Origin of the sequence: Delftia sp. WSY_12 (assembly GCF_043104645.1) — a bacterium.
GTDB classification, from domain to species: Bacteria; Pseudomonadota; Gammaproteobacteria; order Burkholderiales; family Burkholderiaceae_C; genus Comamonas; species Comamonas tsuruhatensis.
This window is the reverse complement of sequence record NZ_JBICKW010000008.1, coordinates 1-57,671: the sequence shown is the minus strand read 5'-3', so window position 1 is coordinate 57,671 and position 57,671 is coordinate 1. Positions and strand designations below refer to the sequence as shown.

Sequence of the window (57,671 nt, the reverse complement as noted above, 5' to 3'; positions counted from 1 at the left end):
TATAGGTGGCGCCCGCTATCTGCCCGCGCACATGGGCCAGAGCCGGCTCCAGGCGCACGGCCTCGTCGGCATCGATCAGGCGGCGGTCGCAGCCCAGGGCCTGCATCTGCTCGGTGGGCTTGAGCGCGCCCTCGAACTCGCGGGCGTTCGTGTAGAAGTGCAGGATGCCCTGCATGCGCTGCTCGTACTGGATGCCGGTGTCCGACCGCAACTGCTGCAGGGCCTCGCGGCTGTAGGTGCCCAGGCGAACGATCTGCTGGATGTTGTGGCGCGTGCGCGCGGGCGTGCAGTTGCGCAGGAAGGACAGGCCCCAGAGCCACTGGCGCATGTCGGCGCGCAGGCGGAAGAGCAGGGGGGCGTCCTGCCGGCCCAGCCAGCCCAGCAGCTTCAGCGGTGCGCCGGGGTTGGCCCAGGGCTCGGCATGGCTGACCGAGATCTGCCCGCCGTTGGCGAAGCTGGTTTCGGCGCCGGGCGCGGCCTGGCGGTCGATGACGGTCACTTCATGACCGAGGGATTGCAGATAGTAGGCCGACGTGGTGCCGATCAGACCGGCTCCGAGAACGATGACGCGCATGACGATGCCCTTTCAAAGGCATGTGCCGGGTCACGCGAAAGCTGGCCGCTATGGTCTGGATAGCAGGCAGCCGGCGTCCGTCGTGACGCAGCTGCCGCTCCCCCTGTCCTTGGTACCTGAGAGATTCACCGCCGTCCATGGGAACGGGGCTTGCTCCTTCGGTGCGCCGCACATTGCGTGCGGCGGCTCTCCAGACGGCATGTTGTGTTTGCAGTACGGAACCTGAGCGTGTATGGGAGTTTGCGCCTTCGGTGAGGCTCGGCACCGTGGCGCCCGCCTGCTCTCCTGCAGGGGCGATTCTATGGGGCTTGCGCAGCCAGTTCCAGTCGTATTGGGGATACCACCAGTTACTTGTATGTGGTGTGGCTGATTCAGGGTATTCCCTAGATCGCTCAAGCGCCTCCCTCGTAGCGCTGGTACGAGTCTCCGGTTTCATGTAAAAAAACTATTGAAATAGAAAAAAACATGATTTAGCCTATCGATATGTGCAGTGGTTTGTCAGTGCATGTTCTGGTCGATTGGACCTGCATGGGTTAACCATGGGTTGTATATATGTCTGATAGGCGACTTACCGTTGCACAGGTGCGGGTCCATGGAAACTGGTCCGTCACTGAAAAAATACAAGCACGGTGAATATGGTTTGTCGAGGGAGGAATGTTTTGCGTCGCAAACCCGACTGAAGGTGTGTCCGCTCAATGGGCAGTGGAGCAGCGCGCAAGCGTTGATGGAAATCCGCCTTTTTTTGATTGACGCGCAGGATCTGCGCGAAAAATTTTGCTTCCAAACTCACCGGCTGCAAGGTGAGTTGTGGGCTCGTGATTCAAATAGAACTATTCGAGGTACGGCGATGCAAATGCGCTGGGTACAACTGATGGCCATTGCCATTGGGAAAATCATTTTCCTGTCATATCTCCTTGAGAAAACGGGGAATATCATGCATGCTCTCAATCGCCTGCCTGGTTCGGCATTTTTTCGCAAGTGGCGTGCAGCGAAGTGCCTTTTCTCTTTGCTGCTGCTTTCATGCGCGGGTATCTCATCCACGGCACTGGCGGCGACCATCGTCTTCACGGTCACCGACAACAGCGACGCTCCCAATGCCAATGCAACGACACCAACCACCTGTGTCAGCACGCTGGGGGGCACCTTTGCTGGCGCATGTACGCTGCGAGCGGCCATTCAGGCAGCCAACTACACGCTGCAAACGCTGGATCCGAGTGCCGATGTTTCCATCGTCTTTGCGCCGACACTGACCACGTCGGTACGAACCATACAGAGCGGGACATCCAAGGATGCGGCGGGAAACCTCCATCCGTATGTCGACAATCAGACGGTTTACGTGCGCTGTGCCAATACATTCTCCAGCGGAGTCCAGTCCGGCGCCGTGACGGGGGCCACCAATGCCTGTGGTCAAAGCCAGATGATCAGCGGCGGCGATACGGGCACCACCACTGGTGCCGGTGGTGCCTGGTACTGGCTCAAAGGCACCGTGCCAGCCGGCACGGGCTCGTTGACCATCGATTTCGGGGGAGTCATACAAGTCCAGAACTGGGCGGACTCCCCCTGGGAAACTTTTTATCTTGGTGGGAAGAACATCACGCTCACCAATTCGCCCAACATGACCTGTGGCGAAGCGGTATTCGTCGTTGGCTCCCCGGCGAACAATGTCACCATTGATCGCGTCGGCCTGGTGAATGTGGCTCCAACCCCTGCGGGAGAGGGGACGCCGTTCAACTGCGAGCTGTACGCGGAGATTCATCAAGGCGCACAAAACGTATTCTTTACCAATAGCACGATCAATTCCGCGATATGGAATGGAAATTACGGCAATAACAAGGGCTCGGCCATTTCCGTTGCCGCAAGCAACGGTGCAGGCACAGTTTCCAATATTGTTGTCGATAATTTCACGGTAACGAATCTGCCCAACCCTATCGGGGGAATGCAGCTCGAGCAGTTCTTCCAGGTCATGTCGAACATGACCGTCAACGGATTGACGATCAAAGATTCGAATATCGCACTGAGCCCGACTGGTGGAAATGCGCCCAGGGCCGTGGTGTCGGTTGATGGAACGATCAACCTGGGCAATGGAATTGGTCTTGCCGTGACGGGTAATACCTTCTCGCTGCCTATTGCCGCCTATACCGCTTCATCGCCAATGCATGTGTCGGCGCCAACGGTGAATACGGCAGCCTCAGGCACGACGCAGGTAGTGACGGTGACCGATAACAATTTCACTGGCGGCGGGGACGGGTTGAATATTAGTGGGACGGGTACGGCACCAGGGTTGATTGGCAACAACAAGATGACAAGCCAGTCGAGAAGTGCCATTCGTATCACTACGCATGATTTCTTCAAGATTTCTCAGAACACGCTGTTTTCCGTGCCTGTGGCTGCAAACTCAGGTATCAGTTTGCTGACGACGGCCAATGGACAAACCGGATGGACCCCGACCCTTGGCGTTGGCGCCAGTGACACCGCCGCCTGCACCTGGACATTCAATATCACGGCAAATGCCAATGCGAGCGAGCCGGCACCGTATACGGTGGAAGCCTTTTGGTCGCCGACCGGCGCGGGCGTCAACGATGCGCAGGTCTATCTGGGCTCAGGGACCATGGCCGGAGCCTCGGGAACGCTGACCGTTCCTTCGTATCTCAGCGGCCAGGTGCGGGTCACAGTGACGGACAGCAATTCCGGTGGAGCCCAGACCTCGCAGCTTTCAACGGCTGCAAGCGTCACCGGTTTTCCCTGTGCCCTGAAATCCGGCGTTCTGGCGACGACCAACAATCAACCTGTCGGCAGCAGCGACTTGCTGGAGGTCTACATTGTTGACGGCCAAGGCAATGCCTGGACGGGGGGCAGTGACACCGTTACCTTCGCAGCGCCGCCTGCAGGTGTCACGTTCAATGGCAGCTCCGCCGCAGTCAGCTGCACGACCGACTCCAGCGGAAAGTGCGCGTCTCCCATCAATGCCAGCAGCAGTGTCGCCGGAACATTCACCACACCCGTGACCTTGTCGTCGTCAGTCGCTGGTGCCACGTTCTCCAATCTTCCATTGGGTGGAAGCCCGGTATCTGGCGCAGTGACTTATCAGCCTTCGCCGGTTGCTTACAGCTTCACCGGGCTGCCGGCCAGCACGACCGGTTCTGAAATCGCCGCGAGTCCGCCATCGATTGCGGCCAATGGCGTCTCCACCAGCACCTTGGCCGTGCAGTTGAAGGATGCGTTAGGCAACCTTGTCACCACCTGTACCGATACGGTGGCCTTCACCCTCAATGCGGGGACGCAAGGCGTTCCTGCCGTCAGCGTCACGGGCTGCAGTGCCGGCATGTACACGGGGACGGTGACATCGCCGGTGCTGGTCGGCAGCGGCACCTTCGGGTTCACCATCAACGGGGCTGCGGCTGTTGCCACCGCAACGATCTCCTATGCGGCCGCAACGCCGAGCACGAGTGCATCGACGATAGTCGCCACTCCGGCATCGATCGTGGCCAACGGCAGCTCCACCAGCGTGCTGCGCGTGCAACTGGTCGATGCCAGCAGCAATCCGATCAACACGTGCACGAACACGGTGGCGTTCACCCTGAACGGCGGAACGCAGGGAACGCCGAGTGTGGGCGCGGCCTCGTGTACCGCCGGTATCTATACGGGCACCGTCACATCGCCCACGGCAGTCGGCAGCGGGATCTTCGGATTCACCATCAACGGCTCTGCCGCAGTTGCTACGGCTTCAGTGAGCTACACGGCGGGTCCGCCAAGTACCAGCGCCTCGACCATCGTTGCGAGTCCGACCTCGATCATTGCCAGTGGCACTGCAACCAGCGCATTGACGGCGCAGCTCAAGGATGCGTCAGGCAATTCGATTGCGACCTGTGCCAACACGGTGGCCTTCACGCTGAACGGTGGAACACAGGGCTCGCCCGCGGTCGGCGCGGGGGCGTGCAGCGCAGGGGTGTACACGGCCACCGTCACGGCACCTACCGCAGTCGGCAGCGGCACCTTTGGTTTCACCATCAATGGCTCGGCCGCCACGGCTACGGCTGCGGTGAACTACACGGCCGGCTCGCCCAGCAATGGCGCGAATGGAAACCTGATCAGTGCCAGTCCGCTCAGCGTTGTCGCAGACAACACTGCCACGAGCTCGATCAGCGTGACCCTGCGCGATGCCAATGGCAATCCCGCCACGGATACGGTGGCGCACACGATTGTCTTCACCAAAACGGGCGTGGGCACGACCACGCCGGCCGCACCCACGTGCACGATCGCGGCCAACGCCAATCCGGCCACCTGCTCCGTGACGGTGAAATCGGCCACGGTCGGCACCGCAAGCTTCACGGCAACGGACAACGGAGAGGCCGTGAGCAATGGCAGTCCGGTATCGGTCAACTTCATTGCCGGGCCGCCCAGCAATACAGCCAGTGGCAATCTGCTCAGTGCCACACCGCTCTCGGTGATGGCCGACGGTACGAGCACCGGCACGGTGACCGTCGCACTGCAGGACGCCAATGGCAATGCAACCGTCGATACGGTTGCCCACACCATCGGCTTTGTCCATACCGGCGCCGGCACGCCTTCGGCAACTTCCTGCACGATTGCGGCCAATGCGAATCCAGCGCGCTGCTCCATCACGGTGACATCCACCGTCGCTGGTGCGGCGAGCTTCACAGCCACGGACAACAACGGCACCACCACCCAGAGCGTGGCAAACGGCAGTCCGGCCGTGATCAACTTCACGGCCAATGCCGCCGACCCCGCCAGGTCGGGGGTGCGTACCGTCAGCAGTCCGGCCACGGCCAATGGCTCGGCGACAGATGTGCTTGAAGCGTTTGTGGGAGATGTCAACGGCAATCCGGTGGCCGGAAGCGTTGTCACGTTCTCTCCCACCGCAAACATCACCTTCAGCGGTACCTGCACCACCAATGCGGCCGGTACCTGCCAGGTCACCGCCAGGACAACCGTCGCGGGCTCCTACGCTTCCGGCGCAAGCATCGCGAGCGGCGCATTGAGCGGCAGCGGCATCAGCGCCGGCGGCAATACGTACGGTGCGACGGCTGCCTATGTCTTTACGGCAGGTGCCGTCGATCCCGCCAATTCGACCATGTCGGTCGATGTGAACAACCAGGCAGCCGGCGGCGGCCAGGACGTCGTTTCCGTGGTCACCAAGGATGCGTTCGGCAATCCGGTCACCGGCGTTGCCGTGAACTTCAGCGTGACGCCTGCCGGAGCGGCACCTGCCACCGCCAGTTGCACGACTGCGGGTGCGGCGGCGACCTGCTCGGTGTCGTTCACCAGCGTGACCGCATCGACTTACTCGGCTGCCGCCACGGTGGGTGCAGCCGCCATCGGCAACAGCCCGCAATCGATGGCCTTTGTCGCCGGCAATGCCTCGGCAAGCAATTCGGGCCTGCGTGTCGTGAGCGACAACGCGGCGGCAAATGGCACGGCAACCGATGTGGTGGAAGCATATGTGCGCGATGCCGGTGGCAATCCCAAGGGCGGCGAGGTCGTCACCTTTGCCGGTACCCCCGGCGTGAAGCTGAACGGTGGCGCGGACGGCGCGTCAGCCACTTGCACCACTGGAACAAGCGGCACAACTCTGGGCATCTGCTCGATCACTGCCACCAGCACAGCGAGTGGGACCTACAGCATTGCCACCAGCATTCCTGCCGGAACCCTGGGTGGCACGTTCACCGTGGGAGCAAACGCGTATTCGCCAAGCGCCGCACAAATTCATTTTGTAAGCGTGGTGAACCTCAGTGTCACCAAGGCCAACCCTGGCAGCTTGGCTGTGGGTACGCCCTTCAACTATGCGTTCTCCGTGTCCAATGCCGCCAGTGCCTTCGGTCCTGCCAACAGCGTGACCATCAAGGACCTGGTGCCTGCGGGCATCAGCATCACGGGTGTGCCGACCGGCGCGAACGTGGCCAGCGCGACCTGCACGCCCAACACCTTCCCGTTTGCGGGTAACGGCAGCTCCGTGCTGACTTGTACGGTGAACTTCACGACCTCGGTCGCAGCCGGTGGCACCACCAGCTTCAATCTGCCGGCTGTGCCGACGGCGGTGGGTTCGAGCACGAACACGGCTTCCTACGATCCGTCCGGCGGCATCAGCCCCGTCAATCCGACGGCGGGTTGCACGACAGACTGCGCTTCCACACCGGTGACTCCGGTCACGCCTGGCACGCCAGCGCTGACGGTCACCAAGGCCAACCCTGGCAGTCTGGCCGTGGGCACGGCGTTCAACTACGCCTTCACGGTAGCGAATGCGGCCGGTGCCTTCGGCCCTGCCACCAGCGTGACCATCAAGGACCTGGTGCCGGCAGGCATCAGCATCACGGGCGTGCCGACCGGCGCAAACGTGGCCAGTGCGACCTGCACGCCCAACGCCTTCCCGTTTGCGGGCAATGGCATCGCCGTCCTGACGTGTACGGTGAACTTCACGACCTCGGTCGCAGCCGGTGGCAGCACCAGCTTCAACCTGCCGGCTGTTCCGACGGCGGAGGGTTCGAGCACGAACACGGCCTCCTACGATCCGTCGGGCGGCATCAACCCCGTCAATCCGACGGCGGGTTGCACGACGGATTGCGCATCGACGCCTTCCACGCCGGTGACCCCTGGTACTCCTGCGCTGACAGTCACCAAGGCCAATCCCGGCAGCCTGGCCGTGGGCACGCCCTTCAACTACGCGTTCTCCGTGTCCAACGCTGCCAGTGCCTTCGGCCCCGCCACCAGCGTGACCATCAAGGACCTGGTGCCGGCAGGCATCAGCATCACGGGCGTGCCAACTGGTGCAAACGTGGCCAGCGCGACCTGCACGCCCAACACCTTCCCGTTTGCGGGCAATGGCAGCACCGTGCTGACGTGTACGGTGAACTTCACGGCGGCAGTGGCGGCTGGCGGCAACACTAGCTTCAACCTGCCGGCTGTTCCGACGGCTGTGGGCTCGAGCACGAACACGGCCTCCTACGATCCGTCGGGCGGCATCAGCCCCGTCAATCCGACGGCGGGTTGCACGACGGATTGCGCGTCGACACCCACCACACCGGTCACGCCTGGCACGCCAGCGTTGACGGTCACCAAGGCCAACCCCGGTACCCTGGCTGTAGGCACGCCTTTCAACTACGCCTTCACGGTAGCGAATGCGGCTGGAGCCTTCGGCCCTGCCACCAGCGTGACCATCAAGGATTTGGTGCCTGCGGGTATCAGCATCACGGGCGTGCCGACTGGTGCAAACGTGGCCAGCGCGACCTGCACGCCCAACACCTTCCCGTTTGCGGGTAACGGCAGTTCCGTGCTTACGTGCACGGTGAACTTCACGGCTTCGGTCGCAGCGGGTGGCAACAGCAGCTTCAATCTGCCAGCTGTGCCGACGGCGGTGGGCTCGAGCACGAACACTGCCTCCTACGATCCGTCGGGTGGCATCAGCCCGGTCAATCCGACGGCCGGTTGCACGACAGACTGCGCTTCCACACCAGTGACTCCAGTCACTCCTGGCACGCCTGCGCTGACGGTCACCAAGGCCAACCCGGGCAGCCTGGCTGTGGGCACGCCGTTCAACTACGCCTTCACGGTGAATAACGCCGCCGGTGCCTTCGGCCCCGCAACCAGCGTGACCATCAAGGACCTGGTGCCCGCGGGGATCAGCATCACGGGCGTGCCGACCGGTGCAAATGTGGCCAGCGCGACCTGCACGCCCAATACCTTCCCCTTCGTGGGCAATGGCACGGCGATCCTGTCTTGCACGGTGAGCTTCACCACACCGGTGGCAGCTGGCAGCAACAGCAGCTTCAACCTGCCGGCTGTGCCGACGGCGGTGGGTTCGAGCACGAACACGGCCTCCTACGATCCATCGGGCGGCATCAACCCCGTCAATCCGACGGCGGGTTGCACGACGGATTGCGCATCGACGCCTTCCACGCCTGTGACCCCTGGCACGCCTGCGTTGACGGTCACCAAGGCCAACCCGGGTAGCCTGGCTGTAGGTTCGCCCTTCAACTACACCTTCACGGTAGCGAATGCAGCGAGTGCCTTCGGTCCTGCCAGCAGCGTGACCATCAAGGATCTGGTGCCTGCGGGGATCCGCATCACGGGTGCGCCGACAGGCGCGAACGTGTCCAGTGTGGACTGCTCGCCCAAGCCCAACACCTTCCCGTTCACGGGCAATGGCAGCACTGTCCTGACGTGTACGGTGAACTTCACTGCGGCAGTGGCGGCTGGTGGCAACACCAGCTTCAATCTGCCGGCTGTTCCGACGGCTGTGGGTTCGAGCACGAACACGGCCTCCTACGATCCGTCGGGCGGCATCAACCCCGTCAATCCGACGGCGGGTTGCACGACGGATTGCGCATCGACGCCTTCCACGCCTGTGACCCCTGGTACGCCTGCGCTGACGGTCACCAAGGCCAACCCCGGTAGCCTGGCTGTGGGCACGCCGTTCAACTACGCGTTCTCCGTGTCCAACGCTGCCAGTGCCTTCGGTCCCGCCACCAGCGTGACCATCAAGGACCTGGTGCCTGCGGGCATCAGCATCACGGGCGTGCCGACTGGTGCAAATGTGGCCAGTGCGACCTGCACGCCCAACACCTTCCCGTTTGCGGGCAATGGCAGCACCGTGCTGACGTGTACGGTGAACTTCACGGCGGCAGTGGCGGCTGGCGGCAACACTAGCTTCAACCTGCCGGCTGTTCCGACGGCTGTGGGCTCGAGCACGAACACGGCCTCCTACGATCCGTCGGGCGGCATCAGCCCCGTCAATCCGACGGCGGGTTGCACGACGGATTGCGCGTCGACACCCACCACACCGGTCACGCCGGGTACGCCAGCGCTGACGGTCACCAAGGCCAACCCGGGCAGCCTGGCTGTGGGAACTGCGTTCAACTACGCGTTCTCCGTGTCCAACGCCGCCAGTGCCTTCGGTCCCGCCACCAGCGTGACCATCAAAGACCTGGTGCCTGCGGGTATCAGCATCACGGGCGTGCCGACCGGCGCAAACGTGGCCAGTGCGACCTGCACGCCCAACACCTTCCCGTTTGCGGGTAACGGCAGTTCCGTGCTGACGTGTACGGTGAGCTTCACCACACCGGTGGCAGCGGGCAGCAACACCAGCTTCAACCTGCCGGCTGTGCCGACGGCGGTGGGTTCGAGCACGAACACGGCCTCCTACGATCCGTCGGGCGGCATCAGCCCGGTCAATCCGACGGCAGGGTGCACGACGGATTGCGCATCGACGCCTTCCACGCCGGTGACCCCTGGTACTCCTGCGCTGACGGTCACCAAGGCCAACCCAGGCAGCCTGGCGGTGGGCACGCCTTTCAACTACGCCTTCACGGTAGCGAATGCAGCGAGTGCCTTCGGTCCCGCCACCAGCGTGACCATCAAGGACCTGGTGCCGGCAGGCATCAGCATCACGGGCGTGCCAACTGGCGCGAACGTGGCCAGCTCGACCTGCACGCCCAACACCTTCCCGTTTGCGGGCAATGGCAGCACCGTGCTGACGTGTACGGTGAACTTCACTGCGGCAGTGGCGGCAGGTGGCACCACCAGCTTCAACCTGCCGGCTGTGCCGACGGCTGTGGGTTCGAGCACGAACACGGCCTCCTACGATCCGTCGGGCGGAATCAACCCGGTCAATCCGACGGCAGGGTGCACGACGGATTGCGCGTCGACACCCACCACGCCCGTCACGCCAGGCACGCCTGTGTTGACAGTCAGCAAGGCCAATCCCGGCAGCCTGGCGGTGGGCACGCCGTTCAACTACGCCTTCACGGTAGCGAATGCGGCTGGAGCCTTCGGCCCCGCCACCAGCGTGACCATCAAGGACCTGGTGCCTGCGGGCATCAGCATCACGGGCGTACCGACTGGCGCAAACGTGGCCAGCGCGACCTGCACGCCCAATACCTTCCCCTTCGTGGGCAATGGCACGGCGATCCTGTCTTGCACGGTGAACTTCACTGCGGCAGTGGCGGCCGGTGGCAACACCAGCTTCAACCTGCCGGCTGTGCCGACGGCTGTGGGCTCGAGCACGAACACGGCTTCCTACGATCCGTCGGGCGGCATCAGCCCGGTCAATCCGACGGCAGGGTGCACGACGGATTGCGCGTCGACACCCACCACGCCCGTCACGCCTGGCACGCCTGCGCTGACGGTCACCAAGGCCAACCCAGGCAGCCTGGCGGTGGGCACGCCTTTCAACTACGCCTTCACGGTAGCGAATGCGGCCAGTGCCTTTGGTCCCGCCACCAGCGTGACCATTAAGGACCTGGTGCCGGCAGGCATCAGCATCACGGGCGTGCCGACTGGTGCAAACGTGGCCAGTGCGACCTGCACGCCCAACACCTTCCCCTTCGTGGGCAATGGCACGGCGATCCTGTCTTGCACGGTGAGCTTCACCACACCGGTGGCAGCTGGCAGCAACAGCAGCTTCAACCTGCCGGCTGTGCCGACGGCGGTGGGTTCGAGCACGAACACGGCCTCCTACGATCCGTCGGGTGGCATCAGCCCTGTCAATCCGACGGCCGGTTGCACGACGAACTGCGCTTCCACACCGGTGACTCCGGTGACGCCTGGCACGCCAGCGTTGACGGTCACCAAGGCCAACCCGGGCAGCCTGGCTGTGGGGACTGCGTTCAACTACGCGTTCTCCGTGTCCAACGCTGCCAGTGCCTTCGGTCCCGCCACCAGCGTGACCATCAAGGACTTGGTGCCTGCAGGCATCAGCATCACGGGTGCGCCGACAGGTGCGAACGTGGCCAGTGCGACCTGCACGCCCAACACCTTCCCGTTTGCGGGTAACGGCAGTTCCGTGCTGACGTGTACGGTGAGCTTCACCACACCGGTGGCAGCGGGCAGCAACACCAGCTTCAACCTGCCGGCTGTGCCGACGGCTGTGGGTTCGAGCACGAACACGGCCTCCTACGATCCGTCGGGCGGCATCAGCCCCGTCAATCCGACGGCAGGGTGCACGACGGATTGCGCGTCGACACCCACCACGCCCGTCACGCCTGGCACGCCTGCGCTGACGGTCACCAAGGCCAACCCCGGCAGCCTGGCGGTGGGTACGCCGTTCAACTACGCGTTCTCCGTGTCCAACGCTGCCAGTGCCTTCGGCCCCGCCACCAGCGTGACCATCAAGGACCTGGTGCCGGCAGGCATCAGCATCACGGGTGTGCCGACCGGCGCAAACGTGGCCAGCGCGACCTGCACGCCCAACACCTTCCCGTTTGCGGGTAACGGCAGCTCCGTGCTGACGTGTACGGTGAGCTTCATCACGCCGGTGGCGGCCGGTGGCAACACCAGCTTCAATCTGCCGGCTGTGCCGACGGCTGTGGGGTCGAGCACGAACACGGCTTCCTACGATCCGTCGGGTGGCATCAGCCCGGTCAATCCGACGGCAGGTTGCACTGTGAACTGTGCATCGACACCAGCAACGCCGGTCACTCCCAGCACGCAGGTGCCGGTGGCTCCGACGCTGACGGTTTCGCCGACCACGGTGGGAGGCTATCCGCAGATTTCCGGCACCGGCACGCCGGGCTACACGATCACGGTGAAGGATGGCTCGACGACACTGTGTACGGCAATCGTCGCGGCCGATCAGACGTGGAGCTGCACGCCAAGCGGCGGCTTGCCGACGCCGGGTCTGCACACGATCAGCGCGACCCAGACCAATCCTGGCAATGGCAATACCGGACCTGCCACAACGACTTCGCTCAACGTGCTCGGAACGACCTTCACGGGTCCGACAGCCACCGGGGCAGGCAACGCCACGGCGACCTTGAGCGGTGGTGGCGCGGGCTGCGGGTTCGATGTGTCGCAGTCGTCCTTCGTCGCGGCTGCGGCGGGTGCGCCGGGCCAGTTGAGCTTCCCGTACGGCAATGTGCACTTCGTGGCCCGCGGCTGTACGCCCAGCAGCTCGATCACGGTCAGCGTCACCTGGCCGGGGCCGGTGACCGGCATGGCGTACTGGAAGTTCGGTCCAGCGTCCGCAGGGGCGGCGGACTCCTGGTATCAGCCTGCGGGTGCGGTGGTGTCGGGCAATACGACCTCGGTGGTGGTCACCGATGGTGGCCAGGGTGATGACGATCGCGCAGCCAATGGCGTGATCGTGGATCCCAGCGGTCCGGCGCGTGTGGGTGCGGCACCGGATGCCAGGCCGATCCCTGCGCTCGAACCTCGCATGCTCGCCATGGCCATGCTGCTGATGCTGGCTGCAGGCCTGTGGAATCTGCGCCGCAGACGCGGTTGACACACGGCTGAAGAGGAGCTGAACCATCGCCTGCCGAACCTGTTTCGGCAGGCGATTTCCATTGGGCGCAGGCACTGCATCCCGGCGGCTCAAGCCTGCCCGTAACCCCAGGCCGTCTTGCGGGCCTATCGCGCGTGCAACACGCCGTAAATGAGAACAATTTAGAATTTCTCGCTGATTGGCGCCTTCCGTCGACAAGTCCCGGCCAACGCCGCCCGGGGCCGATGCACAGGTGCTGCGCACTTTCATCTCTGCCCGCCTGCCTTCCATGCACCGTTCTGTCCTGATGTTCCGTTGCGCACCGCAATGGATTTCCGACCGACGCCGCCTGCTCGCCTGCTCCCCATGACTTTCAAGAAAATCTGGTTCCAGTTGCACTGGTTCGTCGGCATTACGGCCGGTACGGTGCTCATCGTCATCGGGCTGTCGGGCGCGGTGTTCTCGTTCCATGAGGAAATCCTGGGATGGATGAATCCCGGCACTGCCTCCGTGCCCGCGCGCGATGCCGCGCCGCTGGCGCCGCCGCAGATTGCGCAGGCGCTGCACGAGGCTGGCGAGCAGCGCGTGGTCCAGCGCATCACCGTCTTTGCCGAGCCCGGCCGCTCGGCCCAGGTGGCCTTCAAGCCGCCGGCCGGCCAGCGCCGGGGCCAGACGGTCTTTGTCGATCCCTACACGGGCGCGCAGCTGCCTGAGCAGCACGGCACGGAGTTTTTTGAATGGGTGGAGCGCCTGCACCGCTGGCTGCTGCTGCCGCGCGATGACGGCAAGCCGATCACGGGCACCCTGGCCGGCCTGTTGCTGATGCTGTCGCTGTCGGGCCTGTACCTGCGCTGGCCGCGCCGGCCGCTGTCCTGGCGCATCTGGCTGACCTTCGACCCGGCGCTCAAGGGCCGCTCCTTTCTCTGGGGCCTGCACTCGGTGGCGGGCACCTGGGCCCTGGTGGCCTATGTGGTGTTCACCTGCACCGGCATGTACTGGGCCTTTGGCGTGGTGCGCAGCACGGTGGATGGCTGGGCCGGCGTGCCGCCGCGTGTGGCCGCTCCCGCGGCGCCGTCCTCGAAACCCGGTGGCGGCCGGCCTGAGCCGACTGGCGCGCAGCAGCTCATCGACATCGCGCCCGGCTGGGCCGCCTTCGAGCGCATCGCCCATGGCTGGCAGTTCGCCCAGCTGCGCCTGCCCGAGCGCGCGGGCCAACCCCTGCAGATCAGCTGGCTGGATGCCGATGCCGCCCATGAGCGCGCGCGCAACCAGATGGCGTTGCTGCCCGATGGCACGGTGCAGCGCGACGAGCGCTATGCCGACCTGCCCACGGGCCGCCGCGCCGTGGGCGCCATCTACCCGCTGCACATGGGCACTTATTTCGGCATGCCGGGGCGCATCTTCATGACGCTGGCCTCGCTGATCATGCCCCTGTTCGCCATCACGGGCTGGATGCTCTACCTGGACCGCCGGCGCAAGGCGCGTGCCCTGGCCAAGGAGCGCCAGGCGCTGATGGCGGACCCGCCACCGTCCGCCCCTGCGGGCCAGGACACCGTGCTGGTCGCCTTTGCCAGCCAGGCCGGCCGCGCCGAGCGCCTGGCCGTGGCCACCGTGGCCGTGCTGCGGGGGGCGGGCATGGCGGCCAGCCTGCAATCCGTGGCGGCGCTGGATGCCGAGCAACTGCGCCACCATCGGCGCGTGCTCTTCGTGGCCAGCACCTTTGGCGAAGGCGACCCGCCGGATGTCGCGCGCCGCTTTGCCAGCCTGCTGGGCGCGGCCTCGGGCTCGGCCCTGCCGCACCTGCAATACGGCCTGCTGGCGCTGGGCGACCGGCAGTACGCGGCCTTCTGCGGCTTTGGTCACGCGCTGGACCACCAGCTGCGCCGCCTGGGCGCACAGCCCGTGTTTCCGCTGATCGAGATGGATGGCGAGCAACCCCAGGCCTGGAATGCCTGGCAGCAGGCGCTGGCTGGACATTTCGGGGCCATGCCGCCTGCATCGGATGCGCTGCCTGCGTCCGCTGCAGGCCCGCTGGCCGATGCCACGGCCTTTGCTGCCTGGCCGCTGCAGGCGCGCAGCCTGTGCAATGCGGGCAGCCAGGGCGCCGGTCTCTACGTGCTGGAACTGTCGCCGCCTGAAGGCGTCGCCCCGCTGTGGCGGGCTGGTGCGCTGGCTGAGGTGCTGCCACGCCATGGCGCAGCCACCGTGCAGGCCTGGCTGGCCGCCCAGGAATGTGACGGTTCGGCCCCCGTGCAATGGCGCCAGCAGACCTGCACTCTGGGTGAGGCGCTGGCCGCCAGCGTGCTTCCGGCCCCGGGCGACATCGCCCCCGGCACCGCGCCCCAGGCCGTGGCCGATGCACTGCGGCCGCTGCTGCCGCGCAGCTACTCGGTCGCCTCGCTGCCGCAGGACGGCCATGTGCGGCTGCTGGTGCGCCAGGCCCGCCATGACGGCGGCCTGGGCGTGGCGTCGGGCTGGCTGACGGCGCATGCGGCCCAGGGCACATCCGTGGCCATGAGACTGGTGGAAAACCGCGCCTTCGAGCCGCGTGAAGAGGCAGATGCCGAGCCCGATGCGCCGGCCATCTTCATCGGCAACGGCTCCGGCTATGCCGGCCTGCGCGGCCACCTGCTGGCGCGCATGCACGCAGGCCGCCACCGCAACTGGCTGCTGTTCGGCGAACGCCAGCGGGCCCATGACGGGTACTGCGAGGCCGAGGTCTCCGGCTGGCTGGCCGCAGGCAAGCTGCAGCGCGCCGACTTCATCTACTCCCGCGACCAGGCCCGGCGCCGCTACGTGCAGGACGCCCTGCGCGAAGCCGCCGACCCCCTGCGCGACTGGATCGCCGACGGCGCCGTGCTCTACGTCTGCGGCAGCGCCGACGGCATGGCCGCAGGCGTCGATGCCGCACTGGCCGACATCCTGGGCGCTACCGCCGTCGAAGACCTGATCGTCGAAGGCCGTTACCGCAGGGATGTGTACTGAGGTGAAGCGCGGCGTCTCAAGGCACAGCGCATGAAACCGGCGCGGCCCAAGTCAGGGACACCGAGGAAGGGCCTACGCCGGCCGCGCCGCCCCGCACCGAGGGTGTCGTCCCCCTCCCCGCGAAGCGGGTAGAGAGGCGCCGTGCCACGGGGGGAAGGCGCGTAAGCGCCTCAGGGGGTGATGTACTTTTCCTTCCCGAGATTGAGCATCAACCGGTTCGCCCAGCCGAACAGCGCGGCCGAGTGCAGCATGTCCAGGATTTCCTGGTCCGTGAGGCCGGCATCGCGCAGCGGCTGCAGCTGGGCGGCGCCAAAGCTGCCGGGCGCGCGCGTCAGGGCCAGCGAGGACTGGATGATGGCGCGTTCGCGCGCATTGGTGCCGGCCGTGTCGGGGTCGTCGAACATCTGTGCCATGACATCGTTGCGCTTGGCCAGTTGCTCGAAGCGCTGGGCGTGGACCGATGCGCAGTACACGCAGCCGTTGGAGCGCGACACGGCCGTGGCCGCCACCTCGCGCTCGGCGCGCGACAGGCCGCCGGGCGCGTACATGATGGCGTTGAAGGCCTGCGAGCGCTCCGACAGCACGCGCGGCTGGCGGGCCAGCAGCAGGTAGAAGTCCGACGTGCGCGCCTTGGGGTGGCTCAGGTCCAGCACGGCCTGCTGCTCGGCCGTGGCCGTGGCGGGGTCGAGCACGGGCAGCCAGGACGTCCAGTCCAGCGTCTCGCTGGTGTAGCCGTTGCGGCGCAGCGGCTCGCCCGGTGGCGGCAGGTTGGCGGGGTGCACGAAGGGGGCGGCGGCGGCTTCGGCAGCCGGCGTGCTGGCCTGGCCGCCCAGCGCGACCATGGCCTGCACGCCCGCGAACAGGCGCAACTGGTAGGCGATGAAACCCACCAGCTGGGCCACCAGCACGGTGTCGTCGATGGACAGGCCGGACTCGGGCATGGCCAGCAGGGCCGCGCGGTCGCTCTCGGCCGGGTGCAGGGCCAGGGTGCGCACAAAGTGCAGGGCCGCATCCAGGCGGGCGTTGCCGGTCTGGGCGCCGGGCTGGGCCAGCACGGTGCGCAGCGCGGGCGTCAGGGCGTCGCCCAGGGACTCGGCACGCTGGCGGTATTCATCGGCCAGGGCCTGCACGCCGCTGACGCGGCATTGCTCGCTGGCCAGCACCAGGCGTTCGGCGCGCGACAGGCTGTCGGCCAGGCCGTCGCCCAGCAGCAGGTCCTCGCAGGCCTGGGTGGCAATGGCCACCTTGTCGCGCTGGCGGCGCGTGGCGAAAACGGGGGACTGGTCGGTCAGGCCGGCCAGGCGGTCGATGGTGTCGTTGGCGGTGGTCATGGGTATCTCAGGTCTTGTCTGCCAGGGCCCGCACGCGGGCTTCGGGGTCGGCGGGCGTCCATTCGCCGCCGTCGAGCTCGGGCTCGGAATAGGACTGCAGCTGGGCGTAGTGGTGTTCCAGGTCCTCGCGGTAGAACAGCGAGGCCAGGCCCTGGGCCAGCTTGCGCGCGCCGTCGCTGATGGCGGGGATATCGCCCGACACCGTGCCGTGCGACAGCGCGGCCGGATAGCAAAAGCAGTGCACATGGTCCAGGCCGGGCAGGGCGCCGGGCGTCTTTTCCTGGAACTCGAACAGCGGGCCCAGGTCGGGCGAGTCCGACAGTTCCTGGTCCTCGGCACCCGCCTCGGGCACGAAGCGGTCGCTCCAGATGCGCACATGGGGCGCCAGGTCGGCGAACTCGGGGCGCTGGCGCCAGTCGATGGCAAAGCCGGTGGAGACGATCAGGAAGTCCAGCGTAAACACGCCGCGCGGCGTGCTCACGCGCAGCTTGTCGCCTGCCTGCTCCACCTTCTGCACGGCGCAGCCCAGGTTGAAGTGGGCGTTGGCGTGGCGCGAGACGCGCAGCGTGCTGCCGTGCGGCGGTGGCACCTGCTGCACGTTGATGTAGTGGCGTATGCGCCATTTCCAGGCGTCGGGCAGCAGGAACTGGCCGTGCGTGAGGCCGGGCGTGCCCGAGCCCTTGGATTTGTTGATGCGCGGCAGGTCGCTGCGGCGCACCAGCAGGTCCACGCTGGCGGCGCCGTTCTCCAGCGCGGTGGCCGCGCTGTCCATGGCCGACGAGCCCGCGCCCACCACGCCCACGTGCAGGCCGGCCAGGCGGCCGTAGTCGAGCACGTCGGAGGAGTGTGCCCAGCGGCTGCGGTCCACGCCCTGCATGAAGGCGGGGATCTGCGGGCCGCCCAGGCCGTCGCGGCCCGTGGCCAGCACCACGCGGCGCGCCAGCCAGGTGCGCGAGGCGCCATCGGCCGTCACATCGACCTCGACCGTGCCGTCGGCCTGCGGGCGGATGGCCGTGACCTGGTGGCCGTTGCGCACGTCGCAGCGCATCACGCGGCGGTACCAGCGCAGGTAGTCCATCCACTGCAGGCGCGGGATCTTGTCCAGCGCGGCCCAGGCTTCGCGGCCCCATTGGGCGATGAACCAGGCGCGGAAGGTCAGCGAGGGCAGGCCCAGCGCGGGGCCGGTCAGCTCCTTGGGCGAGCGCAGGGTTTCCATGCGCGCCGTCGTGGCCCAGGGGCCTTCGAAGTCCAGCGGGGCCTTGTCCAGCAAAACGGCCGCGATGCCCAGCTGGGACAGCGCGGCCGACAGGGCCAGGCCGGCCTGGCCGGCGCCGATGACCAGGACATCGTGCACGGGCTGGCCGTCGCGGGTGGAGGGAGGAATCCAGGCCTTGGCAGGCCAGCCCAGAGCGACGAGGTCGTCGCGCAGGCGTTCTTCAAGGGCAGCCAGGCCCGCAGGGGCCGCGGCTGCCGGTTCGGTCAGGGACATAGACTCACCAGGAACTCACGAGGAAAGGCGCGCCAGCGGGGCAGGGCCTGCGGGCGCGCGCGGCATCAATCGATGCTGATTTTCGCGTCTTTGACCACCTGTGCCCATTTCAGGCGGTCGTTGTGCACGGTTTTCTTGAACTGCTCGGGCGTCTCTATGCGGATGGCATTGCCCTGGGACTCGAAGCGCGCACGCACCTCGGGCAGCTCCAGCACCTCGCGCACGGCCTGGCCGAGCTTGGCCACGATGGCCGGGTCCGTGCCCTTGGGCGCGAAGATGCCGAACCAGATCGAGCTGTCGAAGCCCTTGGTGCCCGTCAGGCCGCTGGAGGCGATGGTGGGCACTTCCTTGATCACTTCCACGGGCTTGGCCGTGGTCACGCCCAGCAGGCGCACCTTGCCGCTCTTGTAGTGCGGCAGCACGGTCTGGACCTGGTTCATGATGCAGCAGGTCTCGCCGCGCAGCACCGAGGTGATGGCCTCGGGGCCGCCCTTGTAGGGCACGTGGACCATGTTCAGCCCCAGGCGCGCATTGAACTCTGCAAAGGCCATGTGCGTGCCCGCGCCGTTGCCCGTGGAGGCGTAGTTGTACTTGCCGGGGTTGGCCTTGATCTCGTCCACGAACTCCTTGAGGTTCCTGACGTTGATCACGTTGGGGTTGATGGTCAGCACGTTGGACACATCGATCAGCGGCGCCACGGGCACGAAGTCGGTTTCCACGTCAAACGGCAGCTTCTTGTAAAGCGCCGCATTGCTGCCGTGCGTAGCCGCCGTGCCGAAGGCCAGCGTGTAGCCGTCCGGCTTGGCGCGCGCCACGATCTCGCTGGCGATGTTGCCGGCCGCACCCGACTTGTAGTCAATGATCAGGGGCTGGCCCAGGCGCTGGGACAGCGGCTCCTGCACGCCGCGCGCGATCACGTCCACGCCCGAGCCTGCCGGGAAGCCCAGGATCATGGTCACGGGCTGGTGCGGCCACGAAGCCGCCGAATCGGCTGCCACCGCTGCGGTGGAGCCGAGGACGGCCAGGGCCGCGGCGGCGGCGGGAATCCAGGAGCGGAAAAGCGAGGGGCGCATGGTGTGCAGGGAAATCCGGTGAATCAATTCCCATATTTTCCTGAGAACTTAATGAGCCACTTTTATATGCATATGTTGGTATGAAGCCAGTGTGGGCATGGCCGCAGCGCTCAGCAAAAAGCCCGCCGATGGGGCGGGCTTCATGCCGGGCGCAAGCGCCCATCAATGGCGGTAGGGGTTGTTGGGGCGGCGGTCATGGCGGTCCGGCACGCCGTCGCGGTCACGGTCCCAGCGGCCGGGTGCGTAGCCCCAGCGGCCACCGTGCTGCGACCACACGGGCTGGCGGTATACATAGCCGGGGCGCGCCTTGACCCAGTGGCCGGCCACCCAGGCATGGCGGTGGCCTTGCGGGCGCCAGTAGCCCGGCGCCCACACATAGCCGCGGCGCGGTGCCGGAACGGCCTCGTAGCGCATGGGGGGCGGCGCGCCGAACTGCACAGAGATGGCGGCACCCGGCGCCGCGTAGGTCACGTTGGCCTGGGCCTGCGCGGTCCCGGCCCATCCGGCCAGGGCCACGGTCGCGGCGATCAGCGGTGTGCGAAGGGAAATCATGGCGGCTCCTTGTCCTTGGTTCATCGGGCTGGAGTCCCTGTGACGGGAATCCATGACTGCATGGTGCGAGTGCTGCGTCAAGCCCGGGTTGCCGCGACGCGAAGTCTTGCAATCTTGTGTATCGCCTTGGTGAAGCCTTGTTGCCAGGCGCTGCAGCGCAGGCTGCCGTCCTGCAGCCGCCGTCAGACAGTGCCTCTTCTCAGGGCCGTGAACGCCGTGAATTCCCAGCTGCGCATGGCCAGCACCAGGGTGTAGCCCTCGCGCTGGCCGGGCGGCAGGCGCTGGTCCTGCAGGTGCTGCTGGGAAAAATCATGGGCCAGCCGCTGTATGCGTTCCACGAAGCTGGGCGCCAGATGCCGGCCGATGGAGCCGTGCACCATCAGCATGCCCTCGCCCGGCTGGTCGAAGCCGCCGCCGAAATAGTCGAGCACGGCGTTCTCGCGGAAGTACTCCATCACCGGCCCGCGCGCGCGCCAGCGGAAGGTCTTGGCCAGGCGCAGCCGGTAGCGGTTGCCGGGGCGCAGCTCGATGATGCCGATGCGGTCCAGCTGGGCCAGGTAGCGGATGCCTTCGGCCTCGGTCATGCGGTAGGTGGCCACGATCTGCTCCAGCGTCCACTGGCTGAGCACGCAGATGGCCATCAGCAGCAGCTTGCGGTCGGCGACCACGGCGTTCTCCTGCTCCGGCGTCATCTCCTGCAGCAGCGGCTGGCTGTCGGCCACGCGGCGCGCCAGGTCGGCGAAGTCCAGGCTCAGCGCGCGGCAGATGGCATCGATGCGCGACAGCGGCATGTCGCCCTTGGCCAGCATGCGCTTGACGCTGGACTCGGCCATGCCCAGGGCGCGCGCCAGGTCGGCATAGGTCATCTGGGCGGCCTTGAGTTCCTTCTTGAGGGCGATGACGAGGTCGGCAGTGGTGCTCATGGGTAGCGATTATCGATACCCGAGGTGCTGGTTTGCGCGGCGGGTGCAGAAAAACGATGCTGGAAGGGCCGATGGCTCGCCACACTCCGCGCCACTTTCCACGAGGAGCAACACATGCCATCCACATTGATTTCACCGGCCGCCGCCCTACGCGCGCTGTACTGGGGCGCCGCCTTGCTGCTGCTGGCCGCCTTGATTGGCCCTGCAGTGCCGCAGCCCCAGGACTTTCACGCGTTTGCCGACCAGCGCGCCTGGGGGCCGCTGCCCCATGCGCTGGATGTGCTCAGCAACCTGGGCTTTGCCTGGGCTGCCGTGACGGGGGCGCGCCTGCTGCTGGACCGGCGTAGCCAGGCGCTGGCGCCGGCCCTGCGCTGGCTGGCCGCGCTGTTCTTCACGGGGCTGGCGTGTTCGGCCATAGGTTCGTCCGTCTACCACTGGGCCCCCCACGATGCCACCCTGGCCGGCGACCGGCTGGGCATGTCCATGGCCTTTGCCGGCATGCTGGGACTGGCGCTGCAATCGCGCATTGCCGACCGCGTGGCCGTGCGCGCCGCGGTGGCCATGCTGGTCGCCGCCGTGGCCTCGGTGCTGGTCTGGCTGCATGGCGGCAACCTGCTGCCCTGGGCGCTGGTGCAGGGCGGCGGCATGCTGGCGGTGCTGGGCCTGGCCTGCGTGGCGCCGCGCCATGGCGCGCTGGCGCTGCGCCTGGGCATGGTGATCGCCTGGTATGGCGCGGCCAAGCTGCTGGAGTGGGGCGATGCGGCCGTCTTCGAGGCCACCGGCGGGCTGGTGTCCGGCCACAGCCTCAAGCATGTGGTGGCGGCGGCCGCCGCCCTGCCCGTGATCACCGCGCTGCGTGCGGCCGGCACGGCGCGCATGGCCAGTACGGGCACAATGTGCGCCGATGCGTGCGGCCACGGCGGCGCCACCAACCGTTGAGGGAAGACAAGATGTTCCAGCAAGAGACCGGCAGCCCGTCTGCCCCCACCGCAACGGCCGGCGCCGTGCCATCGGCCGCGCACGAGCACCCCAACCAGTTCGCCCTGCTGGGCCAGCGGCGCTTTGCGCCGTTCTTCTGGACGCAGTTCTCGGGGGCGGCCAACGACAACCTGTTCAAGTTCGCGCTCACCGTGATGGTGACCTACCAGCTCAGCGTCTCCTGGCTGCCTTCGGCCATGGCGGGGCTGGTGATCGGGGCGCTGTTCATCTTGCCGTTCCTGCTGTTCTCGGCCACCTCGGGCCAACTGACGGACAAGTGGGACAAGACGCGCATGTTCCGCCTGGTCAAGAACCTGGAGATCGCCATCATGGCGCTGGCCGCCTGGGGCTTCATCCAGGCCAATGTGCCCTTGCTGCTGGGCTGCGTCTTCCTGATGGGCCTGCACTCCACGCTGTTCGGCCCCGTGAAATTCGCCTACCTGCCCCAGGTGCTCAGCGAGCGCGAGCTGACGGGCGGCAACGGCATGGTGGAGATGGGCACCTTCGTGGCCATCCTGCTGGGCAACGTGGCCGGCGGCCTGCTGGTGGCCGTGCCCGAGGTCGGCCATCTGCAGGTGGCCGTGGCCTGCCTGGCGCTGGCGGTGATCGGGCGGATCTTTGCGCAGTTCATCCCCAATGCGCCGGCCACCGATCCGCATTTGGTCATCAACTGGAACCCCTTCACCGAGACCTGGCGCAACCTGCAGCTGGCCCGCGAGCAGCCCGCCGTGTTCCGCTCGCTGCTGGGCATCAGCTGGATGTGGTTCTTCGGCGCCGTGTTCCTCGCCCAGTTCCCCAGCTTTGCCAAGGAGGTGCTGCATGGCGACGAGCATGTGGCCTCGCTGCTGCTGGTGGTGTTTTCCGTGGGCATTGGCACGGGCTCGCTGCTGTGCGAGGTGTTCAGCCGCCGCCATGTGGAGATCGGCCTGGTGCCGCTGGGCGCCATCGGCATGAGCGTGTTCGCCGTGGACCTGTTCTTTGCCTCGCGCGCGCTGCCGGCCTCCGAGCTGATGGGCGTGGGTGCCTTCTTTGCCCAGCCCGCGCACTGGCGCGTGATGGCCGACCTGGGCATGCTGGCCCTGTCGGCCGGCATCTACAGCGTGCCCATGTACGCGCTGATCCAGATGCGCAGCCAGCCCACGCACCGCGCGCGGATCATCGCGGCCAACAACATCCTCAACGCGCTGTTCATGATCGCCTCCAGCGTGCTGGCCGGCGCGCTGCTGGCGGCGGGCTTCAGCATTCCCCAGGTTTTCCTGATCACGGGCATTGCCAATGCCGTGGTGGCGGCCTACATCTTCTTGCTGGTGCCCGAGTACCTGCTGCGCTTCGTGGCCTGGGTGGTCTCGCGCTTCGTGTACCGCTTCAAGGTGCAGGGCGACGAGCACATCCCGGCCACCGGCGCGGCCATCCTGGCCTGCAACCATGTGAGCTTTGTCGATGCCGTGCTGCTCATGGCCGCCAGCCCCCGGCCCATCTACTTCCTGATGGACCACCGCATCTTCCGCGTGCCCCTGCTGGGCTGGCTGTTCCGCCTGGCCAAGGCCATCCCCGTCGCGCCCCAGAAGGAAGATCCCGCCACCTACGAGGCTGCGTTCGAGCGCGCCGCCCAGGTGCTGCGCGAGGGCGACCTGCTGGCCATCTTCCCCGAGGGCGGCATCACGCGCGACGGGCAGCTGCAGGAGTTCCGTGGCGGCATCATGAAGATCGTCGAGCGCGCCCAGGCCGATGGCCTGCAGGTGCCCGTGGTCCCCATGGCGCTGACCAATCTCTGGGGCTCGTACTTCAGCCGCATCGAGCAGGGCGGCGCCATGGTGCGGCCCTTCCGCCGTGGCCTGTTCAACCGTGTGGGCCTGAACGTGGGCCAGCCCATGGCCCAGGCCGAGGTGCAGCCCGCGCTGCTGCGCGAGCGCGTGCAGCGGCTGCTGGCGGCCTAAGAGGGGTTCTGTTCCTCCACCGTGAAGCTCAGGCCGGCATTGGCCTTGAGCCTGGCGATGAGCGCGTCGCCCATGGCAGGCGCCGTGGTCCAGATGCCGCCGGGCGTGTCCGGGGCGTCCTGCAGCAGGCAGACGGCGGCCTCGGTGATCATCTTGGACGTGGAGCCGTAGCCCGGATCGCGGTCGCCCTTGACGCCCACGCGCAGGCTGTGGCCGGCCGTGTCGGTGCCGATGAACAGCACGTCGTAGAAGCCCGATTCACGCTCTTCGCGCGATGGCCCCTCGCCAGGCTTGGGGCCGTCGTCCGCGCCCAGCGACTTGTCGGCCGCCACGGCGTTGGCCAGGGCCTCGCCCTTTTCGCCCGCGCCTGTGACCATCATCTCGTCGTAGACAAAGTCGGCGCCATAGGCATGGCCCAGCAGAAAGTTGGAGCGGTGCACGTTGCGCGTGTTGATGGCCGCCATCACGAAGGGCGCCACCCACAGGCCCAGCACCTCGTCCACCATGGGCTTGCTGCCGGACGGTTGGCGCGGACCCTCGAAGCCCGGCGTGAGCGAGAACGGATTGCGCAGCAGTTCCAGCACGCCCGGCTGGGCGGCCGCCGCCATGGTGGCCTTGAGGCTGGCCGCCGTGCCGCCCGAGAACGTGCCCTTCATCTTGCGCACCCGGCCCCGCACGCGCTGGGCGGGCTGGCCGAAGCGGGCCTGCATCTCTCGCTGCAGCATGAACACGCCCAGGTCGAAGGGAATGGAATCGAAGCCGCAGGAGAACACGATGCGCGCGCCGCTGGCCCGGGCTGCGGCCTCGTGGGCATCGATCATCTGGCGCATCCACGCTGGCTCGCCGCACAGGTCCACATAGTCCACGCCGGCGCGGGCGCAGGCGGCCACGAGTTCGTTGCCGTAGAGCTGGTAGGGGCCCACCGTGGTCAGCACCAGGCGGGCCTGCTCCATCAGCGCCTGCAGGCTTGCGGGATTGCCGGTGTCGGTCACCACCAGCGGGGTATCGGCGGGCGCGCCCAGCTCGTCGCGCACGGCCGCGAGCTTGGCGGCATTGCGCCCGCCCATGGCCCAGCGCAGGCCGCTGCCTGCGGGGTAGCGCCTGAGCAGGTACTCCACCACCAGCCGGCCCGTAAAGCCGGTGGCGCCGTGGACGACGAGGTCAAAGGGTTTGGTCATGGGAGATCTCCATCAATCAGCGTGGCGAACGTGCGATTGCCCGCTGCACTGCAGCCGGGGTGGGCGCATTGTCTGTGGCGCGCCGCAGGGTTCCTGTCGCCCAGGTGCCGTGCCCGATGTCCTGTGTGCTGGTGTCACATGCAGGAACTTTTTGGGGTGTAAACAACAGTCAAAAACTTGAAAAGTACCGTTTGAAGATACTCGATGGCCTGTGTCTGGCCACTGTTACGGTTGAATGCAGACACGCAAGTTACGTCTGGGCACCATGCGTCCCGTGTTCAACCAATGCCCTTGAGGGGCACCTCGGCAAATGTCCTCTTCTCCCATCGTCGTTCAGCGTGATACCCGGGCCTGGCAACTGCAGGTGTGGGTGTCGTTCGGCATTGCGGTCTCGCTGTGCGCCATCGGCCTGGCATGGCTGCCCGGCGAGCAGCTGGAGCAGGCCTTCATGGTGATGGGCTATGTGTTCTGCCTCTCGGCCGCCTTCGTGCTGGCCAAGTTCGTGCGGGACAACGAGGGCGGCCGCAGCGGCGCAGGCGACACGCCCATGTGGAAGCTGGTGGTCTGGGGCGGCTTTGCCGTGTCCATGGCGCTGACCGGCTGGGGGCTGGTGAGCATGGACATCAACGTGACCTACAAGGCCTTCCTGGGCGTGAGCTGGCTCTATCTCATCACCACCGCCTTCACGCTGGCCAAGATGCTGCGTGACCGCCACGAGGCCGACCTGGCGCAGGCCCGCATGCATGGCCGCCGCGAGGCCGCGCAACCGGCCGACGCCGAGTGATGTCCACCCCTTCCCCGCATTTCCAGGAGTCCAAGCAATGATGGTCAACCAATCCGTTTTCACGCGCCTGCCGCGTGCCCTGCTGGCCGCTGGTGCGCTGTGCGCAGCCCTGGCCATGGCGCCTGCCCATGCGCAAAGCGAGGCCTCGGTGGCGCTGTCCATGCTGCCCGTGGCCTCCGTGGTGGGCACGGCTTCGGTGGCTTCGGCGGCCGCTGGCGCCGTGGTGGCCGTGCCTGCCGCTTTGTCGGTGGGCGGCGCGGTGCTGACCGTGAAGGCGGTGCAGGCCTCGGCCACGGGCACGGTCTACCTGCTGGAGCGTGCCTCCGACGGCGCCCAGGCCAGCGTGGAAGTGGTGGGGCGAGGCGCCTCCGCCTCGGCTTACGCCGTGGGCACGGTGCTGACCTGCAGCGTGATCGGCACGGGCGTCATCATCTCGGCGGCCGGCAAGGTGCTGGCCTTCATCCCCAACGAGATGGGCAAGGCCCTGCTGCACAACGAACGCCTGTGATGCCCGCCATGAAACCGCTGCTTTCTCCTTCCCCTGCAGCCCGTGCCGCCTGCCTGGGCCTGCTCCTGGCCGCCGCGCTGGGCACGGCCCATGCAGGGCGCAGCTGCGAGGACAAGCCCCTCACCCCCCAATCCCTGCAAAAGGGCCTGGACCTGGCCCAGCGCACATCCCAGGCGCTGGATGCCGAGTACGCGAAGAACGGCACCCGTGTCGTGCTGCTGGCGCGCGTGGGCCAGGACCTGAGCAAGTACGACCTGCACTACTCGCACTACGGCTGGGCCTACAGGACCCCCGAAGGCCCCTGGCGCGTGGCGCACAAGCTCAACGAATGCGGCACGGCCGGCGGCCATGTCTACCGCCAGGGCCTGGGCGAGTTCTTCCTGGACGACCTGTGGCGCTACGAGGCCGGCGTTCAGGTGCCCACGCCCGCCGTGCAGCAGGCGCTGTGGACCTTTCTGACCCAGCCCCAGACCGTGCTGCGCCTGCAGCACGAGCCCTACAGCATGGTCAGCTACGCCTGGGGGCAGCGCTACCAGCAGTCCAACCAGTGGGCCACCGAAACCCTGGCCGCCGCCATGGAGCCGGCCACGGTGCAGCGGCGCCAGCAGGCCCAGGCCTGGCTGCAGTTCAAGGGCTACGAGCCGGGCGTGCTGGTCATCCGCGCGCTGTCGCGGCTGGGCGGGCGCGTGACGGCCGCCAACATCGCCTTCGACGACCATCCCAACGACAAGCGCTATGCCAGCCGCATAGAGACCGTGACCGTGGAATCGGTGACGCAGTGGCTGCAGCGCAGCCAGCTGGCGGGTCCGGTGCGCGTGCTGCCCTGATTCGGACCGGCTCTTCCTCCGCCTGCGGTCTTCCTCGGCCGCAGGCCACTGAAACAGGAGTTTCCCCATGAGCAAGGCCCTGCGTCTGCCCGAGAAATGGTTCCGCCGAGGCCTGTGGCTGGTGGCGGTGGTGTTCGCGTCCTTCCTCATCGGCCTGGGCGGCCTGGTGGTGGGCGACCTGCCCCAGGTCGAGTCGCCGCGCACGGTGGAGGACTTCATCGCGCCCGAGGCGGCCGAGCCCGTGAAGGCCGAGATCAAGGCCGCCGATGCCGACCACGACAAGGCGGAAACGGCGCTGGAGAACGCACGGCTCAAGTACCAGGCCGCGCAGTCGCGCTACCGCTCGGCGCGCGAGACCTTCGACAACTGGGTGGCCACGCGCCGTGCCACCGCCCGGCCCGAGCAGGACAGCGAACTGCTGTCGCGCACCCAGGCGCTCGATGCCATCAAGCAGGAAGAGAACACCGCCCGCGCCTCCGTGGAGCGGCTGCAGGATACGAGCCTGCGGGCGCGGCAGCGCCTGGACGCGGCCAACCGCCAATGGGACGATCTGCGCGACGGTGCCATGGAATCCTGGCGCACGGAGATGCGCGCCGTCGAGCTGCGTGTCTTTCTCTACCGCCTGGCGCTGACCCTGCCGCTGCTGCTGGCGGCCGGCTGGCTGTTCGCCAAACAGCGCAAGAGCACCTGGTGGCCCTTCGTCTGGGGATTCATCTTTTTTGCGCTGTTCGCTTTCTTCGTTGAACTTGTGCCGTACCTGCCCGACTACGGCGGCTACGTGCGCTATGTGGTCGGTATCGTGGTGACGGTGCTGCTGGGGCGCGCGGCCATCCTGAGCCTGAACCGCTATCTTGAAAGGCAAAAGCAGCAGGAATCGCTGCCGGAGACGCAGCGGCGCCAGGAACTGGGCTACGACGTGGCCCTGGCCCGCCTGGCCAAGGGCGTGTGCCCGGGCTGCGAGCGCCCCGTGGATCTGAAGGACGGCGCCATCGACTTCTGTCCCCACTGCGGCATCGGCCTGTTCGACCGCTGCGGCAGCTGCAGCACCCGCAAGAGCGCCTTTGTACGCTTTTGCCACAGCTGCGGCACCCAGGCCGATGGCCACGGCAGGAAGGCGGGCGCGGTGCTGCCCCGGGCGCAGGAGCCCGGGCCGGCGGCAGGCTGAGCCGGCCTGGCCGTCAGGGGCTCCAAGCCCCTTGAAGCTGCACGGGGTTGTGGTACACCATGGCTTGCGCGCTCGGCCGGGGCGCAGATGTCTTCAGCGAGGATGCCATGTCACGCCAGCTGCCGTATCCCCCACAACACACGCGAGCGCAACCCGCCCACCCACCGGCCGGCGGGTCCGCCCATGTCCTTCCCCTTGCGGCCTGGGCCGTGGGGGCTGCCCTTCTGGCAGGTCATGTGCTGGCGGGCCCTTCTTCATGGAAAGCATGGGCGGCCTACGCCGCGCTGTCGGCATTGGCCGGCATGGCCTGGATCTGGCGCTGCCATGCAGCCGGCTTGCCGCTGACCCGGACGCTGCGCGGCCATGGCTGGATACAGGCCACGATGGCCTTGCTGCTGGCGGCATGGCAGCCGACCCTGGCCTGGGCTTGTGCCCTGCTGTGGCTGGCGGCCGTCGCCTGGCTGCCCTGGGATGGCGAGCGCGAGCAGGCGCTGCATCTGCCCACGGGCCAGGTGGTGGTGCTGTGCGCCATGCTGGCCATGCTCTGCGCCGTGGTGGTGGCCAGGCCCATGCCGCAGATGGCGCCGGGCCCGGTCGCCGTGCGCATCCTGTGGCTGGCCAGCGTGCTGCTGCCGCTGGCCGTGCATGCGCTGGCGCTGTGGCAGGCGCTGAGCCGCATGCAGCGCCAGTACACCGAGGAGCTGGCGCAGCTGTCGAGCTATTGCGGCCAACTGGCCGACGATGTGCAGCAGTTGCAAAAACGCGTGGGCTCGCTGCAATTGCCCACGGGGCGCGACACACTCACCGGTGTGGCCAATTACGCGCGATTGATGGATGTGGTCGATGGCCTGCGCGAACGCCATGCCCGCAAGCCCGAGCCGTTTTGCGTGGTGCTGCTGGAGCTGGACCCGTGGGTGGAGCGCGTGGGTGTTCACCAGGCCTACAAGGGCCCCTCGCTGCAGGACCGCGTGCTGCTCATGCTCAGCGGCCTGCTGGTCACGCATCTGCGCACCGTGGACGGCATAGGCCGCTACCGCGACGACACCTTCATGCTGGTGATGCCCGATACCGCCTCGGTCCAGGCCGTCTGGGCCCTGCAGCGCGTGCGCGAGGGTGTGCGCCAGCAGCGCTGGAGCGAAACGCCCATCCCCGATCCCGACAAGGACCCGCTGACCCTGACCCTGGCCGTGGCGGAGTTCCAGGCGGGCGAGACCTCGGAGCGGCTGGTGCAGCGGGCCGAGGCAGCCCTGTTGCATGGCCGCGCCTGCGGGCGCAACCAGATCGTGGTGGCCGAGGATGTGCGGCCGCCGCGCGCGTCCTAGACGCACAGCCTGCGATAGGGCCTGTTCATCCCCTGCGGGGGAGCGCGCTCCTCGGGATTTCCCGGATGCGGTCACAATGGGCGCCCATCGGGGCCGCCGGCCCGCCGCGCTTCATTGCATGCCCGTGCTTTCCTCCATTTCCCGGAATCTTCCCGACCGCCTCCTTTGGGGGCCGAAGCCGGCGTCACCGCTGGTGGACGAGGCGCTGCACCTGGAGCGCTGGAAACGCCGCACCTGGCAGCTGCACATCTCCGTGCTGCTCAGCCATCTCTATGCGCTGCTGCTGTTCCTGGGCCATGCATGGGCCGGCTACGCGCCCTGGCCCGTGGTGCTGGGCTATGGACTGTGGGTGGCGGCCGGCATGGGCTTCATCACCTGGGCCTATGCCAGCGACTGGTGCCACAAGCTGCGCGATCCGGGCATGTTCCTCACGCACCAGCTGGTGTCCATCATCGGCGTGCTGGGCATGGTCATGGCGGCACCCGCGCTGGCGTTCCAGTCGATGGTGATGCTGATCGCCTTCAGCGCCGACGGTTTTCTCGCACGCAGCCGCACCAGCTTCTGGCTGACGTGGATAGGCACCCTCGTTGCCGTGGCCGCCATCATCTGCTGGCGGGGTCCGCTGATGCGCATGACCACGGACACGGCTGCGGGCCAGCTGCTGGCCTTCGGCGTGGTGCTTGGGGCCGTGGTGCGCTGCAGCGTGCAGGCGACCTTCTTTCGCAGCATGCAGTACCGGCTGGGCATCGCCAATGACAAGCTGGCCGCTGCGCTGGCGCAGATCGAGGCCTTGCTGCGCCATGACGACCTGACCGGCGTCAGCAATCGGCGCGGCGTGATGGAGCGGCTGCACGAAGTGCGCACCGCAGCCCAGGAGCGTGGCGAGGTGCTGTGCGTCGCGTTGCTGGACATAGACCACTTCAAGCGCATCAACGACAGCTTTGGCCATGAAGGCGGCGACCGCGTGTTGCGCGCTTTCGGCGCGCTGCTGAAGTCGCAGCTGCGCAGTACAGATGGCGTGGGCCGCTATGGCGGCGAGGAATTCCTGCTGGTGCTGCCGGACACCGGCCTTGCCCAGGCCGGCGAATTGCTGGAGCGCCTGCGCATGCGCATTGCCGAGGCTCCGTGGACGCACACCCTGGGCGATGGCGCCCGCGTCACCTGCACGCTGGGCGCGGCGCAGTACCGCACGGGCGAATCGGTGGAGGCCACCATCGCGCGCGCCGATGCGGCGCTGTACCGAGGCAAGGCCCAGGGCCGCAACTGCACGGTGCTGGAGCCGCAACAGGCCCCGCAGGTCTTGAACGGCGCCCCGGCTCCCCGGACTGATGCCGGAATGCCTGACCGCTTGTGAGTGCAGCTCACGACGAGTGACAGAAAACATCGTTATTCATGCGCACCGATCGTCCATAGCATCGGCATCCATGCTCGGAATGGACAAGGGTGCAAATATGAACCAATGGTTCGCTGAAATCGCCGGCAACGGGCCCGAGGGCGCTGGCATCGTGGTGTCTGCGCAAGGCTGGGATAGGCATCTGCAGTCCGGCCCCCGCCAGTTGCAGGCCGGCCCGCTCCGCGCCGAACTGGCCGACGGCGGCCTGCGCAATGTCCGCTATGGCGGCGTCGACATCCTGCGCTCCATGGCCTTTGTGGCGCGCGACGGACAGGGTGACCGCTGTGTGCATGGCGCGGGCGAACTGAGCCTGCGCGAGCGGGCCGGCCGCTTCGAGGCCTTCTACGAAACGGTGGTGGACTGCGAGGAGCTGAGCCTGGCCTGGCGCGTGCGCATCGTGGGTTCGGCGCGCGGACTGAGCTTCACGTGCTGGGCGCGTGCCCAGGGGGATGTCGACGGCGGCCTGCAGCGGGGCCTGCGCGCCGGGCGGGCGGGCCTGGAACTGGTGTATCCGCTCAAGGTCCTGGCTGGCCGGCCCGTGCATGTCCAGCATGTCGATGGCAGCGCCGAAACCACCGTGCTGCCCGAGCCCGATGCGCTGCAGCGCCTGTCGCAGCTGTCTGGCATCGCCCATGAGCCCGCACCGGGCCTGCAGGTGGATTGCCGCCTGGAAGGCGCCGAGTTCGAGATGCTGGGCCAGCGCTGTGGCGGCAAGGCCTTTTTCCGGCTGCAGCCGCGCGCGTTGTCTCCTTCGCCCTCCTACCCGTTGACCCGGGGCCGGACCCTGGTGCAGATGGCCGGCCTCTCGTTTGTCTCGCCCGGCGCCCTGCAGTAGCACCGCAAGCAGCGCTTGGCCGGGCCTGGCCGGGTCAGCCTGTGCCTTGCAGGCGGGCTGCCTGCACGGTGGCCTCCAGCAGCTTTCTCTCCCTTTGCAGGTGGGCGGTGAACTGGGCTTGCTCCATGACCATGGGCTTGAAGCCGGCCTCGGCCAGCTTGCGCACCAGGTCCGGCTCGGCCAGCACGGCGGCGGTCTCCCGGGCCAGGCGCTCTGCAATGCGGGCATCGGTGCGGGCTGGCAGCAGCAGGCCTTGCCAGGCTTCGACATCGAACGCCTGCCAGACCGCCGTGTCCGACAGGCTGGGTGTCTGCGGCAAGGTGGCGGCCCGCTGGCGCGATGTCACCCCCAGGCCGCGCAGCTTGCCCTCGCGCACGAAGGATTGGACCAGGGCCACGGGCAGCACGGCCAGGTCGATCTGCCCGCCTGCCAGCTCGGTCAGCGCCTGCGGGCCGGATTTGTAGGGCACATGCGTCCATGACAGGCCGGCCTGCTGCTGGAGCATTTCGGCCGTCAGGTGCAGGCTGGTGCCCACGCCGTCGGTGCCCACGGTCAACCGGCCCGGTTGCTGGCGTGACAGCTGCACCAGCTCGGCCGCCGTGGCGGCCGGCAGGTCGGGGCGGCCTGCCAGCACGAAGGCCGAAGAGGCCACGGGCGCCACGGGCAGCAGCTCCCTGAGGCCGTCATAGCGAAAGCGTTCTGGCGAGACCAGCGGCGCGATCAGCACGCAGCTGGCCACGCCAAACAGCACGGTGTGCCCGTCGGGCCGGGCCTTGATGACACGCTGAGTGGCGATGGTGCCCGAGGCGCCCACCGTGTTCTCTATGACCACGGGCTGGTGCAGCCGCTCGGCCAGCCTCGGCATGACCAGGCGTGCGGCCACGTCCACGCTGCCGCCTGGCGAAAAGGGCACCACCACGGTCAGCGGCTGGCTGGGCCAGGCGTCGGCCCCAGCCGTGGAGGCGCGGGCTGCCGGCGAAAGCCAGGGCGCGCCCAGCATCCAGGCCGCCAGTTGCCTGCGGTTGAGGCTCATGCCAGCCTCCCGGCAGCGCCCAGCCAGGGCAGCTGGTCCGCGTGGTAGCGCCAGGTCTGGAACACGCTGTTGAGCCGGCCGGGGCCGGTGCGGCGCGCTGCGGCATCGGGATACTCGGCGAACCAGGGCAGGATGTATTCCCAGACCACTTCCCCCGCAGGCGTGACCTCGAAGAGCCGGCCCGTGGCCGATTCGGTGATGTGGGTGTTGCCGTTCCACAGGCGCTGGGCATTGCCCATGAAGGCGGTGTAGAAGGCGTTGACCATCTCGTCCTGGTAGCTCCAGACCACGCGGTGGTCGGCAGGATCGATCTCCACCACGCGCGAGAAGGCCACGTGGGCGCCTTCGCGGAAGTTGCCGTTGTCGAAGGCCAGGATGTGGCCGTTGGCCAGCGCCACGGGCGCATGCTGGTGCGAGACCACGGAAGGCGGAATGTGCAGCGTCACCGCGCCGCTGGCCTTGTCCACGGCGATGATGCCGGAGGTGGTGCGCAGGCTCATGAGCACGCTGCCGTCGGCCCTCACGCCCAGCCCGTTGACCAGCGGCCAGTGGTAGCGGCCAAAGCCCGGGTGGATGGGGAAATCCTCGGGCTTCAGGTGCTCCCAGGCCTTCCACTCCCAGACCAGGCGGCCGCTGCGGTCCACCTCGCGGATCACGTCGCCGTACATCACCTCGCCGGCTCCGTGCGCGGTGCCGCCGGGCACGCGTTCGGCAAAGCCCTCGGGCACGGGCGCGCAGGCGGCATAGAGCAGGTGGCCGTTGGGCAGCCATTGCGCGTCATGGTGGTGGTCCGGGTCCTCGTGGCGCCAGACGATCTCGCCCTGCGGCGTGACCTCGTAGAAATCGCCGCCGTGCCACATGGACCACGGCGCATAGCGGTCGGGCGAGCGGGGATGGTTGCCGTTGTAGCCCAGGTTGCCGTTGGGCAGGATCACGGCATGGCGGCCCGCGCGCACGGGCAGCTTCCATTCATGGGCCACGCGGCCCTCGATGTCCACCAGGTAGACATGGCCGTCGGCCGTCTGCGGCGCGATCAGGGTGTAGCCGCCGGCCGAAAGGGCGGGGTCGTGGGCGATGAGTCCGACGCCGCGGCGGCGCTGGGTGACTTGGTCTACGGTGCTTGCCATGGGCTGCTTTCAAAGGAGGGCGGGGAATGAGCGCCACTGTAGGCAGTCGCAAGCGTCAGGAATAGCTGTTTGTTTTGGATGAGGTATCAGATAAAAATTTACACTCCGCGCCATGCCCGCAATCTCCCAGGCCTTTCGCTGTTTTGACGAGGTGGCGCGCCGTGGCTCGGTGCGCAAGGCCGCCGTCACGCTGCACCTGACGGCGGCGGCCGTGAACCAGCAGATCCTCAACCTGGAGGCCCAGGTCGGCGTGCCGCTGTTCGACCGCCTGCCGCGCGGCATGCAGCTGACAACCGCCGGGGAGCTGATGCTGGCGGCCGTGCGGCGCAGCCAGCGTGACTTCGACAACGCGCTGGCCCAGGTGGAGGACCTGCGCGCCCTGCGCCGGGGCCATGTGCGCGTGGGCGTGTCCCATGCCACGGCCGAGTACCTGCTGCCGCTGGTGATCTCCAGCCTGCATGCACGCTATCCGGGCATCACCTTCAGCGTGCGCTCGGGCACGGGCGAGGAACTGCTGCGCGGCGTGGCGCAGGGCGAGATCGATGTGGCCTATTGCCTGCGCCGCCCGCCGCCGCCCGGCGTGCAGGAGGTGCGGGCCTGGCCCCAGCCGCTGGGCGCGGTGATGGCTCCCGGCCATCCGCTGGCCACCGAGCCGCGCCTGCTGCGCCTGCGCGATTGCGTGGCCTATCCGCTGATCCTGATGGCGCCGGGCATGGAGCTGCGCAGCATGCTGGAGCAGATGGACAGCGCAGCCCTGCACCAGCAGCGGCCGCTGGTGGAGACCAGCTCCGTGCCCATGGTGCGGCGCCTGGTGGCCGGCAGCACGGCCCTGGGATTCCTGGTGCCCGACAACGTGGCCGAGGATGTGGCGGCCGGCCGCCTGCTCTGGCGGCCCCTGCACGATGCAGGAGCACAGCTGCCAAGCTGTCTGTACCAGCGCATCGGCTACACCAGGGCGGCCGCCATGCGCCTGTTTCTGGACGAGCTGGAGCGCGTGGCCGACGAGATGCGCGCCGGCTTCGAGACCGGCGTGTCCTGGTCGCTCAAGGATATGGCGACCTGAGTGATCTGAGCGACTCGAGTAATCGGCTGAGGGGCGTCAGACGCCCCGGGCGCGCTCGGCCTTGAAGCGTGCGCGCATTTCAGTGAAGTTGCCCGCCTCCAGCGCATTGCGCACTTCCTGCATCAGGTTCAGGTAGTAGTGCAGGTTGTGGATGGTGGTGAGCATGGGGCCCAGCATCTCGCCGCAGCGGTCCAGATGGTGCAGGTAGGCGCGCGAGAAGCCGTCGCGTCCGCCTTGCTCCCAGCTCACGCCGCTGGCGCCGGCGCAGGCGTGGCAGGTGCAGCTGGGGTCCAGCGGCTGGTGGTCGGTCTTGTGGCGTGCATTGCGGATCTTCAGGTCGCCATAGCGCGTGAAGATGGTGCCGTTGCGCGCATTGCGCGTGGGCATGACGCAGTCGAACATGTCCACGCCGTCGGCCACGCCCTGCACCAGGTCCTCGGGCGTGCCCACGCCCATCAGGTAGCGCGGCTTGTGGGCCGGCAGGCGGTGGGGCGTGTGGGCCATGATGGCCAGCATTTCGTCCTTGGGCTCGCCCACCGAGACGCCGCCCACGGCGTAGCCGGGAAAGTCCATCTCGACCAGGGCCTGCAGCGATTCCTCGCGCAGGTTCTCGTACATGCCGCCCTGCACGATGCCGAACAGCGCGTTGGGGTTGCCCAGGCGCTGGAATTCGTCGCTGGAGCGCTTGGCCCAGCGGCGGCTCATCTCCATGCTCTTGCGTGCCTCGGCCTCGGTGGTCTTGTGGCCGTTGGTCTCGTAGGGCGTGCATTCGTCCAGCTGCATGACGATGTCCGAGTTCAGGATCGTCTGGATCTGCATGCTGACTTCGGGCGACATGAACAGCTTGTCGCCATTGACGGGGCTGGCGAAGTGCACGCCTTCCTCGGTGATCTTGCGCATGGCGCCCAGGCTCCAGACCTGAAAGCCCCCCGAGTCGGTGAGGATGGGCTTGTCCCACTTCTCGAAGCCGTGCAGGCCGCCGAAGCTCTGCATGATGTCCAGCCCCGGGCGCATCCACAGGTGGAAGGTGTTGCCCAGGATGATCTGCGCGCCCATCTCCTGCAGGCTGCGCGGCATCACGCCCTTGACGGTGCCATAGGTGCCCACGGGCATGAAGATGGGTGTCTGCACCACGCCGTGGTTGAGCGTGAGCTGGCCGCGGCGCGCGTGGCTGGAGGGATCGGTCTTGAGCAGGTCGAATTGCAGCATAGCCCTCCATTGTCCCAGATGGCCGCATGCGCGTGTCGGACGCGCCGCGACTGTCCCCGGAGCCCGTCCGGCTTAGCCGGCCCGCGTCTACACTGGGGTGGTTGCGATTCGCCAGCTACAAAAAAGGAGGTCTGCATGCTGAAGATCATGATTGCCGTCGACGGGTCCGAGCCCTCGCTGGATGCCGTGCACCACGCCATCTCCCTGGTGCGCCAGGGCCTGCAGGCGCATTTCGTGCTGGCCCATGTGCAGCAGGAGGCCTCGCTGTTCGAGCTGGCCACGCAGGACTCGGACATGATCGCCGCCGCCAGCGTGGACGCCGGCATGCACCTGGTGGCGCCGGCCGTGGCCCTGGTGCGGGCGGCCGGCATTTCCTACGAGGTGGAGATCGGCCTGGGCGAGCCCGCCGCCGCGCTGGCCGACATTGCCGAGAGCACGGGCTGCGAGCAGATCATCATCGGCGCGCTGGGCCAGGGCGGCCTGCGGCGCGTGCTGATCGGCTCGGTCTCGCGCGAGGTGGCGCGCAACAGCCGGCTGCCGGTGACCATCGTCAAGCATGCCGAGCCGCGCGATGAAGATGAGGAGCAGGACCTGAGTCCCGAGTGAGGCCGCGCCGGGCAGGCGCGCGGGCCTTCAGGCAGCCCGCCGCTGCTGGCCCTGATGGCTCTGGTGCCGGCCTGCATGGGCGCCGTAAGCTCCGTAGGCGCCGTGGGCGCCATGAGCGTGCGAATGCGCGTGGGGCTGCAGCTTGCCGTGCGGCAGGCTGGCCAGGCGCTGGAACATGCGGCGGCAGTAGCCGCGTATGCCCAGGCATTTGTTGATCTCATCCACCGGCAGGGGCCCGGAGACCACGACGATGCTGTCGGCCTGGTCCCAGTCGCCGGCCGCGCGCAGGCGCCGGCGCATGCACAGCGCCCAGGCATGGATGCGCGTGGGCGAGCCATGCTCATGGACCTGGCCCGTGACCAGGTCGAAGGCAATGGCCACCAGCTCGGTCCTGAGCCGGCAGCGGCGCTCGCCCGTGATGGCACTGGGCGTCTCGCGCATGTCGTACAGGCAGTAGCTGCCGGCCTTGAGCTGGTATTGCAAATCCATGGCGGACCTCCGCGGTTCGTTCTGGGGCGGGTTCCGGGCCTGCCTGAAAAGGCCCGGGGCATCGGCGCATTCTGACGCATGGCCCCGGCCGCTGACAATGCAGCCAGCGGGGCGGGGCTTCCCCGCGAAGGGCAAGCGGCAAAGCGTGCCCGCGAGGGCCGGCCTTCTAGAAGTCCAGAAGGCTGAAACCCACGCTGAGCACGGTGCGCTTGTAGTTGTAATCGATCAGGCTGTCACCGTATCCGCTGAAAAGCTGGACATGCAGGCGCAAATTGCTCTTGCCACCGTTCCATCCTTCGCCTAGGGTGCGCAGCCATTCGACGCGGCCGGAGCCGCGGCCCTGGCCCAGCGAGCCGCGCGCAGTGAAGCCCAGATAGTTCTGCGCATTGACGTTCCAGCCCAGTTTCACCTCGCCCCGGCCTATGTAGTCCTGGATGCGCGGGTTGTCGTCGTGCTCGGCGCTTTCGCGGATGCGCTGCCAGGCCTTGGCGTGCAGCTGCCAGCGGTTGTCCAGCTCGAAGCCGGTCATCAGATACCAGCGGTTCCAGCTGCGCGACAGCGGATCGCTCTGGCCGTTGGACTGGTGCACCAGTCCCACGCCGCTGTAGCGCCAGCGCCAGCCGAAGGGCAGCCGGGCATCGGTGGGGTAGACGTAGAAGATCTCGGGCTCGTGGTCCGTGTTGCGGAAGGGCCGCGAGATGGCGGGGCTGAACAGCTGCCAATACGACTGCTGGGTGTAGCCGACCCACAGCGAGTCCTTGCCCGCCGAGGTGCTGCCGGTCAGCAGGCCCTGGGCGACCTTGGTGCGCACCGACAGCTGCACGCGCATTTCCTCGGTCTTGTAGGGCTGCGACTGCGCAGAGTCCTTGCCGGGCGTGGTGGGCTGCCGGTTGACATGGTCGGCCGTCACCACGGACACGGACATGGGCCGGTAGCCGCGGAAGCTGAAGGTACCGCAGTCGCTGCCCGGTTCCAGCTCGTAGTAGCGCGACAGCTCGCTGTAGCGCGGGTCGCGGCAGCCGCCGTTGGTGGGGGTGGTGGGCAGCGCCAGGCCCTGGCCGCTGTCGGCCGTCACCACGGGGGCGGGCGTGGGCAGGGCGCCAGGATCGGCTGCGGCGCTGGCGGCCGGAGCACTCCAGCCGGTGGCTGGCGGCGCGGTCAGCGGTTGCTGCTGCTGTGCCCAGGTGTCGAAGCAGGCCAGGCGAGACTGGTTGTCCGTGGTGGCGGCGCACTGGCGCCAGGCGTCCTCGGACAGGGGGCGGGGCGCGGTCTGCGCCTGGGCGCCGAGCCAGGGCGTGGCGCCCAGGCCCATGGCCAGGGCCCACTGCAGGGGTGTCGGCGTGCGGCTTGGGCGCTTGCGGCGATCCAGGTGTGGAGGATTCGTCATGGCAGGGGTCCGGTGATGGAAGGAGCGAAGAGTAAGGGGTAATGAGTGAAGAGGCAGCAGGGGGCTCGTGTGCAGGCTCGGGGGCCGGTCAGGGCGCGAGCTTGCGCAGCACGAAGGGCCGGGGCGCGGCATCCTCGCCTTCGAGGTAGTTGCCGCGGATCTCGCGGGCGCAGCTGCCTTCGACGACATCGCCCAGCCAGGTGGCGGTGATGCGCTTGCCGTCGGCGCTTTCTTCCAGCGTGATGTGGTCATCGGCCACGTCGCCGACCATGGGCCGGGTGTCTGCGCCGCGCGCGATCGTGCCCTTGACGTTGCCCTTCCACTGGGGGTGCGGCCCCAGCTGCAGGCGCACGGGCTGGGCCTGGCCTTCGACCGTGCCGGTCCACTCGCCCTGCAGCTGGCTGTCCTTCATTTCCTCGCCCTCGGGGCATGAGAGAGGGGACTGTGCGGAGGTTGTGCGGGCGGCCTTGGGCGCGGCCTTGGCCTGGGCGGTGGACTGTGGGGTGGCCTGGGCAGTGGGCTGCAAGGCGGTGCTGGAGCAGGCGGCGGTCACGGCCACCAGCGCCAGGCTGAGAACGGGGCGGTAAAAACGCATGCGGTGTCTTTCGGGGAATCAGGAGTCGGCGGGCGTGGACTGCTGTGCCTTGAGCGCGAACTCGGCGCGCAGCTGGCGCAGCTTCTCGCGCGGGTCTTCGCGCGAGGTGGCGGCGTCCAGGCCCATTTCCTTGATGAAGCGGCTGGGCAGGGTGGAGACCATCTCGCGGCCCTTCTTGCGGCGCTTGGTCCAGCTCACGGCCAGCGATCGCCGGGCGCGCGTGATGCCCACGTACATGAGGCGGCGCTCTTCCTGCAGGCGCTGGGCGGTCTCGTCGCTGACCTTTTGCTGGCGGCCATCGTCGTCGTCGAGCTTGAAGGGCAGCATGCCCTCGGTCACGCCGACCAGCATCACATGCGGCCACTCCAGGCCCTTGGAGGCGTGCAGCGTGGACAGGATGACCATGTCCTGCTCCTTCTCGCGCTCGCTGATGGTGGACAGCAGGGCGATGTTGCGCGCCACCTCCAGCAGGCTCTTGACCTCGGTGTGCGTGGTCGTTCCCGCCGCATCCTCGATCTGGCCGCCGGCGCGCTGGGCCATCCAGTCGCAGAACTCCAGCACGTTGCTCCATCGCGCGGCGGCCACCGATTCGCTGTCCTCGCTGTCGTAGAGGTACTGCTCGTAGCCGATCTCCTTGAGCCAGTCGAGCATGAAGCCGCGCGACTGCTCGGCGCCCAGCGTGTGGCGGGCACGGTATTCGAGGTCGTTGATGTAGCGGCCGAACTCCAGCAGGCTGTCATGCGCCTTCTTGGGCAGGGCCGCTTCCAGCATGTGCGCGAACAGGGCGCCGAACATGCTGAGCTTGTGCTGCGAGGAAAACTCGCCCAGCTTGCCCAGCGTGGTGTGGCCTATGCCGCGCCTGGGCGTGCCGATGGCGCGCAGGAAGGCGGGGTCGTCGTCGTTGTTGATCCACAGCCGGAACCAGGCGCACAGGTCCTTGATCTCGGCGCGGTCGAAGAAGCTGGTGCCGCCCGAGACCTTGTAGGGAATGTTGGCCTTGCGCAAGGCCTTCTCGAAGGGCTTGGCCTGGTGGTTGGCGCGGTAGAGGATGGCGAAATCCTTCCAGTCCGGCGGCGGGTTGCTGGCCGCGCGCAGGCTCTGGATGCGGGCCACGGCGCGCTCGGCCTCGTGCTCCTCGGTGTCGCAGTCCACGATGCGCACGGGCTCGCCTTCGCCCAGCTCCGAGAACAGCGTCTTCGGATAGAGCTTGGGGTTGGGCTGGATCACGTTGTTGGCCGCACGCAGGATGGCCGAGGTGGAGCGGTAGTTCTGCTCCAGCTTGATCACCTTGAGCTGCGGGAACTCCACCGGCAGCTTCTTGAGGTTGTCCAGCGTGGCGCCGCGCCAGCCGTAGATGCTCTGGTCGTCGTCGCCCACGGCCGTGAAGTGGGCCCGGCTGCCCACCAGCAGCTTGAGCAGCTCGTACTGCGTGGCGTTGGTGTCCTGGTATTCGTCCACCAGCACATGGCCCAGCAGGCGCTGCCATTTCTCGCGCACCTCGGCGTGGTTCTTGAGCAGGCGCATGGGCATGCCGATCAGGTCGTCGAAGTCCACGCTCTGGTAGGCGGTCAGGCGCTCTTCGTAGCGCTGCATGATCAGCGCCGTGCTGCGTTCGTTGTCGTCCTGGGCCATGGCCAGGGCCTTGCGGCTGTCCCAGCCGGCGTTCTTCCAGTTGCTGATGGTCCATTGCCACTGGCGCGCCGTGGCCAGGTCGGTGGTGCCGCCCGAGCAGTCCTTGAGGATGCCCGTCACGTCGTCGGCATCCAGGATGCTGAACTGGGGCTTGAGGCCCAGCACATGGCCGTCCTCGCGCACCATGCGCACGCCCAGGGCGTGGAAGGTGCAGACCAGCACATCCTTGGCCTGTCGGCCGATGAGGCCGGCTGCGCGCTCGCGCATTTCGGCCGCTGCCTTGTTGGTGAAGGTGATGGCTGCGATGCGCCGTGGCGCCATGCCCGTCTCGATCAGGCGTCCGATCTTGTGCGTGATCACGCGTGTCTTGCCCGAGCCCGCGCCGGCCAGGACCAGGCAGGGGCCTTCGGTGTAGTGGACGGCCTGGAGCTGGGCCAGATTGAGTCCTGCGGACATGGGTGCGTTGCGCGGGGAAAGGCGTGAAAGTGAGGGAAGCGGGAGCATACCGCTTCGGGGATCGGGGCCGTCCGGGCAGGTGTAAGCACCCTTGGAATTCGGCGACAAATCTCGCGACCCGCGGGGAGCTGTCTGTGGCTGTACAGCCACCGATAGAAAAGTTCACATTGATGGGTGTGATCGTTGAGCGAAAACTATCGAAAATATCAGTGCTCGCCTATATTTGCTCCAGGCGACCTCGATCTGTTCATTTCCCGCTGCTATCCGGGGAGGCGTTGAAGTTGGCTCGCACTACCGATGAGATTGGCCTGGCTGCCGAGCTGTGGTCGCCGCTGCTCAAGCAGCGTTTTGAGACATTGTTTGCCGTGGCGTCCCGCAAGTCGTTGCGCGGCTGGCGGCAGGTGCCCCTGGTCAGCGCCCAGGTGCTGGTGGTGGACGGCAGCCTGCCCGTGCCCGAGGCGGCCGGATGGCTGCCTTGCGTGGTCTATGTGGGCGGTGTGCCCCAGGGGCAGCACCTGGAACGCACGCCCCAGCGCCTGGCCACCTATCTGGATCTGGATTTCACGCTCTCCGACCTGATCGACATGCTGGACCGGGCCGCCGTCTTTCTCATGGACTGGACGGTGCGCCAGCAGGTGGCGTCCTCGCAGACCCTGGTGCGCGCCCTGGATGACCTTCGGCAGCAGGCTGAGGGCTGCCGCTATCAATTCCGGCTCAAGGCCTGGGTGGCGCTGCCCGCGCCCTGGAACAGTGCCGAATCCCTGCGGGCCCTGGCCATGCTGTGCCGTGGCCCGATGGATGTGGCCACACTGTGCGAGCACAGCGGCATGGCGCCTGCCGCCGTGGCCGAGCTGCTGCGCCACCCCCGGCTGCGCGGCACGCTCGATTGCAGCCTGAGGCCGGCCCGTGCGGACGATCCAATGCCGCTGGGCGGCCACCGCGCGCAGGCGCACGGGGCTGCCACTGCCGTGGCGCCAGGCCTGTCGCGCCAGTGGGTGCAGCGGCTGACCGGCTGGATACGCCGCGGAGGGCAGGCATGAGCATGTGGATGAGCGACCAGCCCGGTGCGGGACTGGTGCGGGTGAGCCTGATCGGCCCCATGGGCATCGGCAAGACCACGGCGCTGCGCAGCCTGTGCGGAGCGCTGATGGCCGCAACGGATGTGCCCAATCTCGACCGGGCCGCCCATTCCAAGGAGTTCACCACCGTGGGCGCGGAGTTCGGCGAGATCGATCTGGGCGAGGGAATGCGGCTGCAACTGGTGGGCAGCCCGGGCCAGGACCGCTTCGACTTCGTGCGCCGCTGGGTGCTCAATGCTTCGGTGGGCGTGCTGCTGATGGTGGATGTGGGCGATGCCTCGGCGCCGGACTATGCCGCGCAGCTCCTGTCCGAGATCGCCACCCTGGAGGTCGAACCCCAGGTGCTGCTGCTCAGTTGCCGTGACGCCAGCGAACAACAGCAGGAGGCGTTCAGCACCGCCTTGGCCGATCGAGGTCGCGGTATAGTGCCTGTCATCCAGGCGGACCCCCGTGACCGGCAGCAGTTGCTGGATGCGCTGGGGGTGCTCGTTTCCTTGCTTTCCTTGCAAAGTCAGGCATGAAGACACCAACGCATCCCCAGATTTCCTCCACCGTGATCGAAGCTGGCCAAGTTGCACTCAATCGCGTGGTGGCGCCTCTCGAGGGCGTGCATATCGCCTTGCTGTGCACGCCCGATGGTTTCGAGATCACGGCCCTGCGGGTCAAGAGCGAGCTGCCGACGGAGCGCCTGTCTGCCATGGCGGGCTCGCTGATGGCCATGGCAAAGGCCGTGGCCGCCGAGATAGGCCACAAGTCCTGCCACCGCCTGACCTTCGAGACCGAACTGGGTACCGTCCTTTTCCAGGCCGTGGGCGGCAGCCACCCGGCCATCCTGTGCATGGTGGTCGATCAAAGCGCCTTGCTGGGACGTGCGCTGTGGGCCGCGGGCGAAGTGGCCGGCGATCTGTCCCGTCTCTGACCCCCGTATCCGATTCAAGAGTTTTCTCCCCCGAGGAGCGGGCGCGATGAGTCCATCGCATCGCCTGCCCTTGCTATTTGAAAGAGGTGGCATATGGCTTCGATACATGATTCTCTGAACGGCCTGCTGGGCATCGATGGCGCCCTGTGCGCAGCCCTGGTGGACAGCACCAGCGGCATGCTGATGGGCAGCGCGGGCTCCGGCCTCGACATGGAGCTGGCCGCCGCCGGCAACACGGAGGTGGTGCGCGCCAAGCTCAAGACCATGCGCATGCTCAAGCTGGACGATGCCATCGACGACATCCTGATCACCCTGACCCACCAGTACCACGTCATCCGGCCCGTGGCCGCCCATGAAGGCGTGTTCTTCTACCTGGTGCTGGACAAGAGCCGCTCCAACCTGGCGCTGGCCCGCCGCAAGGTGCAGGAGATCGAAAAGGACCTGGCACTCTGAGAGCGCCCGCGCTCTTGCCGCCAGACCTGCCGGAGACGGATTCCGGCAGGTTTTTTTTCGCCCACCGTCACCGGTGCGCCACGGGCGCGCAGCGTACGCGCTGGCTTGCTGCCAGAATCGCCGCGTGCTGTCCGTCCTGCTGATCACCTTCCCCTTCTTTGCTCTCGTGGCCTGCGGCTTCGCAGCCACCTGGCGTGGCGTGCTGCCGCAGGCGGCGATACCGGGGCTCAACGCCTTCGTGCTGTATTTCGCGCTGCCCTGCATGCTGTTTCGCTTTGGCGCGCAGACGCCGATCGCGCAACTGCTGGATGTGGGCGTCTCCGTGGTCTACCTGCTGTGCGCGCTGCTGATGGTGGGCGCCACCGTGGCGCTCACGCTGCGGCGCGTGGGCTGGAACGATGCGGCCTTCGGCGCGCTGGTGGCCGCCTTCCCCAATACCGGCTTCATGGGCGTGCCCATGCTGGTGGCGCTGCTGGGTGAGCGTGCGGCGGGCCCGGTCATCGTCACCATGGCCATCGACATGGTGGTGACCACCTCGCTGTGCATTGCGCTGTCGCGCCTCGGAATGCCGGGCGGGCACGGTGTGGCGGTGGCATTGCGCCGCGCGCTGGCGGGCATGGCCTCCAACCCCATGCCCTGGTCCATCGTGCTGGGCGCAGTGGCGTCGGCGGCGGGCTGGACGCTGCCCGGCCCCATCGACCGCACCGTGGCCATGCTGGCGGGCGCGGCCTCGCCCGTGGCGCTGTTCACCATAGGCGCCGTGCTGGCGCGCTCGCAGATGAACAGCCATGAGCGCGTGGCCGCGCGCGACTACGTGCCCATCGCGCTGGCCAAGCTGCTGGTCCATCCGTTGCTGGTCTGGGCCGTGGCCCGCGCGGCCATGGCGCTGGGCCTGCCGCTGGGTGAGGAGGCCTTCGTGGCCCTGGTGCTGCTGGCCGCACTGCCCAGCGCCAGCAATGTCTCGCTGCTGACCGAGCGCTTCGGTGCGCATGGCGGGCGGGTGGCCCGCATCATCCTGGTGTCCACGGTGCTGGCCTTCCTGAGTTTCTCGGGTGCCGTGGCGTTGATGACCTGAGCCGGTCCGAGCGGCAGGCTTGGGCAGGCCCGGTCAGTCCAGGCCTGTCGGCAGGCTGGCGCTCTCTACAATCGCGCCCATGTTTTTTCACCACCTCGACGGGATTGCATGAAACCCTCCCCCTCTGCCCCGGCCGGCGCCCCCACGGGCGCGGGCCTGCTCTGGATGGTGACGCTGGCCTGCCTGCTCTGGGCCCTGGTGTCCTGGCTGGCCAATGGCAACCTGGACGGCTACCACGACATGCTGGAGAACTATGCCTGGTCCCAGCCGCTGCAGCTGGGCACGCACAAGCACCCGCCGTTCTTCGCCTGGGTGGTCGGCCTGTGGTTCATGGTGTTTCCGCAGAACGACGCCTTCTACCGCCTGCTGTCCTATGCCAATGTGGGCGTGGGTCTGTGGGGTGTCTATGTGCTGGGCCGGCGCCTGGGGTTGGCGCGCCTGGCGCCGCTGGGGGCGCTGCTGCTGCTGTGGTGCTTCCCGTATACGACGCTGGCCGGCAAGTTCAACGCCAACAGCCAGCTGCTGTCCCTGTGGCCCTGGGCAGCGGCCCTGCTGCTGGCCAGCTGGCAGGAAAAGGGTGTGCGGGGCCTGGCCTTCAGCGTGGCGCTGGGCGTGGTCTCGGCCGCCTGCATGCTCAGCAAGTACTACAGCGGCGTGTTCCTGGCCGGTTTTCTGCTGCCCATCCTCCTGGTTCGCGAAGGTCGCCAGTGGCTGCTCACTCCCAGGCCTTATGTGGCGCTGGCAGCCTTTGGCCTGGCGCTGGCGCCGCATGTGGCCTGGATTGCCCACCACCAGTGGGTGACGCTGGGCTATGCCATGGACCAGGGCGGCGGGCAGGTGGTGTGGGGCTATGTGCTGCGCTTTGCGCTGGCGCCCATCTTCTACTGGCTGCCGGCCTGGCTGGCCGTGTGCCTGGTGTATGGCTTCATGCAGGCCCGCCAGCAAGGCGGTGGCTGGCTGCGCTGGAGTGCGCGCTTTCTGCGCCGCAGCTGGGCCTGGCAGGGGCGGGGCGACACCTTGTTCTGGCTGGCCCTCATGCCCTGGCTGGCGACGCTGGGCTTTGGCGCCACCGGCGTGGTGGAGCTGTCCACGCCCTGGGCCATTCCCATCGGCTATGCCTTCGTGCTGCTGTGGCTGCGCAACCTGGACGCCGAGGCGCCTGCCGCGACACAGGCCGCCCTGGCCGCGCTGCGCCGCGCCTGGTGGCCGAGCCTGGCCGTGGTGCTGGTGATTGGCGTGGCCGCGGGTTGGGGCAATGCGCGAAAGAGCAGCTCCGACTACTACCGGCCCGCGGCCGATGCGGCCCAGGCCATCGTGCTGTCCTGGAACCAGCGCCACCCGGAGCAGCCGCTGCAGTGGGTGGGCGGCGACTGGGCGGAAAACGCCATGCTCTCCTTCTATGCACAGCCGCATCTGCGCACCATCCCCGGACTGCCCGACAGCGAGTATGCGCGTGTGCTGGCGCTGCCGGACTGGCGCCGCCAGCCCGGCCTGCTGCTGTGTCCGCGCGGCCCCCTGGCCGGCGAGCCCGGGCCGACCGCGAAATCGCGCGATTGCGAGCAGCAGGCGCAGGCCTGGCTGGCGAAGCTGGGCCTGCCGCAGGAGCCGCGTGTGCTCACGCTGCAACGCTCGGGCTGGCGTTTTCCTGTGCCCACACCTTATGCGTATGCGGTTTTTGATGTGTTGCCGCGCGCGGGCAGCCAGCCCGCTGACAATGCTGGCCTATGACCGAATTGCATGCTGACATTGCTCCGGCCGCTCCCAAGGGGATGCTGCCGCGCCCCCCGCTGCGGCTGAGCTGCGTGGTGCCAGCCCACAATGAAGAGGGCAACCTGGAGGCGTTCCTGCGCGCCCTGGACGCGACCGTGCGCACGCTGACGCCCGACTACGAGCTGATCGTCGTCAACGATGGCAGCCGCGACGCCACGCACGAGATCGCGCTGCGCATGGCGCAGGAGCTGCCCGTGCGTTACCTGGCGCTGTCTCGCAACTTCGGCAAGGAGGCGGCCCTGTCGGCCGGCATAGACCATGCGCGCGGCAATGCCGTGGTGCTGATCGACGCCGACTTCCAGCATCCGCTGCAGATGCTGCCCCAGATGTGCGAGCTGTGGCAGTCCGGCTACGACATGGTCTATGGCGTGATCGCCGACCGGGGCGCCGAAAGCGGCGCCAAGCGGGTGGGCACCAACCTGTTCTACCGGCTCATGAATGCAGGCAACCTGGTGAAGATCCCGCCCAATGCCGGCGACTTCCGCTGGCTGGACCGCTGCGTGGCCGACGCGCTCAAGGCCTTGCCCGAGAGCCACCGGTTCATGAAGGGCCTGTACGCCTGGGTGGGCTTCAAGGCGGCGGCACTGCCGTTCGTGCCGGCCGACCGCACGGCCGGGGCGTCCAGCTTCAATTTCCGGCGCCTGGGCTCGCTGGCCCTGCTGGGGCTGACCTCGTTCACCACCTTGCCGCTGCGCGTGTGGAGCATCGTGGGCGGGATGATCTCGCTGGCGGCCCTGCTCTACGGGCTGTGGATCACCATGGAGACGCTGATCTTCGGCAACCCGCTGGACGGCTGGCCCACGCTGGCGGCCAGCATCATGCTGTTCTCGGGCGTGCAGCTGATGTCCATCGGCATCCTGGGCGAGTACATCGGCCGGATCTATGACGAGGTCAAGCGCCGCCCCACCTATCTGCTGGCGCGCGACGAGGACCGCAGCCCGCTGGCGCCGCGGGAGTAGCCATGCACGATGTGATCGCGCAGCTGCGCCGCCTGCCGCAGGCGCTGCAGTTCGTGCTGGTGGGCGGCTGCGCGGCCGCCACGCACCTGGCCGTGGTCGCCCTGCTGGTGCAGCTGGCGGGCATGGCGCCGCTGCATGCGAATGTGCTGGCCTTTCTCGTGGCCTTCGTGGTCAGCTACAACGGCCATGCGCTGTTCACCTTCGTGCAGAACCAGGCGCGTGGCCGGGCCGTGGTGGCCAAATACTTCGCCGTGGCCTGCGTCTCCTTCGTGGCCAACGAGCTGCTGTACTGGGCGGCCCTGCACTGGCTGCACTGGCACTATTTCTGGAGCCTGGCCCTGGTGCTGGTGCTGGTGGCGGTGGGCACCTTCGTCCTGGCCAAGTTCTGGGCCTTTGCGGCCCCCGGACGCAAGGAATCCCCATGAACACCATGCCTGCCATAAACGGGGAGAAGTCCCCGGCCAGAACCGTCGTCCTGTGCGCCGACGACTATGCGCTGCACCCCCTGGTCGACGACGCCGTGGAGCAGCTCACGCTGCAGGGCCGGCTGTCGGCCACCAGCTGCATGACCACCTCGCCGCACTGGAGGCAGGCGGCCAGGCGCCTGCCCGCGCTGCGCCCGCGCCTGTCGCTGGGCCTGCACTTCAACCTGACCGAAGGCCACGGCCTGCAGCCCGCCGCCGGCATCGGTGCCGTGATCGCGCGCGCCTATGCCGGCGCACTCGGCGGCGCCGCCATGCGCGACGCCTGGCGCCGCCAGCTCGACGCCTTCGAGGACGCGCTGGGCATGGCCCCCGACTTCATCGACGGCCACCAGCACGTGCACCAGCTGCCCGGCGTGCGCGCCGCGCTGGTGCAGGAACTGCGCCAGCGCTATGGTGACAACGCCGACGACCTGCCCTGGGTCCGCTCCACCGCTCCCGCCGGCCAGCTCTGGCGCGACCCCAAGGCCGCCATCATCGCCCTGCTGGGCGGCTGGACCACCACCCGCCGCCTGCGCCGCCAGGGCGTGCCGCTCAACCACGGCTTCGGCGGCGTCTACGCCTTCGACGAGCCCACGCCCGAAGGCTATGGCCGCCACATGGCCCAATGGCTGGCCCAGCTGCAGCCTGGCAGTCTCATGATGTGCCACCCCGCCACCGCCCCCGTCCAGGGCGACGCCATAGGCGCCCAGCGCGCCGTCGAATACGCCTACCTGCGCTCCGACGCCTTCGCTCAGGCCCTCGAACAGGCGCACTGCCACATCGCCCAAGGCCCCCTCACCCCGCTGTTCACATCGAACTAGCAAGCGGCAATAGAAAAAGCCCGGCCAAAAATGACCGGGCTTTCAGGGCGCAACGCAAAAAACCGACGCACCCCAAGGCGAGAGACACCGAGGAAGGGCCGCCCCGCACCGAGGGTGTCGTCCCCCTCCCCCGCGAAGCGGGTAGAGAGGGGGAAGGCGCGCCAGCGCCTCAGGGGGTGCCTATCAATACTCCCAGAAGATGCGCTGCAGCTGCTTCGTGTCCTGCGTCTTGGTCAGGGCCACGGCGGCCAGCAGGCGGGCCTTCTGCGGGTTCAGGTCATGGGCGACGACCCAGTCGTACTTGTCGTCGGGCTGCTCGGCGTTGCGCAGCACGAAGCCGGCCGGCACGCGCGAGCTGCGCACCACGATCACGCCCTTTTGGCGCAGTTCATTGAGCTTGGGCACGATGCGGTCGGCCACCGAGCCGTTGCCCGTGCCGGCGTGCACGATGGCCTTGACGCCGGCCTTGCCCAGCGCGTCGATGGCCGTGGCGGGCACGTTGCCGTAGCCGTAGACGATGTCCACGGCGGGCAGGTCGGTGATCTGCTCGATGTTGAACTCGCTGCCCCTGGTGTGGCGCTTGACGGGGGCGCGGAACCAGTAGGTCTTGCCCTCGACCACCATGCCCAGCGGGCCCCACTGGCTGGAGAAGGCATTGGTCTTGATGTTGGTGAGCTTGGCCACATCGCGCGCGGAGTCGATGTTGTCGTTCATGCTGACCAGCACGCCCTTGCCCGCCGAGTCCTTGGAGGCGGCCGTGGCCACGGCGCCCAGCAGGTTCAGCGCGCCGTCGGCCGAGATGGCCGTGCCGGGGCGCATGGAGCCGACCATGACGATGGGCTTGTCGGTGGGCACCACCAGGTTCAGGAAGTAGCCGGTCTCCTCCAGCGTGTCCGTGCCGTGGGTGACGACGATGCCGTCCACGCCGGGCTGCTTGGCCAGCTCGTTGACGCGGCGTGCCAGCGTCAGCAGTTCCTTGTTGGTGAAGCTTTCGGAGGCGATCTGGAAGACCTGCTCGCCAGAGACGTTGGCGATGTTGCTCAGCTCGGGCAGGCCGGCCAGCAGCTTGTCCACGGGGACCTTGGCGGCCGTGTAGGTGGCGCTGTTGACGGCGCTGGCGCCCGCGCCGGCAATGGTGCCGCCCGTGGCCAGGACGACCACGTTGGGCTTGCCGGCCTGTGCGGCGGGAGCGGGTGCAGGGGCGGTCGCCGTGGCGGGCGCTGCGGCTGCGGGGGCCTGGCTGGCGCCGGGCTGGGACGCGCAGCCTGCCAGCGCAAGCGCGACGGCCATCAAGGTCATACGGAAGGGGGTGAACGGCATGTATCGCTCCTGGAAAGGCATTGAATGATCCAGCCTTGTGGGCTGAATGCGGCACGATGCAATAAACATGCCCCGCCTGCATCAGCGCAAATCCCGATGGGAGCCGTGCGGCGGATGCGCTAAAAGCGCTTCCGAAAAAGTAGCGGTGAATGCTTTGTGGGATTGCGCCAAAGGCCTGAAAGGCTTGAGGTTTTTTGGGGCCGTTCCAGAGGCTGTGCCACGTTCAGATGGCCAGCGGGTCCACGTCCACCAGCCAGCGCACCAGGGCGCGGTGCTCGGGCTGTGCCCTGATCCAGTGCAGATGCGCCTGCCAGGCCCAGAGAAAGCGCAGCAGGGCGGGCCGCTGGGCCGACTCGATCAGCATCTGCGCCCGCTCCACATTGGCCACGCGCTGGACGGACATGGGAATGGGCGGGTAGAGAAACACATCGTCCACATGGGGCAGGCCGGCCTGGCGCGCGGCTTGGGCGGCGGCGGCCAGAAAGGCCTGGGCGGCCTCCTGGCTGCGCGCATCGGCCCGCACGATGGCCTGGAAGGCAAACGGCGGCATGCCCGCATTGCGCCGCTCGCGCAGCTGGCGCGCCGCAAAGGCAGGGTAGTCGTGCGAGCGCAGCGCGGTGTAGACGGGATGGGACGGGTCGTGCGTCTGTATCCACATCTCCGGATGGCTGCCCTGGGCGGCCACGTAGTGCGCGTCGCGCCCTGCGCGGCCGGCCGCCTGCATCAGCAGGCTGAACAGGCGTTCGGGCGCGCGGTAGTCGCTGGAAAACAGCGCGCTGTCGGGCTGCACGGCGGCCACCAGGGTGATGCGCCGGAAGTCATGGCCCTTGGCCACCATCTGGGTGCCGACCAGCACGTCGATGTCGCCGGCATGCACCTGGGCCAGCTGCTCCTCCAGCGCGCCCTTGGCGCGCGTGGTGTCGGCGTCTATGCGCGCCACGCGGGCGGGCTCGCGGTCGGGGCGCTGCACGTTGCGCAGCAGGCGGGCCAGTTCTTCCTCCAGCTGCTCCGTGCCCTTGCCCAGCGGCAGGATGTCGGGATTGCCGCAGCCGGGGCAGGCCATGGGCACGCGCTGGGTGTAGCCGCAGTGGTGGCAGCGCAGCGTGCGGTCGGCCTTGTGGAAGACCTGGTGGGCACTGCAGTGCGGGCAGTCGCTTTTCCAGCCGCAGTCGGCGCAGAACAGCACGGGCGCGAAGCCGCGGCGGTTGAGCAGCACCAGGCTTTGCTCGCCGCGCTGCACACGCTCGGTGATGGCATCGATCAGCGGCGGCGAGAACACGGCCTTGCGCGGCTGCTGGCCCATGTCCACCAGGCGCACGCGCGGCAGGGCGGCCGCGCCGATGCGGCTGGGCATGTGCAGGCGCAGGTAGCGGCCGCCCTGCGGCTCGTCGGCATTGGGCGGGCGGCTGGCGTGCCAGCTCTCCAGCGAGGGCGTGGCGCTGCCCAGGATGACCTTGGCGCCGGTATCGCGCCCGCGCCAGATGGCCAGGTCGCGCGCCGAGTAGCGCGCGCCTTCCTGCTGCTTGTAGCTGGCGTCGTGCTCCTCGTCCACCACGATCAGCGACAGCCCCGGCAGGCTGGCGAACACCGACATGCGCGTGCCCAGCACGATGCGCGCCGTGCCCGTGTGTGCCGCCAGCCAGCTCTTGAGCCGCTGCGGGTTGGTCATGCCGCTGTGCATGCTGACCACGCAGGCCGCTCCGTACTGCGGCGCAAAGCGCGCCAGGAAGCGCTGCTCCAGCTGGGGCGTGAGGTTGATCTCGGGCACCATCACCAGCACCTGGGCGCCGGGGTCGGCATCCAGCGCGGCCTGGGTGGTCCTCAGGTAGACCTCGGTCTTGCCGCTGCCCGTGCTGCCGTAGAGCAGGAAGGGGCCGGGGTGGGCGGCGATCTGCGTGAAGACGTCGGCCTGCTCGGCGCTGAGGACGATGGGGGGAATGTCTGCGGCGGCCGGGGCCGGTGCGAGCGCTGATGCAGGCGCAGTGCCAGGCGCCTGTTGCGCCTGTTCCGCCTTTGCAGCCTTGGCCGCTCTCTTCGCCGCGGCCTTGGTCGGCCTGAGCCGGCGCGCCAGTTGCTCGGCCGTCATGTCGCGCAGCTGCGGCGGCAGGGCCGTCACGGCGATCTCGCCCACGCTGCGCTGGTAGTAGTAGGCGGCGAAGGCCACCAGCCGCCGCCAGGCCGCCGGCAGCGGCGCGATGCCCTCCAGCACGGCGCAGATGGCGCGCAGCTCCACGCCTTCGGGCATGGCGGGCGGCTGGGCCGGCGCGTCCCAGACCACGCCCAGCAGTTCCCGGCGTCCCAGCGGCACGCGCACCAGGGTGCCCGGCTCCAGCGGCTGCTCGCAGGTGTAGCTCAGCAGATCACCCACGGCGCTGTGCGCCGGCGTCTGGACGGCGACATGGACGGTATGGGCGGGAAGGGGCATGGGAAGAAAGCGGGGCCTGAAAACGCTGGCGCCGCACGGCACGAGCAGCGGCAACAAAGCCGCCAAGCATAAGCCTTGGGCAGCGTCCGAGGCGTGGGAAGCGGCGTTCTACACCAGACATCCCGGGCGGTGGCTACGGGTTTCTGGGTATATCGTCAATTTCTGTGGATAACTTTGTGGGGATTATTCGGATCTATGGCCATCCCCCCATTTGTCTGACCTTTCCGAGTGGTGCATTCTGAAAACGGTGCTATCAAAAAAAATCTTCAAAAACAACGGCTTATATCGATATGTCGCCCGCGTGCAGGCGCGGGTGACAACTGTGAGTCCTAAGACCTCGCTCAGATTTTTCTGTGCATAAGATGGTCTGTGGCCATCTTGTGCAGCAAGCGCCGGCCGGGCGCGCGGACTGTGGACAGCGCGGCCCAGCCGGGCCGGTGGCTGTCACGGCAGGGGGCCGGCGCTGCGCTGGCATCCGGCCCTGCGGGTGATGAGGAGCAGGGCGGGCGCTCAGCGCTGGCGCATGGCGCGCGAATGGCCGTGGACGGCCTCGACCAGGGCAGCCACATGCTCGGGCGGCGTGAACTGGCTGATGCCGTGGCCCAGGTTGAAGATGTGCGTGGGGCCCGTGGTGGTCCTGTCGGTGTGCGGGGCGCCGAAGCTGTCGAGCACGGCGCGCGCCTGCTCGGCCACGCGCTCGGGCGGCGCGAACAGCACATTGGGGTCGATGTTGCCCTGCAGCGCCTTGCCGGGTCCGCCCACCTCGCCGCCGACGATGGCGCGGGCGCGGGCCAGGTTGGCCGTCCAGTCCAGGCCCAGCACCTCGCAGTCCAGGTCCTTCATGTCGGGCAGCCAGATGCCGCCGCCCTTGGTGAAGACGATGCGCGGCACGTCCTGCCCATCGACGCCCGTGCGCTTGAGTCCGGCCAGCACGCGCTTCGTATAGGCCAGGCTGAATTCCTGGAAGGCGCCATCGGCCAGCACGCCGCCCCAGCTGTCGAACACCATCACGGCTTGGGCGCCTGCATCGATCTGGGCGTTGAGGTAGGCGGCCACGCTGTCGGCGTTGATGGCCAGGATGCGGTGCATCAGGTCGGGGCGCGCATACATCAGGCTCTTGACCAGGCGGTAGTCGTCGCTGCCCTTGCCCTCGACCATGTAGCAGGCCAGGGTCCAGGGACTGCCCGAGAAGCCGATCAGCGGCACGCGGCCATCGAGCGCGCGGCGGATGCTGGTCACGGCGTCGAACACATAGCGCAGCTTGTCCATGTCGGGCACGGCCAGCTCGGCCACGGCGGCCTCGTCGCGCACCACCTTGGCAAAGCGCGGGCCTTCGCCTTCGGCAAAGGACAGGCCCAGGCCCATGGCGTCGGGCACGGTCAGGATGTCGGAGAACAGGATGGCCGCGTCCAGCGGGAAGCGCTCCAGTGGCTGCAGCGTGACCTCGGTGGCGTAGTCCACGTTGGTGGCCAGGCCCATGAAGCTGCCGGCCCGGGCGCGCGTGGCCTTGTATTCGGGGAGATAGCGGCCCGCCTGGCGCATCAGCCACAGCGGCGTGTAGTCGGTGGCCTGGCGCCGGCAGGCGCGCAGGAAGGTGTCGTTGGTCAGGGGGGCGAAGCTCATGGTGGGCGATTGTCGCCGAGTCGGCTTCGCCAGGTTGCCGCGATGCCCGAGCGGCGCAGGGCGTCTTGCCCCGGGTTAACCCTGGTCAATATCGGCGGCAACGGGCTTTTTGAGGCCGCTACATTGTGCGGCGTGCGTTCCGCACGGGAATCCGTCCATGCAAGGAGAGAGTTTGCGATGCAGCGAAGAACCCTGACCCAGATCCTGGCCCTGGCACCGGCCTCGGCCGTTTGGGCTGCCAGCGGGCTGGCTGGAAGTGCCACGGCGGCCGAGCCGCTGTTTCCGGGCAAGGCGCCGCTGCGCATCGTCGTCGGCTACCCGCCCGGTGGCGCCACCGACCGCGTGGCGCGCATCGTGGCCGACAAGCTGCAGGCGCGCGTGGGCTCGCCCGTGGTGGTGGAGAACAAGCCCGGCGCGGGCGGCCGCCTGTCGGCCCAGTATGTGAAGAACGCGCCGGCCTCCCAGCCCGCGCTGCTGCTGGCCAACCCGGCCGTGATGCTGGTGGCGCCCCTGGTGTTCCCCGACTCGGGCTACGACCCCGACAAGGACTTCCGCCCGGTCAGCGAGGTCAACCGCTATGAATTCGGCGTGGCCGTGGCCAGTGCCGTGCCCGTCAGGCAGCTGTCGCACCTGCTGGCCTGGCTGCGTGCCAATCCGCAGCAGGCCAACGTGGGCGTGCCGGCCACGGGCAGCCTGCCGCACTTCTTCTCGCTGATGCTGGGCGAGGCCGCCAAGGTCCGGACCGAAACCGTGGGCTACAAGGGCTCGGCCCCGCTGCTGACCGACCTGGTGGGCGGCCAGGTGCCGCTGGCCATCGACACCTTCGACGTGCTGCTGCCCCAGCACGAGGCCGGCAAGATCCGCGTGCTGGCCGTGTCGGGCGAGCGCCGCAGCACCATGGCGCCGGACATCCCCACGCTCAAGGAATCGGGCCTGAACCTGTCGGGCATGGGCTGGAACACCTTGTTCGCGCCCCAGAGCATGGCGCCCGACATTGCCGAGCGCCTGTCGCGCATGGTGCAGGAGATCATGAAGGAGCCCGACACGCGCCAGAAATTCGAGGCCAGCCGGCTGACCCCGGTCTCCAGCAGCAGCGCGCAGACGGCCGAGATGCTCAAGGCCTACCGCGCGCAGTGGACGCCGGTGGTGCAGCGCTCGGGCTTCAAGCCCTGAACCTTCGACAAATCGGCCCGTGAGGGCCTTTTTTCATGGGGCCTAGGGTTTCCTCGGTGCCTGGGCGCTTGTGGTGGAAAGGGTCTGGCGACTAACATTTACCGACCATTCGGTAAATTATGTTTGATCTGCCGCATAAAGACGGCAGACAGGCCACGGAGACTTCCATGCCCCCATCGCTGGTTCTGGTTGAGCAGCACGACGCCGTCCGCACCCTGGTGCTCAATCGCCCCGACGCGCTCAACAGCTTCAACGCGCAGCTGCACGAGCAGCTGCTTTCGGCCCTGGAACAGGCTGCCGGCGATGCCTCGGTGCGCTGCGTGGTGCTCACGGGCGCGGGGCGCGGCTTTTGCGCGGGCCAGGATCTCTCCGACCCCGAGGCCGCGCCCGACCAGAACCTGGGCGACCTGATCGAGCGCCGCTACCAGCCGCTGTGCCTGCGTCTCAAGTCCATGCCCGTGCCCGTGGTGGCCGCCGTCAATGGCGTGGCTGCCGGTGCGGGCGCCAATATCGCGCTGGCCTGCGACTTGGTGCTGGCCGCACGCTCGGCCAGCTTCATCCAGGCCTTTGCCAAGATCGGCCTGGTGCCCGACTGCGGCGGCACCTGGCTGCTGCCGCGCCTGGTGGGCCGTGCGCGCGCCCTGGGCCTTGCGCTGCTGGGCGACAAGCTGCCTGCGGCCGAGGCCGAACGCATCGGCCTGATCTGGCGCTGCGTGGAAGATGCCGATTTGCGCAGCGAGGCCCAGGCCCTGGCGCAGCGCCTGGCCGCCATGCCGGTGCGGGCCCTGGCGCGCACGCGGGAGGCCATGGACTCGGCCCAGCTGCTGGACTACGAACATGCGCTCACGCGCGAGGCGCGCCAGCAGGGCCAGCTGGGCGCAGCCCACGACTACCAGGAGGGCGTGGCCGCCTTCCTGGGCAAGCGGGCTGCCGTGTTCTCGGACCGCTGAGGAGCCCGCCATGCAAGACAACCACACCCCGGGCGAGGCCGCCCAGCGACTGGCCGAGCAGGTGCGCGACGGCATGCTGGCGCGCGACCGCGCCGCGCAAGGCCTGGGCCTGCGCATCACGGACATCGCCCCCGGCGCGGCGCGCATGGAGATGGCCGTGCGCGACGACATGCTCAATGGCTTCGACATCTGCCACGGCGGCTTCATCACGGCGCTGGCCGACACGGCCTTTGCCTATGCCTGCAATGCGCGCAACGAGATGACGGTGGCCTCGGGCCTGAGCGTGGACTTCGTCGCGCCCGGGCGGCCCGGCGACGTGCTCACCGCGCAGGCACGCGAAGTCTCGCGTGCAGGCCGCACCGGCGTCTATGACGTGCAGGTCACCAACCAGCGCCAGGAAGTGATCGCGCTGTTCCGTGGCCGCTCGCACAGCTTCAAGGGCCGGCCCACCGTGCCCGGCCTGAACCAGCACGTCTGAAAGGGCCCAGCCATGCCTGTCCAGCGCCCCGCCCCCGGCGAACTCGATCCCATCGAAACCGCCAGCCGCGACGAGATCGCCTCGCTGCAGCTGCTGCGCCTGCGCTGGTCGCTGCAGCATGCCTACGACCATGTGCCGCACTACCGCCGCGCCTTTGACGAGAGGGGCGTGCATCCGTCCGACCTGCGCACGCTGTCCGACCTGGCCCGCTTTCCCTTCACCACCAAGAAGGACCTGCGCGAGAACTACCCGTTCGGCATGTTCGCCGTGCCGCGCCAGAAGGTGGCGCGCGTGCATGCCTCCTCGGGCACCACGGGCAAGCCCACGGTCGTGGGCTACACGCTGAATGACATCGACAACTGGGCGAACCTGGTGGCGCGCTCCATCCGCGCGGCGGGCGGGCGGCCTGGCGACATGGTGCATGTGGCCTACGGCTACGGCCTGTTCACGGGCGGCCTGGGTGCGCACTACGGTGCCGAGCGCGCGGGCTGCACCGT

The 57,671-nt window shown here is 67.9% G+C and carries 42 protein-coding genes, 1 pseudogene and 1 riboswitch (1 of these 44 running past the window's edge); of the genes and pseudogenes, 26 read left to right on the top strand and 17 right to left on the bottom strand.

Going from position 1 to position 57,671, the window contains the following annotated elements; all coding sequences use genetic code 11:
- Positions 1–574, bottom strand: partial view of a D-amino acid dehydrogenase gene (locus tag ACF8LI_RS04055; protein WP_047219489.1) — the start only. 758 nt of this gene lie to the left of the window's left edge; 574 of the gene's 1,332 nt are visible here — the first part of the coding sequence; it begins with the start codon at positions 572–574; the stop codon falls past the left edge of the window.
- A gap of 93 nt (positions 575–667) precedes the next feature.
- Positions 668–778, bottom strand: a riboswitch (glycine riboswitch).
- 388 nt (positions 779–1,166) lie between these two features.
- On the opposite strand from ACF8LI_RS04055, the gene ACF8LI_RS04050 reads away from it, so the two are divergent.
- Positions 1,167–12,809 (top strand): beta strand repeat-containing protein, encoded by an 11,643-nt coding sequence (locus ACF8LI_RS04050; protein ID WP_392429735.1) that lies wholly within the window; start codon positions 1,167–1,169, stop codon positions 12,807–12,809.
- Between the two features lie 345 nt (positions 12,810–13,154).
- The gene (locus tag ACF8LI_RS04045) at positions 13,155–15,773 is read left to right on the top strand and encodes a PepSY domain-containing protein (protein WP_392412136.1); all 2,619 of its coding nucleotides are present in this window, start codon (positions 13,155–13,157) and stop codon (positions 15,771–15,773) included.
- Between the two features lie 170 nt (positions 15,774–15,943).
- Here ACF8LI_RS04045 and ACF8LI_RS04040 read toward each other — a convergent pair whose 3' ends face one another.
- The 5 genes from ACF8LI_RS04040 to ACF8LI_RS04020 all read right to left on the bottom strand — a co-directional run bounded on the left by ACF8LI_RS04040 (position 15,944) and on the right by ACF8LI_RS04020 (position 21,141).
- The gene (locus ACF8LI_RS04040) at positions 15,944–17,104 is read right to left on the bottom strand and encodes a peroxidase-related enzyme (protein WP_016454492.1); all 1,161 of its coding nucleotides are present in this window, start codon (positions 17,102–17,104) and stop codon (positions 15,944–15,946) included.
- A 7-nt stretch (positions 17,105–17,111) separates the two neighbouring features.
- Entirely contained in the window at positions 17,112–18,593 is a 1,482-nt protein-coding gene (locus tag ACF8LI_RS04035) for a SidA/IucD/PvdA family monooxygenase (protein WP_252653290.1), read from the bottom strand.
- A gap of 65 nt (positions 18,594–18,658) precedes the next feature.
- On the bottom strand, positions 18,659–19,666 hold the full coding sequence (locus ACF8LI_RS04030) for a tripartite tricarboxylate transporter substrate binding protein (protein ID WP_017406536.1): 1,008 nt from the start codon (positions 19,664–19,666) through the stop codon (positions 18,659–18,661).
- 162 nt (positions 19,667–19,828) lie between these two features.
- A complete protein-coding gene (locus ACF8LI_RS04025) occupies positions 19,829–20,218 on the bottom strand; it encodes a YXWGXW repeat-containing protein (RefSeq protein ID WP_016450353.1) in 390 nt (129 codons plus the stop codon).
- 182 nt (positions 20,219–20,400) lie between these two features.
- On the bottom strand, positions 20,401–21,141 hold the full coding sequence (locus ACF8LI_RS04020; RefSeq protein ID WP_012202467.1) for a helix-turn-helix transcriptional regulator: 741 nt from the start codon (positions 21,139–21,141) through the stop codon (positions 20,401–20,403).
- A gap of 114 nt (positions 21,142–21,255) precedes the next feature.
- On the opposite strand from ACF8LI_RS04020, the gene ACF8LI_RS04015 reads away from it, so the two are divergent.
- Both ACF8LI_RS04015 and ACF8LI_RS04010 read left to right on the top strand, forming a co-directional pair.
- On the top strand, positions 21,256–22,080 hold the full coding sequence (locus ACF8LI_RS04015) for a hypothetical protein (protein WP_026062680.1): 825 nt from the start codon (positions 21,256–21,258) through the stop codon (positions 22,078–22,080).
- An 11-nt stretch (positions 22,081–22,091) separates the two neighbouring features.
- Positions 22,092–24,056, top strand: coding sequence for an MFS transporter (locus tag ACF8LI_RS04010; protein WP_074922662.1), 1,965 nt, complete (start codon positions 22,092–22,094; stop codon positions 24,054–24,056).
- Here ACF8LI_RS04010 and ACF8LI_RS04005 read toward each other — a convergent pair.
- The gene (locus tag ACF8LI_RS04005) at positions 24,053–25,234 is read right to left on the bottom strand and encodes a saccharopine dehydrogenase family protein (protein ID WP_392412133.1); all 1,182 of its coding nucleotides are present in this window, start codon (positions 25,232–25,234) and stop codon (positions 24,053–24,055) included. The genes ACF8LI_RS04010 and ACF8LI_RS04005 overlap by 4 nt on opposite strands.
- Before the next feature lie 310 nt (positions 25,235–25,544).
- On the opposite strand from ACF8LI_RS04005, the gene ACF8LI_RS04000 reads away from it, so the two are divergent.
- The 7 genes from ACF8LI_RS04000 to ACF8LI_RS03970 all read left to right on the top strand — a co-directional run bounded on the left by ACF8LI_RS04000 (position 25,545) and on the right by ACF8LI_RS03970 (position 32,068).
- Positions 25,545–26,018 carry a YiaA/YiaB family inner membrane protein gene (locus ACF8LI_RS04000; protein ID WP_012202471.1) on the top strand — a complete coding sequence of 158 codons (474 nt, stop codon included), beginning with the start codon at positions 25,545–25,547 and terminating at the stop codon, positions 26,016–26,018.
- Between the two features lie 37 nt (positions 26,019–26,055).
- Positions 26,056–26,526, top strand: coding sequence for a hypothetical protein (locus ACF8LI_RS03995; protein ID WP_016450357.1), 471 nt, complete (start codon positions 26,056–26,058; stop codon positions 26,524–26,526).
- An 8-nt stretch (positions 26,527–26,534) separates the two neighbouring features.
- Positions 26,535–27,353: a DUF2145 domain-containing protein gene (locus tag ACF8LI_RS03990; RefSeq protein ID WP_016450358.1), complete on the top strand. Its 819-nt coding sequence runs from the start codon at positions 26,535–26,537 to the stop codon at positions 27,351–27,353.
- Positions 27,354–27,420: 67 nt separating this feature from the next.
- On the top strand, positions 27,421–28,518 hold the full coding sequence (locus ACF8LI_RS03985) for a serine endopeptidase (protein WP_392412131.1): 1,098 nt from the start codon (positions 27,421–27,423) through the stop codon (positions 28,516–28,518).
- Between the two features lie 302 nt (positions 28,519–28,820).
- Positions 28,821–29,840: a GGDEF domain-containing protein gene (locus tag ACF8LI_RS03980; protein WP_227472683.1), complete on the top strand. Its 1,020-nt coding sequence runs from the start codon at positions 28,821–28,823 to the stop codon at positions 29,838–29,840.
- Between the two features lie 193 nt (positions 29,841–30,033).
- Positions 30,034–31,194 carry a diguanylate cyclase gene (locus ACF8LI_RS03975; protein WP_392412128.1) on the top strand — a complete coding sequence of 387 codons (1,161 nt, stop codon included), beginning with the start codon at positions 30,034–30,036 and terminating at the stop codon, positions 31,192–31,194.
- Between the two features lie 97 nt (positions 31,195–31,291).
- Positions 31,292–32,068, top strand: a complete 777-nt coding sequence (locus ACF8LI_RS03970) for a hypothetical protein (protein WP_017406527.1) — start codon at positions 31,292–31,294, stop codon at positions 32,066–32,068.
- Between the two features lie 34 nt (positions 32,069–32,102).
- On the opposite strand, the gene ACF8LI_RS03965 is transcribed toward ACF8LI_RS03970, so the two are convergent.
- Together ACF8LI_RS03965 and ACF8LI_RS03960 are read right to left on the bottom strand one after the other, a co-directional pair.
- Positions 32,103–33,101, bottom strand: a complete 999-nt coding sequence (locus tag ACF8LI_RS03965; protein WP_046239256.1) for a tripartite tricarboxylate transporter substrate binding protein — start codon at positions 33,099–33,101, stop codon at positions 32,103–32,105.
- Positions 33,098–34,228, bottom strand: coding sequence for an aryl-sulfate sulfotransferase (locus ACF8LI_RS03960; RefSeq protein WP_392412127.1), 1,131 nt, complete (start codon positions 34,226–34,228; stop codon positions 33,098–33,100). Before ACF8LI_RS03960 ends, ACF8LI_RS03965 begins: the two co-directional genes overlap by 4 nt.
- Before the next feature lie 112 nt (positions 34,229–34,340).
- Between ACF8LI_RS03960 and ACF8LI_RS03955 the strand changes: the two genes are divergently transcribed.
- Positions 34,341–35,291 carry a LysR family transcriptional regulator gene (locus ACF8LI_RS03955; RefSeq protein WP_016450365.1) on the top strand — a complete coding sequence of 317 codons (951 nt, stop codon included), beginning with the start codon at positions 34,341–34,343 and terminating at the stop codon, positions 35,289–35,291.
- Between the two features lie 36 nt (positions 35,292–35,327).
- Here the strand turns inward: ACF8LI_RS03955 and tgt are convergent, their stop codons facing one another.
- The gene (gene tgt / locus ACF8LI_RS03950; protein ID WP_016450366.1) at positions 35,328–36,500 is read right to left on the bottom strand and encodes a tRNA guanosine(34) transglycosylase Tgt; all 1,173 of its coding nucleotides are present in this window, start codon (positions 36,498–36,500) and stop codon (positions 35,328–35,330) included.
- A gap of 135 nt (positions 36,501–36,635) precedes the next feature.
- On the opposite strand from tgt, the gene ACF8LI_RS03945 reads away from it, so the two are divergent.
- Positions 36,636–37,106 (top strand): universal stress protein, encoded by a 471-nt coding sequence (locus ACF8LI_RS03945; protein ID WP_016450367.1) that lies wholly within the window; start codon positions 36,636–36,638, stop codon positions 37,104–37,106.
- A 27-nt stretch (positions 37,107–37,133) separates the two neighbouring features.
- On the opposite strand, the gene ACF8LI_RS03940 is transcribed toward ACF8LI_RS03945, so the two are convergent.
- The 4 genes from ACF8LI_RS03940 to ACF8LI_RS03925 all read right to left on the bottom strand — a co-directional run bounded on the left by ACF8LI_RS03940 (position 37,134) and on the right by ACF8LI_RS03925 (position 41,665).
- Positions 37,134–37,595, bottom strand: a complete 462-nt coding sequence (locus tag ACF8LI_RS03940; protein ID WP_392412124.1) for a hypothetical protein — start codon at positions 37,593–37,595, stop codon at positions 37,134–37,136.
- Between the two features lie 166 nt (positions 37,596–37,761).
- Positions 37,762–38,982 carry a phospholipase A gene (locus ACF8LI_RS03935; RefSeq protein ID WP_392412122.1) on the bottom strand — a complete coding sequence of 407 codons (1,221 nt, stop codon included), beginning with the start codon at positions 38,980–38,982 and terminating at the stop codon, positions 37,762–37,764.
- Positions 38,983–39,070: 88 nt separating this feature from the next.
- Positions 39,071–39,577: a hypothetical protein gene (locus tag ACF8LI_RS03930; protein ID WP_209803054.1), complete on the bottom strand. Its 507-nt coding sequence runs from the start codon at positions 39,575–39,577 to the stop codon at positions 39,071–39,073.
- Between the two features lie 18 nt (positions 39,578–39,595).
- Complete coding sequence (locus ACF8LI_RS03925; RefSeq protein WP_212646623.1) at positions 39,596–41,665, bottom strand: ATP-dependent helicase; 2,070 nt, start codon at positions 41,663–41,665, stop codon at positions 39,596–39,598.
- A 281-nt stretch (positions 41,666–41,946) separates the two neighbouring features.
- Here ACF8LI_RS03925 and ACF8LI_RS03920 point away from each other — a divergent pair, with 281 nt between their 5' ends.
- The 9 genes from ACF8LI_RS03920 (at position 41,947) to ACF8LI_RS03880 (ending at position 49,205) form a co-directional block, all read left to right on the top strand.
- Positions 41,947–42,705, top strand: coding sequence for a hypothetical protein (locus tag ACF8LI_RS03920; RefSeq protein WP_160855436.1), 759 nt, complete (start codon positions 41,947–41,949; stop codon positions 42,703–42,705).
- Positions 42,702–43,265: an ATP/GTP-binding protein gene (locus ACF8LI_RS03915; RefSeq protein WP_016450373.1), complete on the top strand. Its 564-nt coding sequence runs from the start codon at positions 42,702–42,704 to the stop codon at positions 43,263–43,265. Before ACF8LI_RS03920 ends, ACF8LI_RS03915 begins: the two co-directional genes overlap by 4 nt.
- Complete coding sequence (locus ACF8LI_RS03910) at positions 43,262–43,663, top strand: hypothetical protein (RefSeq protein ID WP_016450374.1); 402 nt, start codon at positions 43,262–43,264, stop codon at positions 43,661–43,663. Before ACF8LI_RS03915 ends, ACF8LI_RS03910 begins: the two co-directional genes overlap by 4 nt.
- Before the next feature lie 93 nt (positions 43,664–43,756).
- Positions 43,757–44,116, top strand: coding sequence for a hypothetical protein (locus tag ACF8LI_RS03905; RefSeq protein ID WP_016450375.1), 360 nt, complete (start codon positions 43,757–43,759; stop codon positions 44,114–44,116).
- Between the two features lie 124 nt (positions 44,117–44,240).
- Positions 44,241–45,191, top strand: coding sequence for an AEC family transporter (locus ACF8LI_RS03900; RefSeq protein WP_016454507.1), 951 nt, complete (start codon positions 44,241–44,243; stop codon positions 45,189–45,191).
- 108 nt (positions 45,192–45,299) lie between these two features.
- The gene (locus ACF8LI_RS03895; protein WP_392412119.1) at positions 45,300–46,919 is read left to right on the top strand and encodes a glycosyltransferase family 39 protein; all 1,620 of its coding nucleotides are present in this window, start codon (positions 45,300–45,302) and stop codon (positions 46,917–46,919) included.
- The gene (locus ACF8LI_RS03890) at positions 46,916–47,920 is read left to right on the top strand and encodes a glycosyltransferase family 2 protein (RefSeq protein ID WP_374006595.1); all 1,005 of its coding nucleotides are present in this window, start codon (positions 46,916–46,918) and stop codon (positions 47,918–47,920) included. Before ACF8LI_RS03895 ends, ACF8LI_RS03890 begins: the two co-directional genes overlap by 4 nt.
- 2 nt (positions 47,921–47,922) lie before the next feature.
- Positions 47,923–48,345, top strand: coding sequence for a GtrA family protein (locus ACF8LI_RS03885; protein WP_392412117.1), 423 nt, complete (start codon positions 47,923–47,925; stop codon positions 48,343–48,345).
- Positions 48,342–49,205 carry a ChbG/HpnK family deacetylase gene (locus tag ACF8LI_RS03880; protein ID WP_392412115.1) on the top strand — a complete coding sequence of 288 codons (864 nt, stop codon included), beginning with the start codon at positions 48,342–48,344 and terminating at the stop codon, positions 49,203–49,205. The genes ACF8LI_RS03885 and ACF8LI_RS03880 overlap by 4 nt, the downstream gene beginning before the upstream one ends.
- 183 nt (positions 49,206–49,388) lie before the next feature.
- Here ACF8LI_RS03880 and ACF8LI_RS03875 read toward each other — a convergent pair whose 3' ends face one another.
- The 3 genes from ACF8LI_RS03875 to hemE form a co-directional block, all read right to left on the bottom strand.
- Positions 49,389–50,525 (bottom strand): asparaginase, encoded by a 1,137-nt coding sequence (locus ACF8LI_RS03875; protein WP_016450381.1) that lies wholly within the window; start codon positions 50,523–50,525, stop codon positions 49,389–49,391.
- A gap of 223 nt (positions 50,526–50,748) precedes the next feature.
- Positions 50,749–52,950: a primosomal protein N' gene (priA, locus tag ACF8LI_RS03870; RefSeq protein WP_392412113.1), complete on the bottom strand. Its 2,202-nt coding sequence runs from the start codon at positions 52,948–52,950 to the stop codon at positions 50,749–50,751.
- Between the two features lie 510 nt (positions 52,951–53,460).
- Positions 53,461–54,573, bottom strand: coding sequence for a uroporphyrinogen decarboxylase (gene hemE / locus ACF8LI_RS03865; protein ID WP_016450383.1), 1,113 nt, complete (start codon positions 54,571–54,573; stop codon positions 53,461–53,463).
- Between the two features lie 177 nt (positions 54,574–54,750).
- On the opposite strand from hemE, the gene ACF8LI_RS03860 reads away from it, so the two are divergent.
- From ACF8LI_RS03860 to ACF8LI_RS03845, 4 genes and pseudogenes are all read left to right on the top strand, one after another.
- Positions 54,751–55,746 (top strand): tripartite tricarboxylate transporter substrate-binding protein, encoded by a 996-nt coding sequence (locus tag ACF8LI_RS03860; RefSeq protein WP_016450384.1) that lies wholly within the window; start codon positions 54,751–54,753, stop codon positions 55,744–55,746.
- A gap of 167 nt (positions 55,747–55,913) precedes the next feature.
- Positions 55,914–56,696 (top strand): enoyl-CoA hydratase-related protein, encoded by a 783-nt coding sequence (locus ACF8LI_RS03855; protein ID WP_013800319.1) that lies wholly within the window; start codon positions 55,914–55,916, stop codon positions 56,694–56,696.
- Positions 56,697–56,706: 10 nt separating this feature from the next.
- Entirely contained in the window at positions 56,707–57,174 is a 468-nt protein-coding gene (paaI, locus tag ACF8LI_RS03850; protein WP_392412110.1) for a hydroxyphenylacetyl-CoA thioesterase PaaI, read from the top strand.
- A 12-nt stretch (positions 57,175–57,186) separates the two neighbouring features.
- A pseudogene (locus ACF8LI_RS03845) lies at positions 57,187–57,671 on the top strand (phenylacetate--CoA ligase); the annotation flags it as partial.

What these genes read in the sequence shown, in the direction of transcription:
- ACF8LI_RS04045 (WP_392412136.1), top strand. Translation starts at nt 13,155, where the DNA reads ATGACTTTCAAGAAAATCTGGTTCCAGTTGCACTGGTTCGTCGGCATT.
- ACF8LI_RS04035 (WP_252653290.1), bottom strand. Translation starts at nt 18,593, where the DNA reads ATGTCCCTGACCGAACCGGCAGCCGCGGCCCCTGCGGGCCTGGCTGCC.
- ACF8LI_RS03915 (WP_016450373.1), top strand. Translation starts at nt 42,702, where the DNA reads ATGAGCATGTGGATGAGCGACCAGCCCGGTGCGGGACTGGTGCGGGTG.
- ACF8LI_RS03965 (WP_046239256.1), bottom strand. Translation starts at nt 33,101, where the DNA reads ATGAGCCTCAACCGCAGGCAACTGGCGGCCTGGATGCTGGGCGCGCCC.
- ACF8LI_RS04050 (WP_392429735.1), top strand. Translation starts at nt 1,167, where the DNA reads ATGGAAACTGGTCCGTCACTGAAAAAATACAAGCACGGTGAATATGGT.
- ACF8LI_RS03930 (WP_209803054.1), bottom strand. Translation starts at nt 39,577, where the DNA reads ATGCGTTTTTACCGCCCCGTTCTCAGCCTGGCGCTGGTGGCCGTGACC.
- ACF8LI_RS04005 (WP_392412133.1), bottom strand. Translation starts at nt 25,234, where the DNA reads ATGACCAAACCCTTTGACCTCGTCGTCCACGGCGCCACCGGCTTTACG.
- ACF8LI_RS04020 (WP_012202467.1), bottom strand. Translation starts at nt 21,141, where the DNA reads ATGAGCACCACTGCCGACCTCGTCATCGCCCTCAAGAAGGAACTCAAG.
- ACF8LI_RS03990 (WP_016450358.1), top strand. Translation starts at nt 26,535, where the DNA reads ATGAAACCGCTGCTTTCTCCTTCCCCTGCAGCCCGTGCCGCCTGCCTG.
- ACF8LI_RS03905 (WP_016450375.1), top strand. Translation starts at nt 43,757, where the DNA reads ATGGCTTCGATACATGATTCTCTGAACGGCCTGCTGGGCATCGATGGC.
- ACF8LI_RS03880 (WP_392412115.1), top strand. Translation starts at nt 48,342, where the DNA reads ATGAACACCATGCCTGCCATAAACGGGGAGAAGTCCCCGGCCAGAACC.
- ACF8LI_RS03960 (WP_392412127.1), bottom strand. Translation starts at nt 34,228, where the DNA reads ATGGCAAGCACCGTAGACCAAGTCACCCAGCGCCGCCGCGGCGTCGGA.
- ACF8LI_RS03945 (WP_016450367.1), top strand. Translation starts at nt 36,636, where the DNA reads ATGCTGAAGATCATGATTGCCGTCGACGGGTCCGAGCCCTCGCTGGAT.
- tgt (WP_016450366.1), bottom strand. Translation starts at nt 36,500, where the DNA reads ATGCTGCAATTCGACCTGCTCAAGACCGATCCCTCCAGCCACGCGCGC.
- ACF8LI_RS03980 (WP_227472683.1), top strand. Translation starts at nt 28,821, where the DNA reads ATGGCCTGGATCTGGCGCTGCCATGCAGCCGGCTTGCCGCTGACCCGG.
- ACF8LI_RS03895 (WP_392412119.1), top strand. Translation starts at nt 45,300, where the DNA reads ATGAAACCCTCCCCCTCTGCCCCGGCCGGCGCCCCCACGGGCGCGGGC.
- ACF8LI_RS03925 (WP_212646623.1), bottom strand. Translation starts at nt 41,665, where the DNA reads ATGTCCGCAGGACTCAATCTGGCCCAGCTCCAGGCCGTCCACTACACC.
- ACF8LI_RS03860 (WP_016450384.1), top strand. Translation starts at nt 54,751, where the DNA reads ATGCAGCGAAGAACCCTGACCCAGATCCTGGCCCTGGCACCGGCCTCG.
- ACF8LI_RS04040 (WP_016454492.1), bottom strand. Translation starts at nt 17,104, where the DNA reads ATGACCACCGCCAACGACACCATCGACCGCCTGGCCGGCCTGACCGAC.
- paaI (WP_392412110.1), top strand. Translation starts at nt 56,707, where the DNA reads ATGCAAGACAACCACACCCCGGGCGAGGCCGCCCAGCGACTGGCCGAG.
- ACF8LI_RS03855 (WP_013800319.1), top strand. Translation starts at nt 55,914, where the DNA reads ATGCCCCCATCGCTGGTTCTGGTTGAGCAGCACGACGCCGTCCGCACC.
- ACF8LI_RS04000 (WP_012202471.1), top strand. Translation starts at nt 25,545, where the DNA reads ATGTCCTCTTCTCCCATCGTCGTTCAGCGTGATACCCGGGCCTGGCAA.
- ACF8LI_RS03910 (WP_016450374.1), top strand. Translation starts at nt 43,262, where the DNA reads ATGAAGACACCAACGCATCCCCAGATTTCCTCCACCGTGATCGAAGCT.
- ACF8LI_RS03995 (WP_016450357.1), top strand. Translation starts at nt 26,056, where the DNA reads ATGATGGTCAACCAATCCGTTTTCACGCGCCTGCCGCGTGCCCTGCTG.
- ACF8LI_RS04015 (WP_026062680.1), top strand. Translation starts at nt 21,256, where the DNA reads ATGCCATCCACATTGATTTCACCGGCCGCCGCCCTACGCGCGCTGTAC.
- ACF8LI_RS03875 (WP_016450381.1), bottom strand. Translation starts at nt 50,525, where the DNA reads ATGCCGTTCACCCCCTTCCGTATGACCTTGATGGCCGTCGCGCTTGCG.
- ACF8LI_RS03985 (WP_392412131.1), top strand. Translation starts at nt 27,421, where the DNA reads ATGAGCAAGGCCCTGCGTCTGCCCGAGAAATGGTTCCGCCGAGGCCTG.
- ACF8LI_RS04030 (WP_017406536.1), bottom strand. Translation starts at nt 19,666, where the DNA reads ATGCGCCCCTCGCTTTTCCGCTCCTGGATTCCCGCCGCCGCCGCGGCC.
- ACF8LI_RS04025 (WP_016450353.1), bottom strand. Translation starts at nt 20,218, where the DNA reads ATGATTTCCCTTCGCACACCGCTGATCGCCGCGACCGTGGCCCTGGCC.
- ACF8LI_RS03885 (WP_392412117.1), top strand. Translation starts at nt 47,923, where the DNA reads ATGCACGATGTGATCGCGCAGCTGCGCCGCCTGCCGCAGGCGCTGCAG.
- priA (WP_392412113.1), bottom strand. Translation starts at nt 52,950, where the DNA reads ATGCCCCTTCCCGCCCATACCGTCCATGTCGCCGTCCAGACGCCGGCG.
- ACF8LI_RS03940 (WP_392412124.1), bottom strand. Translation starts at nt 37,595, where the DNA reads ATGGATTTGCAATACCAGCTCAAGGCCGGCAGCTACTGCCTGTACGAC.
- ACF8LI_RS04010 (WP_074922662.1), top strand. Translation starts at nt 22,092, where the DNA reads ATGTTCCAGCAAGAGACCGGCAGCCCGTCTGCCCCCACCGCAACGGCC.
- ACF8LI_RS03935 (WP_392412122.1), bottom strand. Translation starts at nt 38,982, where the DNA reads ATGACGAATCCTCCACACCTGGATCGCCGCAAGCGCCCAAGCCGCACG.
- ACF8LI_RS03955 (WP_016450365.1), top strand. Translation starts at nt 34,341, where the DNA reads ATGCCCGCAATCTCCCAGGCCTTTCGCTGTTTTGACGAGGTGGCGCGC.
- ACF8LI_RS03890 (WP_374006595.1), top strand. Translation starts at nt 46,916, where the DNA reads ATGACCGAATTGCATGCTGACATTGCTCCGGCCGCTCCCAAGGGGATG.
- hemE (WP_016450383.1), bottom strand. Translation starts at nt 54,573, where the DNA reads ATGAGCTTCGCCCCCCTGACCAACGACACCTTCCTGCGCGCCTGCCGG.
- ACF8LI_RS03970 (WP_017406527.1), top strand. Translation starts at nt 31,292, where the DNA reads ATGAACCAATGGTTCGCTGAAATCGCCGGCAACGGGCCCGAGGGCGCT.